Origin of the sequence: Halomonas qinghailakensis, from assembly GCF_025820815.1 — a bacterium.
In the GTDB taxonomy this organism is placed as follows: domain Bacteria; phylum Pseudomonadota; class Gammaproteobacteria; order Pseudomonadales; family Halomonadaceae; genus Vreelandella; species Vreelandella qaidamensis.
The window spans coordinates 3222443-3280113 of the sequence record NZ_CP096973.1 but is presented as its reverse complement, the minus strand read 5'-3'; the positions used below and the strand labels follow the sequence as shown (position 1 = coordinate 3280113).

General features: G+C 51.0%; 60 protein-coding genes and 1 other RNA gene (2 of these 61 running past the window's edge). 20 read left to right on the top strand and 41 right to left on the bottom strand.

Translation table 11 applies throughout. The features are described 5' to 3' along the window. From murC to rsmI, 12 genes are all read right to left on the bottom strand, one after another. Nucleotides 1-65: the 5' portion of a UDP-N-acetylmuramate--L-alanine ligase gene (gene murC / locus M0220_RS14920; protein WP_264019235.1), read on the bottom strand. The gene continues 1348 nt to the left of window position 1, outside the view; the window shows 65 of its 1413 coding nt (coding positions 1-65); it begins with the start codon at nt 63-65; its stop codon lies off the left edge, out of view. Between the two features lie 53 nt (nt 66-118). Beyond that, a complete protein-coding gene (murG, locus tag M0220_RS14915; protein WP_264018091.1) occupies nt 119-1216 on the bottom strand; it encodes an undecaprenyldiphospho-muramoylpentapeptide beta-N-acetylglucosaminyltransferase in 1098 nt (365 codons plus the stop codon). Nucleotides 1217-1234: 18 nt separating this feature from the next. Further along, on the bottom strand, nt 1235-2416 hold the full coding sequence (gene ftsW / locus M0220_RS14910) for a putative lipid II flippase FtsW (RefSeq protein ID WP_030072350.1): 1182 nt from the start codon (nt 2414-2416) through the stop codon (nt 1235-1237). Next, entirely contained in the window at nt 2413-3807 is a 1395-nt protein-coding gene (murD, locus tag M0220_RS14905) for a UDP-N-acetylmuramoyl-L-alanine--D-glutamate ligase (RefSeq protein WP_035536532.1), read from the bottom strand. Before murD ends, ftsW begins: the two co-directional genes overlap by 4 nt. Nucleotides 3808-3866: 59 nt before the next feature. Further along, the gene (gene mraY / locus M0220_RS14900) at nt 3867-4949 is read right to left on the bottom strand and encodes a phospho-N-acetylmuramoyl-pentapeptide-transferase (protein WP_030072348.1); all 1083 of its coding nucleotides are present in this window, start codon (nt 4947-4949) and stop codon (nt 3867-3869) included. 9 nt (nt 4950-4958) lie between these two features. Then, complete coding sequence (locus tag M0220_RS14895) at nt 4959-6317, bottom strand: UDP-N-acetylmuramoyl-tripeptide--D-alanyl-D-alanine ligase (RefSeq protein ID WP_264018090.1); 1359 nt, start codon at nt 6315-6317, stop codon at nt 4959-4961. Beyond that, on the bottom strand, nt 6317-7810 hold the full coding sequence (locus M0220_RS14890; RefSeq protein WP_030072344.1) for a UDP-N-acetylmuramoyl-L-alanyl-D-glutamate--2,6-diaminopimelate ligase: 1494 nt from the start codon (nt 7808-7810) through the stop codon (nt 6317-6319). Before M0220_RS14890 ends, M0220_RS14895 begins: the two co-directional genes overlap by 1 nt. 15 nt (nt 7811-7825) lie before the next feature. Further along, nucleotides 7826-9532: a peptidoglycan D,D-transpeptidase FtsI family protein gene (locus M0220_RS14885; RefSeq protein WP_030072342.1), complete on the bottom strand. Its 1707-nt coding sequence runs from the start codon at nt 9530-9532 to the stop codon at nt 7826-7828. Beyond that, a complete protein-coding gene (gene ftsL / locus M0220_RS14880; RefSeq protein WP_030072340.1) occupies nt 9529-9864 on the bottom strand; it encodes a cell division protein FtsL in 336 nt (111 codons plus the stop codon). Before ftsL ends, M0220_RS14885 begins: the two co-directional genes overlap by 4 nt. A gap of 2 nt (nt 9865-9866) precedes the next feature. Continuing rightward, nucleotides 9867-10823, bottom strand: a complete 957-nt coding sequence (gene rsmH, locus M0220_RS14875) for a 16S rRNA (cytosine(1402)-N(4))-methyltransferase RsmH (RefSeq protein WP_030072338.1) — start codon at nt 10821-10823, stop codon at nt 9867-9869. 52 nt (nt 10824-10875) lie between these two features. Beyond that, an RNA gene (gene rnpB, locus M0220_RS14870) (RNase P RNA component class A) lies at nt 10876-11235 on the bottom strand. Between the two features lie 32 nt (nt 11236-11267). Then, a complete protein-coding gene (gene rsmI, locus M0220_RS14865; RefSeq protein WP_264018089.1) occupies nt 11268-12125 on the bottom strand; it encodes a 16S rRNA (cytidine(1402)-2'-O)-methyltransferase in 858 nt (285 codons plus the stop codon). Nucleotides 12126-12238: 113 nt separating this feature from the next. Here rsmI and M0220_RS14860 point away from each other — a divergent pair, with 113 nt between their 5' ends. Genes M0220_RS14860 through M0220_RS14845 form a run of 4 tightly spaced genes read left to right on the top strand, consistent with a single transcriptional unit; the run spans nt 12239 to nt 15369 of the window. Beyond that, nucleotides 12239-13744 (top strand): penicillin-binding protein activator, encoded by a 1506-nt coding sequence (locus M0220_RS14860; protein ID WP_030072331.1) that lies wholly within the window; start codon nt 12239-12241, stop codon nt 13742-13744. After that, a complete protein-coding gene (locus tag M0220_RS14855) occupies nt 13734-14123 on the top strand; it encodes a YraN family protein (RefSeq protein WP_030072329.1) in 390 nt (129 codons plus the stop codon). The genes M0220_RS14860 and M0220_RS14855 overlap by 11 nt, the downstream gene beginning before the upstream one ends. 21 nt (nt 14124-14144) lie before the next feature. Continuing rightward, a complete protein-coding gene (locus M0220_RS14850; RefSeq protein ID WP_030072327.1) occupies nt 14145-14738 on the top strand; it encodes a phosphoheptose isomerase in 594 nt (197 codons plus the stop codon). A 58-nt stretch (nt 14739-14796) separates the two neighbouring features. Continuing rightward, nucleotides 14797-15369, top strand: coding sequence for a BON domain-containing protein (locus M0220_RS14845; RefSeq protein ID WP_030072325.1), 573 nt, complete (start codon nt 14797-14799; stop codon nt 15367-15369). 100 nt (nt 15370-15469) lie between these two features. On the opposite strand, the gene M0220_RS14840 is transcribed toward M0220_RS14845, so the two are convergent. The 8 genes from M0220_RS14840 to zapE form a co-directional block, all read right to left on the bottom strand. Further along, the gene (locus M0220_RS14840; protein WP_030072323.1) at nt 15470-15958 is read right to left on the bottom strand and encodes a ClpXP protease specificity-enhancing factor; all 489 of its coding nucleotides are present in this window, start codon (nt 15956-15958) and stop codon (nt 15470-15472) included. Between the two features lie 63 nt (nt 15959-16021). Next, nucleotides 16022-16648: a stringent starvation protein SspA gene (gene sspA / locus M0220_RS14835; RefSeq protein ID WP_009721998.1), complete on the bottom strand. Its 627-nt coding sequence runs from the start codon at nt 16646-16648 to the stop codon at nt 16022-16024. A 150-nt stretch (nt 16649-16798) separates the two neighbouring features. Beyond that, nucleotides 16799-17566, bottom strand: a complete 768-nt coding sequence (locus M0220_RS14830) for a cytochrome c1 (protein ID WP_264018088.1) — start codon at nt 17564-17566, stop codon at nt 16799-16801. Beyond that, nucleotides 17566-18825 carry a cytochrome b gene (locus tag M0220_RS14825; RefSeq protein WP_030072319.1) on the bottom strand — a complete coding sequence of 420 codons (1260 nt, stop codon included), beginning with the start codon at nt 18823-18825 and terminating at the stop codon, nt 17566-17568. The genes M0220_RS14830 and M0220_RS14825 overlap by 1 nt, the downstream gene beginning before the upstream one ends. Next, nucleotides 18825-19424 carry a ubiquinol-cytochrome c reductase iron-sulfur subunit gene (gene petA, locus M0220_RS14820; protein WP_030072317.1) on the bottom strand — a complete coding sequence of 200 codons (600 nt, stop codon included), beginning with the start codon at nt 19422-19424 and terminating at the stop codon, nt 18825-18827. Before petA ends, M0220_RS14825 begins: the two co-directional genes overlap by 1 nt. A 208-nt stretch (nt 19425-19632) precedes the next feature. Further along, nucleotides 19633-20022, bottom strand: a complete 390-nt coding sequence (gene rpsI, locus M0220_RS14815) for a 30S ribosomal protein S9 (protein WP_030072315.1) — start codon at nt 20020-20022, stop codon at nt 19633-19635. A gap of 13 nt (nt 20023-20035) precedes the next feature. Further along, on the bottom strand, nt 20036-20464 hold the full coding sequence (rplM, locus tag M0220_RS14810) for a 50S ribosomal protein L13 (RefSeq protein WP_009721993.1): 429 nt from the start codon (nt 20462-20464) through the stop codon (nt 20036-20038). A 286-nt stretch (nt 20465-20750) separates the two neighbouring features. After that, nucleotides 20751-21932, bottom strand: coding sequence for a cell division protein ZapE (zapE, locus tag M0220_RS14805; protein WP_030072312.1), 1182 nt, complete (start codon nt 21930-21932; stop codon nt 20751-20753). A gap of 233 nt (nt 21933-22165) precedes the next feature. Between zapE and M0220_RS14800 the strand changes: the two genes are divergently transcribed. After that, the gene (locus M0220_RS14800) at nt 22166-22618 is read left to right on the top strand and encodes a ZapG family protein (RefSeq protein WP_030072310.1); all 453 of its coding nucleotides are present in this window, start codon (nt 22166-22168) and stop codon (nt 22616-22618) included. Nucleotides 22619-22690: 72 nt separating this feature from the next. On the opposite strand, the gene M0220_RS14795 is transcribed toward M0220_RS14800, so the two are convergent. Next, nucleotides 22691-23452: a Nif3-like dinuclear metal center hexameric protein gene (locus tag M0220_RS14795; protein WP_030072309.1), complete on the bottom strand. Its 762-nt coding sequence runs from the start codon at nt 23450-23452 to the stop codon at nt 22691-22693. Between the two features lie 140 nt (nt 23453-23592). Between M0220_RS14795 and M0220_RS14790 the strand changes: the two genes are divergently transcribed. After that, nucleotides 23593-24837 (top strand): Do family serine endopeptidase, encoded by a 1245-nt coding sequence (locus tag M0220_RS14790; RefSeq protein ID WP_030072308.1) that lies wholly within the window; start codon nt 23593-23595, stop codon nt 24835-24837. Between the two features lie 38 nt (nt 24838-24875). Here M0220_RS14790 and hisD read toward each other — a convergent pair whose 3' ends face one another. From hisD to M0220_RS14745, 9 genes are all read right to left on the bottom strand, one after another. Continuing rightward, nucleotides 24876-26192, bottom strand: coding sequence for a histidinol dehydrogenase (hisD, locus tag M0220_RS14785; RefSeq protein ID WP_030072306.1), 1317 nt, complete (start codon nt 26190-26192; stop codon nt 24876-24878). Between the two features lie 13 nt (nt 26193-26205). Beyond that, nucleotides 26206-26859 carry an ATP phosphoribosyltransferase gene (gene hisG / locus M0220_RS14780; RefSeq protein WP_030072304.1) on the bottom strand — a complete coding sequence of 218 codons (654 nt, stop codon included), beginning with the start codon at nt 26857-26859 and terminating at the stop codon, nt 26206-26208. Nucleotides 26860-26887: 28 nt separating this feature from the next. Next, complete coding sequence (gene murA / locus M0220_RS14775; RefSeq protein ID WP_030072302.1) at nt 26888-28150, bottom strand: UDP-N-acetylglucosamine 1-carboxyvinyltransferase; 1263 nt, start codon at nt 28148-28150, stop codon at nt 26888-26890. Nucleotides 28151-28163: 13 nt separating this feature from the next. Then, a complete protein-coding gene (locus M0220_RS14770; protein WP_030072300.1) occupies nt 28164-28412 on the bottom strand; it encodes a BolA family protein in 249 nt (82 codons plus the stop codon). Nucleotides 28413-28515: 103 nt separating this feature from the next. Further along, on the bottom strand, nt 28516-28848 hold the full coding sequence (locus M0220_RS14765) for an STAS domain-containing protein (protein WP_264018086.1): 333 nt from the start codon (nt 28846-28848) through the stop codon (nt 28516-28518). Further along, the gene (locus M0220_RS14760) at nt 28845-29486 is read right to left on the bottom strand and encodes an MlaC/ttg2D family ABC transporter substrate-binding protein (RefSeq protein WP_404813863.1); all 642 of its coding nucleotides are present in this window, start codon (nt 29484-29486) and stop codon (nt 28845-28847) included. The genes M0220_RS14765 and M0220_RS14760 overlap by 4 nt, the downstream gene beginning before the upstream one ends. A 56-nt stretch (nt 29487-29542) precedes the next feature. Continuing rightward, complete coding sequence (gene mlaD, locus M0220_RS14755; protein WP_030072294.1) at nt 29543-30007, bottom strand: outer membrane lipid asymmetry maintenance protein MlaD; 465 nt, start codon at nt 30005-30007, stop codon at nt 29543-29545. Between the two features lie 16 nt (nt 30008-30023). Beyond that, nucleotides 30024-30824, bottom strand: a complete 801-nt coding sequence (gene mlaE, locus M0220_RS14750; protein ID WP_030072293.1) for a lipid asymmetry maintenance ABC transporter permease subunit MlaE — start codon at nt 30822-30824, stop codon at nt 30024-30026. Further along, nucleotides 30825-31646, bottom strand: coding sequence for an ABC transporter ATP-binding protein (locus M0220_RS14745; RefSeq protein WP_264018085.1), 822 nt, complete (start codon nt 31644-31646; stop codon nt 30825-30827). A 276-nt stretch (nt 31647-31922) separates the two neighbouring features. Here M0220_RS14745 and M0220_RS14740 point away from each other — a divergent pair, with 276 nt between their 5' ends. From M0220_RS14740 to M0220_RS14695, 10 genes are all read left to right on the top strand, one after another. Next, nucleotides 31923-32909 carry a KpsF/GutQ family sugar-phosphate isomerase gene (locus M0220_RS14740; RefSeq protein ID WP_030072289.1) on the top strand — a complete coding sequence of 329 codons (987 nt, stop codon included), beginning with the start codon at nt 31923-31925 and terminating at the stop codon, nt 32907-32909. Nucleotides 32910-32943: 34 nt separating this feature from the next. Beyond that, nucleotides 32944-33486, top strand: coding sequence for a KdsC family phosphatase (locus tag M0220_RS14735; RefSeq protein ID WP_264018084.1), 543 nt, complete (start codon nt 32944-32946; stop codon nt 33484-33486). Continuing rightward, nucleotides 33486-34058 carry an LPS export ABC transporter periplasmic protein LptC gene (gene lptC, locus M0220_RS14730; protein WP_264018083.1) on the top strand — a complete coding sequence of 191 codons (573 nt, stop codon included), beginning with the start codon at nt 33486-33488 and terminating at the stop codon, nt 34056-34058. The genes M0220_RS14735 and lptC overlap by 1 nt, the downstream gene beginning before the upstream one ends. An 8-nt stretch (nt 34059-34066) precedes the next feature. Continuing rightward, nucleotides 34067-34570, top strand: a complete 504-nt coding sequence (gene lptA / locus M0220_RS14725; RefSeq protein ID WP_030072282.1) for a lipopolysaccharide transport periplasmic protein LptA — start codon at nt 34067-34069, stop codon at nt 34568-34570. Nucleotides 34571-34649: 79 nt separating this feature from the next. Further along, nucleotides 34650-35375, top strand: coding sequence for an LPS export ABC transporter ATP-binding protein (gene lptB, locus M0220_RS14720; protein ID WP_030072280.1), 726 nt, complete (start codon nt 34650-34652; stop codon nt 35373-35375). 105 nt (nt 35376-35480) lie between these two features. Beyond that, on the top strand, nt 35481-36896 hold the full coding sequence (locus M0220_RS14715; RefSeq protein WP_264018082.1) for an RNA polymerase factor sigma-54: 1416 nt from the start codon (nt 35481-35483) through the stop codon (nt 36894-36896). A gap of 98 nt (nt 36897-36994) precedes the next feature. Then, the gene (hpf, locus tag M0220_RS14710; RefSeq protein ID WP_027335376.1) at nt 36995-37303 is read left to right on the top strand and encodes a ribosome hibernation-promoting factor, HPF/YfiA family; all 309 of its coding nucleotides are present in this window, start codon (nt 36995-36997) and stop codon (nt 37301-37303) included. Nucleotides 37304-37307: 4 nt separating this feature from the next. Next, nucleotides 37308-37778 carry a PTS IIA-like nitrogen regulatory protein PtsN gene (gene ptsN / locus M0220_RS14705; RefSeq protein ID WP_030072270.1) on the top strand — a complete coding sequence of 157 codons (471 nt, stop codon included), beginning with the start codon at nt 37308-37310 and terminating at the stop codon, nt 37776-37778. Nucleotides 37779-37852: 74 nt separating this feature from the next. Beyond that, complete coding sequence (gene rapZ, locus M0220_RS14700; RefSeq protein WP_030072268.1) at nt 37853-38767, top strand: RNase adapter RapZ; 915 nt, start codon at nt 37853-37855, stop codon at nt 38765-38767. 60 nt (nt 38768-38827) lie between these two features. Further along, on the top strand, nt 38828-39097 hold the full coding sequence (locus tag M0220_RS14695) for an HPr family phosphocarrier protein (RefSeq protein WP_030072267.1): 270 nt from the start codon (nt 38828-38830) through the stop codon (nt 39095-39097). Nucleotides 39098-39163: 66 nt separating this feature from the next. Here M0220_RS14695 and pmbA read toward each other — a convergent pair whose 3' ends face one another. Beyond that, entirely contained in the window at nt 39164-40504 is a 1341-nt protein-coding gene (gene pmbA / locus M0220_RS14690; protein WP_030072264.1) for a metalloprotease PmbA, read from the bottom strand. Nucleotides 40505-40600: 96 nt separating this feature from the next. On the opposite strand from pmbA, the gene yjgA reads away from it, so the two are divergent. Next, the gene (gene yjgA, locus M0220_RS14685) at nt 40601-41122 is read left to right on the top strand and encodes a ribosome biogenesis factor YjgA (protein WP_030072263.1); all 522 of its coding nucleotides are present in this window, start codon (nt 40601-40603) and stop codon (nt 41120-41122) included. Between the two features lie 5 nt (nt 41123-41127). Here the strand turns inward: yjgA and tldD are convergent, their stop codons facing one another. From tldD to M0220_RS14650, 7 genes are read right to left on the bottom strand one after another with little or no spacing between them, the layout of a single operon-like run. Next, nucleotides 41128-42582 (bottom strand): metalloprotease TldD, encoded by a 1455-nt coding sequence (gene tldD, locus M0220_RS14680; RefSeq protein WP_030072262.1) that lies wholly within the window; start codon nt 42580-42582, stop codon nt 41128-41130. Beyond that, nucleotides 42579-46496, bottom strand: a complete 3918-nt coding sequence (locus tag M0220_RS14675; protein ID WP_449768898.1) for a YhdP family phospholipid transporter — start codon at nt 46494-46496, stop codon at nt 42579-42581. The genes tldD and M0220_RS14675 overlap by 4 nt, the downstream gene beginning before the upstream one ends. 2 nt (nt 46497-46498) lie before the next feature. Next, complete coding sequence (gene rng, locus M0220_RS14670) at nt 46499-47962, bottom strand: ribonuclease G (RefSeq protein ID WP_030072258.1); 1464 nt, start codon at nt 47960-47962, stop codon at nt 46499-46501. A 59-nt stretch (nt 47963-48021) separates the two neighbouring features. After that, the gene (locus M0220_RS14665; RefSeq protein ID WP_264018080.1) at nt 48022-48645 is read right to left on the bottom strand and encodes a Maf family protein; all 624 of its coding nucleotides are present in this window, start codon (nt 48643-48645) and stop codon (nt 48022-48024) included. 50 nt (nt 48646-48695) lie between these two features. Further along, nucleotides 48696-49184 (bottom strand): rod shape-determining protein MreD, encoded by a 489-nt coding sequence (gene mreD, locus M0220_RS14660; protein WP_030072254.1) that lies wholly within the window; start codon nt 49182-49184, stop codon nt 48696-48698. Continuing rightward, a complete protein-coding gene (gene mreC, locus M0220_RS14655) occupies nt 49184-50137 on the bottom strand; it encodes a rod shape-determining protein MreC (RefSeq protein ID WP_264018079.1) in 954 nt (317 codons plus the stop codon). The genes mreD and mreC overlap by 1 nt, the downstream gene beginning before the upstream one ends. 23 nt (nt 50138-50160) lie before the next feature. After that, nucleotides 50161-51198, bottom strand: a complete 1038-nt coding sequence (locus M0220_RS14650) for a rod shape-determining protein (RefSeq protein WP_018915723.1) — start codon at nt 51196-51198, stop codon at nt 50161-50163. 229 nt (nt 51199-51427) lie between these two features. Here M0220_RS14650 and gatC point away from each other — a divergent pair, with 229 nt between their 5' ends. The 3 genes from gatC (at nt 51428) to gatB (ending at nt 54698) form a co-directional block, all read left to right on the top strand. After that, nucleotides 51428-51715 carry an Asp-tRNA(Asn)/Glu-tRNA(Gln) amidotransferase subunit GatC gene (gatC, locus tag M0220_RS14645; RefSeq protein ID WP_030072248.1) on the top strand — a complete coding sequence of 96 codons (288 nt, stop codon included), beginning with the start codon at nt 51428-51430 and terminating at the stop codon, nt 51713-51715. Between the two features lie 68 nt (nt 51716-51783). Continuing rightward, nucleotides 51784-53244, top strand: coding sequence for an Asp-tRNA(Asn)/Glu-tRNA(Gln) amidotransferase subunit GatA (gene gatA, locus M0220_RS14640; RefSeq protein ID WP_030072246.1), 1461 nt, complete (start codon nt 51784-51786; stop codon nt 53242-53244). Further along, nucleotides 53244-54698, top strand: a complete 1455-nt coding sequence (gene gatB, locus M0220_RS14635) for an Asp-tRNA(Asn)/Glu-tRNA(Gln) amidotransferase subunit GatB (protein WP_264018078.1) — start codon at nt 53244-53246, stop codon at nt 54696-54698. The genes gatA and gatB overlap by 1 nt, the downstream gene beginning before the upstream one ends. 75 nt (nt 54699-54773) lie before the next feature. Here the strand turns inward: gatB and sixA are convergent, their stop codons facing one another. The 3 genes from sixA to htpG form a co-directional block, all read right to left on the bottom strand. Then, nucleotides 54774-55277: a phosphohistidine phosphatase SixA gene (sixA, locus tag M0220_RS14630; RefSeq protein ID WP_264018077.1), complete on the bottom strand. Its 504-nt coding sequence runs from the start codon at nt 55275-55277 to the stop codon at nt 54774-54776. Further along, nucleotides 55270-56355, bottom strand: coding sequence for an NAD(P)H-dependent glycerol-3-phosphate dehydrogenase (locus M0220_RS14625; RefSeq protein ID WP_030072241.1), 1086 nt, complete (start codon nt 56353-56355; stop codon nt 55270-55272). Before M0220_RS14625 ends, sixA begins: the two co-directional genes overlap by 8 nt. A gap of 116 nt (nt 56356-56471) precedes the next feature. Beyond that, nucleotides 56472-57671, bottom strand: partial view of a molecular chaperone HtpG gene (gene htpG / locus M0220_RS14620; protein WP_264018076.1) — the 3' portion only. It continues 705 nt past the right edge of the window; only the last 1200 of its 1905 coding nucleotides appear in the window; its start codon lies off the right edge, out of view; the stop codon is at nt 56472-56474.

Below are 57671 nucleotides of genomic sequence, written 5' to 3'. Positions count from 1 at the left end.
TCAGCGATTCCACACATACCTGCGCCACCGATGCCAACAAAGTGCAAACGCTTAATACGGCGCATACCCGGGCCACTTGGACGGACACCTGAGTGCAACGCGTTATTAATAGAATCGGTCACGCAGTCTCTCCTTGTTTAACCAACGCTAGACACCCCTCTGTAAGCCGTTCAGTCGCATCTAAGTAGGCGTTCTGCCGAGCTTTAGAAGCCATCTCTGATAATACGCTTGGAACTAATAGCTCATCCAAATAGTGTGTTAATCGCTCGGGGGTAAGCTCAGACTGTTTAACACAAAGCGCCGCCCCGGCTTTTACTAAAACATCAGCATTGACCCGCTGATGATCATCAACAGCAAATGGAAACGGCACTAGCAAGGCGGGCTTTGCAGCAGCGGCAAGCTCTGCCACTGTTAGTGCTCCGGCACGGCAAACGACTAAATCTGCCCACTCATATGCGGCCGCCATATCATCAATAAAGGGAGTAACATCTGCCACAATTCCATGCTCAACGTAGGCGCTTGCCGTCGCCACATCTCGGTCTTTGCCAGCTTGGTGGCGAACATCAGGGCGACGCTCAGGAGGTAAACCTGCCAACCCAGGCGGCAAGCGCTCATTCAGTGCCACCGCCCCTAGAGAGCCCCCAACAACTAATAACCGTAGCGGTCGAGCGGCTAGTTCAGAAGCACTCCTAGGATGCTCACCCAGTGCAGCAATATCTTCTCGCACGGGATTGCCAATCACTTCTGCCTTGTCACCAAAAGCCTCGGTAAACGCCGCGTAAGTACGTGTCGCTAACTTCGAGAGCACTTTATTAGTCAGCCCAGCAATAGCATTTTGTTCATGTATCACCAATGGCACCCTGGAAAGCCATGCCGCCAGCCCACCTGGGCCACTGGCAAATCCACCCAACCCAACCACCACATCAGGATTGAAGCGACGAATTACCTTCCGTGCTTGCAGTACAGCTTGGGAAAGATTCAGCGGCGCTTTCAGCCAGCCAACTACTCCTTTACCACGCAGACCGCTTATGTCGATGGTATGAAGCGTAATACCTGCTTCTGGTACCAAGCGATTTTCGATCCCTCTTGGGCTTCCCAGCCATTCAACATCGACATTGTGAGCATTGAGCGAACGTGCTAAAGAAAGCGCCGGGATAACATGACCACCGGTACCCCCTGCCATAATTAAAATGCGTCGACGTGCGTTCGTCGTCACAAACAACTCCTTGAGTAGTCACGATAACCGAGGTTCATGACGTGATTTATAGGGCGTCGATAGACGACGAGGCCGGTGACGCGTTTCGGCATCAACGCGTAGCAATAAGCCAATCATCATACCGGTTACCAATAAACTTGAACCGCCATAGCTAATCAGTGGCAATGTTAACCCTTTCGTTGGCAACAACCCTGAACTTACCGCCATGTTAATAAATGCCTGCGCTGCAATAACAAAACCTATGCCATAGCTGACATAGGCGCCGAACAAGTGGCCCGCCAACTCTGCACGCCGCCCAATCAACATCGCGCGGATAATCAGCAATGTGAACAGCAGTACCACAAGGATAGCGCCAATCATGCCAAGCTCTTCCGCGATCACGGCAAATATAAAGTCCGTGTGGGCTTCCGGAAGATAGTGGAGCTTTTGAACACTATTACCTAAACCAGTACCGGTCACGTGTCCACGACCAAACGCAATCAGTGCCTGAGTCAGTTGATAACCAGTCGCAAACTGATCCGCCCACGGATCTAGAAAGCTAGTCCAGCGCGCTAACCGGTAAGGCTCCATCACCACCATCATCACAGCTCCCGCAGCTAATACGCCACCGCTACCGAAGAGCAAGGTAAGTGAGGCACCACTCATCATTAACATACCAATAACGCACACGGTATAGACCACCATGCCACCAAAATCGGGGGCGAGGAACAGTAATCCCGCAGGAACAGCCAGTACCGCTAAAGGTCGCCACATACTTAAAGCACGACGGCGCAGGTCATAGGTAAAACGAGACATGAACGCTGCCATGTAAAAAATCAAACCAATTTTTCCCAGCTCGGAAACCTGCAAGCTAGGCAAGGGGCCAGGCAGTGAAATCCAGCGCTTACTACCATTGACCTCTTGACCAATCAATAGCACTAGCGCAAGCAACAAAATACTGATCAACAAAAATAACGCCGCGTTTTGACGCCACGCCTCCAGAGGGACACACAGCATGAAAAAGCAGGCTAGAACGGCCAATAATAAAAAGATCCCATGCTGCCGAGCATAGTGATAGCTATTTTCAAGTAGCCCTACTGATGCCGAACTAACCATTACCCAACCCAAGCCAGCTAATGCTATGGCAGCAATAATCAGCCACACATCAGTGGGTAAATGGCGCGTTGTCAGCGCATCGCGAATACGCTGGACTCTGCTCATACCCTACTCCCTGAGTCGTTATGCTGAAGCTGCTTTTGCTCGACCCAAGACCGAAAAGCATCGCCTCTAGCTTGATAGTTTATAAATTGATCTAGGCTTGCACAGGCGGGCGATAACAGCACGCAATCGCCGGGTTCAGCAATTTCCCAAGCGATTTCCATTGCTAGAGTTAAATCGTTAACTACTTGTACTGAAACAGACGATGACAACGCCGACTTAAGGCGATGGGCATCAATACCAAACAGCAATACGGCTTTGGCGCACTCTGCTAAAGGGGCTGCCAACGGTGTGAAATCTGCCCCCTTACCAACGCCACCGGCTAATAATATTACTTTACCCTCAAGCGACGCACTAATGCCTTGTATCGCGGCTAGCGTGGCGCCAACGTTAGTACCTTTTGAATCATTCACCCACAAAACGCCATTAACTCGTGCAATGACTTCGCTACGGTGGGGCAACCCTTTAAAAGAAGCTAATGCCTGGCACATAGACACTTTTGCGAAGCCTAACGCACTGCCCATTGCCAGCGCTGCCAGTGCATTGGCATAGTTATGCAGACCAGCAATGGCTAATTTTTCTGTACCAAGCCAGGCAACATCACCATGAAACAGCGTTAGCTCGCCGTCCTTTTGAGCAACTCCCCAGTCATCACCCTCAGGCGCAGAAGCCTTAAAACGCTGGACATGAGAGACTGACACCTCTGGCCAAGTGAGGGGATCATCTGCATTGACAATAGCTGTTTGCGCACCATAGAAAATACGCTGTTTGGCGCGATGGTAACCCGCCATATCACCATGTCGATCTAAATGATCTTCACAGATATTTAAAAAAGCAGCCACTTTAGCGCTCAGACGAGGCGTTGTTTCTAGCTGAAAACTTGAGAGTTCAAGGATGTAAAGCTCGGCATTTGGACAATCAGCTAATAAATCCAACGCTGGCGTGCCTAAATTGCCACCCACGGCAGCGTTCACACCCGCAGCGCTAGCCATCTCACCCAATAGCGTAGTGACCGTTGACTTAGCATTAGAGCCAGTAATGGCAGCAATTGGTGCATTGACAGCCCGCACAAACAAGGCAATTTCGCCTACCAGCATAGGTTCACCCGTTGCTGGATTATAACGCTCTAACAAGCCTTCAAGCCCTGGTGAATGAGGGTCTACACCAGGACTAATAACCACTTCGTGGGCATTCGTAAAATCAAGCGCCGTCAATGGGCCACAATAAACCTCAATATCCGGATATTGCTTCTGAAAATCGTCTAATCCTGGGGGGGCTGCTCGTGTATCTGCCACCATAAATAGCATGCCTTGACGCGCCAAATGACGACAAATAGCTTGCCCAGAGATACCAAGACCAATAACAACAGTGACTCCATTTGCGACACGCACGATGACCGGCTCCTTTACACATCACGCTAATAGCAGCAACACTGCCACTACTACCTTGCTAATCATCGAACTTTCAGCGTAGCAAGCCCTAACAACACCAATACAACGGTAATAATCCAAAAACGAACAATTACCCGCGGCTCTGGCCATCCCTTCAACTCATAGTGGTGATGCAAAGGTGCCATACGGAAAATACGCCGACCGGTAAGCTTATAAGAGCCGACTTGGAGAATCACTGAGATCGTTTCAAGCACAAAAATGCCGCCCATGATAAACAGCACAATTTCTTGGCGCACAATAACAGCCACGACGCCTAGCGCGGCACCAAGTGCCAGCGCCCCCACATCTCCCATAAACACCTGAGCCGGATAGGTGTTGAACCACAAAAACCCCAAGCCAGCGCCAGCAATAGTGGCACAAAAAACGGCTAACTCGCCGGTACCATGAATAAAAGGAATATGCAGATAGTTAGCAAACACAGCGTTACCACTTGCATAAGCAAAGACCGACAAGCCCATAGCCACGAGCACGGTGGGCATGATTGCCAAACCATCAAGACCATCAGTGAGGTTAACTGCGTTAGAACTGCCGACGATCACAAAGTAGGTCAGCACGATATAGAACACGCCAAGGGGTAGCGCGACATCTTTAAACATTGGGATCAATAGGCTAGTTTCAGCCGGTGTAGCAGCGGTAAAATAAAGCACCACAGCAGCACTAATCCCCACCACCGACTGCCAGAAGTACTTCCAGCGCGCGGGAAGTCCACGTGGGTTCTTTTCGACAACTTTACGATAATCATCGACCCAACCAACAGCACCAAAGCCTAATGTGACCAGTAGCACTACCCAAACATAATGGTTAGTTAAATCGCCCCAGACCAGCGTACTGATAGCAATCGCCAACAAAATCATTGCCCCACCCATGGTGGGTGTACCTGCTTTAGACAAGTGAGACTGGGGGCCATCATCACGTATCGCTTGACCAATTTGGCCTTCCACTAACCGACGTATCACCCAGGGGCCAAGCCACAGGCATAACATGAGCGCTGTTAGCGCTGCGAGAATGACACGTAAGGTTAAATAGTTAAAAACTTGGAAAGCAGACTGATATTGGGCTAGAAAATTCGCCAGGTGAAGTAACATGAACGGCGCTTACCTTGTTTCATCCGCACGTAGCGCAGCAATGACATTTTCCATGCCGGCACTACGCGACCCTTTCACCAATAGCGTGGTGTTAGGCGGCAGAGTATTAATAACATGACGCACTAGCGTCTCGTGGTCGTCAAAATGCAGCCCGCGACCGAAGGCTTCACTTGCTGAACGGGCGGCCTCGCCATAGGTCAGTAAGGTGTCGATACCCAATGACGCTGCGTAACGACCAATTTCAGCATGCAGGGCATGCGACTCGCAGCCCAATTCCCCCATGGCGCCAAGCGCGCACCAGCGAGGCGTAGGAAAGTTTACTAATGCATCCAAAGCCGCTTTTACCGCACCAGGGTTTGCGTTGTAGGTATCGTCCAACAAGGTTGTGTTGCGCACGCCTGGTACGATGCTTAAGCGCCCTGACAGCGAGGAGAGTTCAGACAGCCCCGCCGCCACTTGCTCTGGCGCAACACCTAACGTAAGAGCCGCCGCAGCGGCTGCCAAAGCGTTACTCACATTATGCTTACCAATCAACGGGAGCCTTACGTTTCCTACTATTTGCCCACGCTCAACAAGCGTAAAAGCATACCGTCCGAAAGAGTCGCAGGAAAGTGCCGACGCGTGAACGTCCGCATCGCCATGTAAGCCATAGCTTACAATTCTCTTATCTCCTGCACAGGCCGCCCAAAACTCAAAATAGCGGTCATCACGGTTTAGCACTGCAGTACCGCTTTCCGCTAGCCCCGTTAATATTTCACTTTTAGCTTGGGCTATTTGTCCCATACCACCAAATTCTCCAACGTGCGCCCCTGTCACATTGGTAATAATGACAACATTTGGGGAGGCCAGTTGACTGGTCCAGGCAATTTCGCCCAAATGGTTTGCACCCAACTCAATCACGCCTACCTGATGGTGCGTTGCTAAACGTAGCAACGTTAGCGGCGCACCAATGTCATTATTTAAGTTTCCTTCAGTAGCAAGCACATGGCCTAAGGGTGAAAGAAGTGAAGCCGTCATCTCTTTCACCGTTGTCTTACCACTATTACCAGTGACCGCTACCAGTGGTAGATCGCAGTGCTGTCGCCAAGCCCGCGCTAGCAAGCCAAGCCCTAAGCGTGTGTCGGCGCAGACCAATTGGTGCAGCAAGCTACTGACTGGGCGTTCAACCAAAGCGGCCACAGCACCTTTCTCAAGCGCCTGTTCAACAAAATCATGACCATCAAAACGCGGCCCCTTCAAAGCCACAAATAGACAACCAGGAACGATATGGCGCGTATCGGTGATTACCGCTGTCACCGATAACTCGTATAAGGCTTGGGGAAGTGAAAGCTTTAGCGCTGAGGCAATACTAGCTAACGACCAGTTCATCACATGGCAGCCCTAAGTTTGAAAGCTTTTAACACTTGTTCGCTATCTTGGTAATCGTGACGAACGCCGCCGATATGTTGATAGGACTCATGCCCCTTTCCTGCCACTAAAATAACGTCTTGTGTATCGGCATGCTGAACCGCATGCCAGATCGCTTGGCTACGATCACCTATTTCCATAAATTCAGCTGCAGCAGAAAAACCCGACACAATTTGTTGGCGAATTTGTTCAGCAGACTCATTACGCGGATTATCATCAGTAACAATCACATAATCAGCCCGCCGCTCCGCCACAGCAGCCATCTCGGTACGCTTACCCGCATCACGCTCACCACCACAACCAAACAAACACCATAACTTCCCAGTGCTCCCTAAATGCTCTTTCAACGCGTCGAGGGCATTAGATAATGCATCCGGCGTGTGGGCATAATCGATAACAACACTGGGCGCATTAGCCTCGCGGTATAGCGCCATGCGTCCAGGGACAGGTTCCAACTCAGCTGCTAATTCAAACAATTGGTCTAATGGTTCGCCCAACCCATAGAGCACACTCATAGCTAGCAACACATTGTCTAGATTAAACCGTCCCATCAAACTTAAATTAAGCGCTTTTTCACCTTCAGGCGTAGCAATAAGCGCCTGCTGGCCGTGTTCGTGTGGATGCCAATCTAGCACGCGAAGCGTTACAGCCTCATCACTGCCCACCGCCAAAACACGCACGCCACTATCACACCCTGCCAGCATCAGTCTCGCAAGAGGGTCATCCGCATTGACAACAGCAAGCACCAGCTCAGAGCGACGAAACAGCTTCGCTTTTGCAGCGGCATAAGCCACCATGCTGCCATGATAATCAAGATGATCGCGAGTTAGGTTGGTAAACACCCCTGCTGTGACGTTTACAGCATCTAAACGACGTTGTTCAAGGGCGTGCGAAGAGGCTTCAAGCGCAACACGTGTTACCCCTTGATGTGCTAGGTCAGCCAAAATTTCTTGCATTGCCAATGAGCCCGGCGTGGTAAGACCTGTATCGACCAGTTGACCAAGGCGACCAACACCTAATGTCCCTATTACCCCAGCGGGTTGGCCAAGCAACTCACTTAACGCTGCAATGTAATGCGTAACCGAGCTTTTTCCATTGGTGCCAGTTACCCCTATTACCTGGAGGTCATTGGGAACACCAAATAGCGCGCGACCCAGCTCACCAAGCCGGATGGATAGGTGTGGCAAATAGAGTATGCCTCCCTCTAGTGTAACGCGGCCTTCTTTTGCATGCGCTAATACAAGCGAAGCACCTGCTGCCAGCGCTTGGTCAACAAATTCATAACCATCACGCTGGCTTCCTGGGATAGCCACGAACACATCGCCCATCGCCAACTTGCGCGTATCAGTTACTAAGCGAAGCTGTTCCGGCAATATAGGCATCGGCTCAGGCAACACGGCATTAGGCCACACCTGCTTTAACGCTACCCATAACCTCTCTGGGGTCAACTTCATGCAATCTCCTTAATGCTACTCGACCTCATGATCAGGTGGCACGTCCAGCAAACGTAGGGCATTACCTGTAACGCTAGAGAACACCGGGGCAGCTACTGCCCCACCATAAAACTGGCCAGCCCGAGGGTGATCAATCATAACAACAGTAACAATACGCGGGTCAGAAATAGGGGCAATACCAGCAAACACACTCCGATAGGCATCGGTCGAATAGCCCTGCTGTCCCGTTTTGCGAACAGTTCCTGTTTTACCGCCCACGCGATAACCTTCAACCCGGGCGCGACGTCCGCCAGAATAGGCACCCACTGACGTTTCTAAAATATCCAACAGATCGTTGGCAACACTTGGTGATATAGCGGGAATGCCTTGGGGTGGCTCAGACAATCTAAGCAGTGACGGGGGCAGACGTTCGCCATTATTTGCCAACGCGGTATAGGCACTGGCAAGCTGCAGCGCAGACACCGACAACCCATACCCATAAGAAAAGGCTGCTCGCTCACTTCGCGACCAACGCACCGGAGCTGGTAAACTTCCGGTAGATTCCCCAGGAAAACCAGTACCAGGGCTTTGCCCCAAACCAAGCTGATTATATTTTTCCCAAATAGCAGTATCGCTGAGCTGCAACGCAAGACGAGACATACCAATATTCGAAGATTTCTCAAGAATCCCTGCTAAATCAAGCTCGCCGTAATTACGGATATCTCGAATAGTGAACTGATCAATGCGCATCCACCCAGGCGAGGTGTCCACCACGACATTTCGATTCACAACACCACTTTCAAGAATCGCCGCCATTGCTAACGGTTTCATCACCGAGCCAGGCTCAAATACGTCAACCAACGCTTGATTCCGCAGCCCTCGTGGGTCGAGCCCCGCTCGATTATTGGGGTTATAGGAAGGTAAATTAGCCATTGCCAACACTTCACCGGAACGCGCATCAAGCATAACGAGCACTCCCCCATCCGCCTCATGTTCCGCGACGGCAGCGCGCAGTTCTCGATACGCCATATACTGAATGCGCTGATCAATCGCCAACGTCAGCTCACCACCAGGTTGTGCCTCACGAATTACACCCAGCTCGCGAACTAATCGACCTCGTCGATCTTTAATAACGCGGCGCTGACCCGGTCGGCCAGCTAAATAGGGCTGATAAGCAAGCTCCAAGCCCTCTTGACCAACATCATCAACATTCGTCACCCCCAATAATTGCGCTGCCACCTCGCCTGCTGGGTAGTACCGCTTATATTCACGCTGGGGATAAACACCAGGAACACGTAGGTCTAGAACACGCTGAGCTGCCTCTGGTGTCATTTGACGGCGCAAATACATAAACTCTCGGTTACTAAAACGAGCAACACGTGATTCAAAATCGTCTAACGAAAGGCCTAGGGCTTGGGCTAACATTAATCGCTGGATAACATCAGTGGGCAGCTCTTGTGGATTTGCCCAAAGCGTCACAACAGGAGTAGAGATAGCCAGTGGCTCACCATTGCGGTCAGTAATCATACCGCGGTGCGCCGATATTGCTTCATGGCGAAGCGTTCGGGCATCACCCTGACTTTGTAAGAAAGGCCGGTCGATCACCTGAAGTAGAGTAATTCGGCCAATAAGGATGACCGAAGCCAACCCAACAATAATAAGAATAAACAAAAAACGACCGCCAGCTAATGGCGGCGCGATAGGCATTTGACGGGATATCCCTCCCCGGCGCTCATGCTTCATGGTCGGATTACCTCGACGTCATTCACATCGGGAATACGCATTTCAAGCCGTTCCGTAGCAATTTGTTCTATGCGGGCCGGGGTAGACCACGCTCCCTCCTCCAACAGCAACTGCCCCCACTCTGTCTGCAGCTGGTTTTTTTCCTGCTCTAATTGCTGTAATTGCGCATATTGAACTCGCGTCATATGCGTCGTAGCAACCACGAAACCACCGGTCACAACACACGCCATAAACAGTACAACAAGGATAACCGGCCAAGCGCGCAAACGTAGCTTAAAAGGCCATTCGGTGCGCAGCGTTGACGCCCAACGCTCAATCCGATCCATGCTCATGATCACACTCGTTTACGGGCGGCTCGCATGACGGCACTGCGCGCCCGGGGGTTAGCGTCTACCTCTTCATCACTTGGGCGCATTCCTTTACCCAATGCTTCAAGACGGCGATTTAGCTGATCATCGCGAATTGGCACGCCCCGTGGCAAGTGCGTATCACCACGAACGTGATGGCGAATGAAACGTTTTACACGACGATCTTCAAGCGAGTGGAAACTAATTACCACCAGATGACCGCCAGGTGCTAACGCTTCTAAGGCCCCTTCAAGGGCTGCATCAAGCTGATCCAACTCACCATTTAAATAAATACGCAGCCCCTGAAACGCTTTGGTAGCGGGGTGGCGCCCCTTTTCCCAAGCAGGGTGAGCCGTCTTTAAGACGTCTGCCAGATCAACGGTGTGCGTAAAAGGCTTTTCTATACGCCGCGCAACAACCGCACGCGCTAGGCGTTTCGCGTAGCGCTCTTCTCCATAAAGTTTGAACACATTGGCAATGTCTGCTTCGCTAGCACGGGCTAAAAACGCAGCAGCACTCTCTCCTTGCGTTGGATCCATACGCATATCAAGAGGCCCATTGCGCATAAAACTAAAGCCACGCTCTGGGTCATCCAACTGTGGAGAAGAAACACCAATATCTAACAGTACACCTGAAAGTTTTCCGTAAACCCCTTGCTCTTGCGCATACTCGGCTAAACGTGCGAACTCACGCTGGGTGATTTCAAAGCGAGGGTCTTGGATGTCTTCAGCAGCAGCGATAGCTTGAGGGTCACGGTCCATAGCCATTAAACGGCCCTGATCACTCAAACGCGAAAGAATAACGCGAGAGTGACCACCTCTCCCAAACGTACCATCTAAATAGATACCGTCGGGATTATGAACAAGTGTATCTACCGCCCCTTCTAATAAAACGCTGGTATGGCGAAAATGGGAAGCAACCTGGTCAGCGTCAGGAGAAGGCATGTTAATCTCACACAATGTTAAGAAAGATGCGCACGGCACATCTTTTATGGAAATGGGGAGTCGGCCGATAAGCCGGGTTCTGTCGTGGACAGTCATTCCTCTAGGCGCTGCGTCACCACAGCGCTCAAGCAACCTACCCGGACCCAGCGCGGGCCACGCCATTGGGTCCCTATTTGGTCTTGCTCCGAGTGGGGTTTACCATGCCACGCACTGTTGCCAGGCGCGCGGTGCGCTCTTACCGCACCCTTTCACCCTTACCGGCCTCGAAAGGCTTAGGCGGTCTACTCTCTGCTGCACTTTCCGTCGGCTTACGCCGCCCAGGCGTTACCTGGCACTCTGCCCTATGGAGCCCGGACTTTCCTCCCCTAAACGCCTTTACAAGCAATTTAGCGGCGACTGTCTGGCCAACTCCGGCGGCAAGCATACCAGTGCCATGCCGTTGCCTCAATCCTCACCTTTCAATGCTTGCAATCTTGCATACCACTCTTGCTTACGACCACCTAACATTTTGGCAGCAACCGCAGCTCCCTGCTTAACGCCCACGCCCTCTCTTAGCAATGCGTTAAGCAGGACTTCCGCAGTTATGGACTGCTCATCACTTTGAACGGCTGGCGGTGCCCCAGCGATCATTACGACAAACTCCCCTCGGCTCTGATTCGGGTCTTGCTTAAGCTGACTAAGTAATGATGACGGCGAACCCTGCAAAAAAGTTTCATAGGTTTTGGTTAATTCTCTTGCCAAAACAACCGCCCTTTCAGGCATTTGCTCACACAACGATTCAAGCGTATGTTCAATACGATGAGGTGACTCGTAGAAAACCAGCGTTTCTTCACGCGCCTGCCATTTCTCAAGCGCTTGTCGTCGTGCGCTTGGCTTGGATGGCAAAAAACCACCAAACGTAAATCGATCAGTAGGCAACCCAGCCGCTGACAGCGCACTAATCAGTGCGCAAGGCCCTGGAAGCGGCACAATATCGCGCCCCCTTAGTCGCAATTCCCTAACTAACACGAATCCGGGGTCGCATATCAGCGGCGTTCCCGCATCGCTGATTAAAGCAATATTTTCCCCTGCCATTAGGTAACTATCCAACGTATCGACTCGCCGCGCTTCGTTATGCTCATGCAAAGAAAGCATCGGCGTATTAATGCCTAAATGCGCTAACAAGCGGCTGCTGTGACGTGTATCCTCAGCAGCAATGCGCGATACTTCTGCTAATACCCGTGCAGCACGTGGCGACAAGTCTTCCAAATTCCCAATTGGCGTGGCAACCACGTACAATGTGCCCGGATGTTGGTGTGTCATCGTGACTCCCGATTTGTTAATAGCCGACACTGACGGTGCGCTATGCTTGTGCAATGGTGAATTTATCTGCTCGCTAAGCGACGACAGCGCAAATGAAAACTAAGGAAGGATACATGAAACAGTCGATACGTGGATTTCTAGCCACTGCCTTCATGGCGCTTCTAATCACAGGGTGTGCTATGCAGCCCCCAAGCGTAGTTGACCGCGTCCCGGATCAGGATGCCAGTCAACTGCTTAGTCAAGCGGAGCAGCAAGCCCCAGAGCAAGCCGCCAAAACTCGACTGGAAGCAGCAAACATACTTGCTAGGCAGGGACAACGCGAAGACGCGTTTGACGCCGCTGATGCGATAGATGAAAGCATGCTTACGGAATCAGACCGGGTACGCTGGGCAATGCTTTTCTCTGAACTTGCTCGTAGCCTAGACAACCCCCGCGCGGTACTTCGCGCGACCCAAGTGCTTGATGACGAACTTCCTATGCAAGCTAATCAACAGAATACACTTGCAGAGCGCCAGCAATGGGCACGTCAAGCACTAGACCAAGCAGAGCCTGCGAAAGCGTCTATCCCTGAATTAGAGGGTGTCGACATACAGCGTATTGCAGTGGCACTGCCTGAATCTGGCCCACTAAGTAGTGTAGCTAACGCCATTGCTTCTGCCATGCGCCGTCATCACGACCTCAGCGGCAAAAATGTACAGCTTACTTTTATTGATGCCTCCCAATACTCTCTCGATGAAATTTACCAACGTGCCGAACAAATGAATGCCCAGCTTTTGATTGGCCCAATTGATAAAGATCAAGTCACTCAACTTGAGCAGCGCAATAGCGTGCCGCTACCTACGCTGGCACTAAACTATGGCAACAGTGCCAACAATCAAGCACCTCAGCTCCTTCAGTATGGTTTATCTGCTGAAGATGAAGCTCGCCAAGCAGCTCGCAGAGCCTTTCAGGACGGCCATCGCCAAATGTCCATCATGGTGCCCGACAATGCCTGGGGTAGACGCGTAGGCGAAGCTTTCTGGAATGAATGGCAAAGCCAGGGCGGCGAAATTACCAACGCTGTCCGCTATGATCCTAATAGCGCCGTGGCTAACGCGGTAAAAACAGCCTTAAATGTGAGCGGAGAGCGCGCCCGTCTTGGGAATATCGATGCACTATTTCTACTTGCCCTCCCTGAGTATGCGCGTCAAGTACCTCCCACCATGGACTATTATTACGCCCCTAACCTTCCGATTTATGCTACCTCCCATTTACATGAAGGGCGTTTACAGACTCGCTTGGATCAAGACTTAAATGATGTAATGTTTATCGATATACCCTGGCAAATCCCTGATGCTGCGGTAGGTGGCGAAGAAGCACTGCCCTTTTATTCGACTTATGCAGAGCTTCGCAACGAATCAGACGCTTCAATGTTCCGCCTGATGGCAATGGGTGTAGATGCTTACGAACTTGGCATTCGCCTATCAGACCTGTCGGCCCTTGATGGCATGAATGGAAGCACTGGCACTCTCCGCTTATCTGGTGATGGCAGGGTTTCTCGAGAATTACCATGGGCCAAGTTCCAAAATGGTGTGCCTTCGCCCATTTTGATTCCGGGCCTGCTGAACGATGCCCAATAACCCTCAGAATTCCAATACACCTCAGACGGCACGATTACGAGGTGCAGCCATTGAGCAACAAGCCGCTCAATGGCTGCAACGACATGGTTTAATACTTGTCGCTAGCAACCACCATGTTAAAGGTGGTGAGCTAGACCTAGTCATGAGAGATCGAGATATATTGGTCTTTATTGAGGTAAAACATCGCACCACCACTCGGTACGGTCACCCATTAGAGACGGTCACACCACAAAAGCGAAATCGCTTAATACGAGCAGCCAAGCTGTATATCGCTCGGCATGCTATTTCCAGTCCCTGCCGTTTTGATATTCTAGCAATTACAGGCACGTCGCCCGCACTTGAATTTCAATGGGAAAAGGCTGCCTTTGATGCTTACTGATACATTTACTAGGAAGCCCTAATGGACTTTCAATCACGCATACTTGATCACTTTAACGCCAGCATAGACACCAAGACATATGCCAGCGAAGTGCTGCCGCCTTTTATCGAGGTCGCTAGCCAAATGATGGTTCAGTGCTTAGTTAACGAGGGTAAAGTGCTTGCCTGTGGCAATGGTGGCAGCGCAGGTGATAGCCAACACTTTTCATCAGAGCTATTAAATCGCTTTGAACGCGAGCGCCCCAGCTTACCCGCGCTAGCCTTGACTACCGACACCTCAACACTTACCTCCATCGCAAACGACTACAGTTACAATGAAGTATTTTCCAAGCAGATCAGAGCACTAGGTCAGCCTGGCGATGTTTTACTAGCCATCTCCACCAGTGGCAACTCGGCTAATATTGTTCAAGCTATCCAAGCCGCCCACGACCGCGATATGACAGTGGTCGCACTAACCGGCAGAGATGGCGGCAATATGGCGTCACTACTTGGTCAGGATGACTGTGAGATTCGCGTCCCTGCGACATCAACTGCCCGCATCCAAGAAGTACACCTGCTCGTTATCCACTGTTTATGTGATTTAATTGACGAACAGCTTTTCGGTAGTACTGACTAAGTGGATAGGATCAAAGTGGCAGAAGGCCCACCCAACAACCACGAAAGGAGTCACCCTTATGGCCCTGCGTTATTTTTCACAAAAGATGATTGCCGTTGCGATTGTCAGCACTATTTTTCTTGCTGGATGTGCCAACAATGCTGCCTCTAACCCTTCTAATTATGGTCAGCGTAGCAGCGATGTTGAAGCAGTTGATGCAACCATTGAGCGCGAAACTGAGCGTGCCCTGGCGCGCTCAGATGCTCGGTTAAGAGACGCGCGCATCAAAGCGCACAGCTATAACGGTTCATTGCTTCTTGTGGGCCAAGTGCCGAGCGAAGAGCTGCGCAAAAAGGCAGGCGAAGTAGCAGAGTCTCTCCGTGGCGTCAGCCAAGTGCATAACGAATTAAGCATTGCAGCCAACTTACCTGCCGGCCAACGCTTAACAGATACTTGGCTCACTACCAATGTTATTAGCCAGCTCGCTACAAATGATCGTATCGACTCATCAAAATTGAAAGTGACTACAGAAAATGCAAATGTGTACCTGATGGGTATGGTGACACGCGAGGAAGGTGACCGAATTGTTAATGCCGTATCTTCTGTAGGCGGCATTCAACGTATTGTTAAAGTATTTGATTATATTGATTAAGTAGTACGGCCAACAAAAAAGCCTCGCTTAAGGCAAACCACCAAAGCGAGGCTTTTTGCTGTTAGACTGCAACCACCGACAACGAAGCTAATCGGCTTGCTTACTTGACTACCCTCAGCGTCGGCTTCTTCGTCGCTTTACCAGACGCCTGCGTAGACGTCTTGCCCTCGTTCTCAGGCACTGGCTCTGTTACCGTTAACTCAGGCTTAGACGACTCACCAAGTGAATCAGACAAGTCATCACCTAACTCCGTGTCGTCAAACTCTGCTGCATCCAACTCAGGCTCATGACCAAACACCATGCCAGCACCATTTTCACGGGCGTAAATCGCAATAAGCGCTGGCGTCGGGATCATTACCTGCATCGGCTGACCACTGAAACGTGCACTAAAACCAATCGCTTGATTTTCCATAAACAGATCACGTACAGCGGTAGGCGCAACGTTTAATACAATTTGTCCATTTTGAACAAATTGACGAGGCACTTCTACGCCTGGCTGAGTAGCATCTACCACCACATACGGGGTCAGTTCGTTATCTAATAGCCACTCATAAAGCGCTCTAGCGAGATAGGGACGGCTCGATTTCATAAGGCTTCCCCCTCCTAACAAGTAAGCCTCCTTGCCAAATTAAGGAAAAGAGGCAGTATGAATTCAAGCGCGCATCTCTTTTTCACGCTCGTTTAAAGATGCTTTAAACGCTTCACGTTCGAACACACGTGACATATAGCTTAGTAGTGGCTTTACCTGCTTTTCAGGCAGCTCAATATTCAGCTCAGGCAAACGCCACAAAATAGGCGCTAGACAGCAATCTACAAGCGTAAATTCTTCGCTCATAAAATAGGGCATATCTTCAAAGATGGGCGAAATGCCAATAAGGCTTTCACGCAGCTCTTTACGCGCCTTTTCCGCTTCTTTTTTACCACCTGTGCGTATTTGCTCCAGCATCGGGCACCATTCGCGCTCAATACGGTGCATCCATAAACGGCTTTGCGCTCTCGCCACCGGATAAACAGGCAACAGCGGAGGATGAGGGAAACGCTCATCCAGATATTCCATCATCACTTTAGACTCGTAGAGTACCAAGTCACGATCTAGCAGCGTTGGCACGCTGTTATACGGGTTGAGGTCAGCCAACTCTTCCGGCGGCCGCTCATCGCTGACATCAACGATATCAACCGCCACTCCCTTTTCAGCCAGAACAATGCGCACACGATGACTGAAATGATCATCATTACCCGAGTAAAAGATCATCGACGACCGCTTGGCCACAACACCCATGAAAGCATCCTCACATCAAAACAATCATTGATCATAACATGCCAGAGCTAGCTTATGGGAAGCTAACCCGCTTTGCTTTACGCATGGCTAGATAAACAAAAGGCGCACGGCTTACGCCGTGCGCCCGACATGCCTGTCATCACTTGATCGTTAGTGAACGTCTCGCCAGTACTCACGCTTGAGTAGGTAAGCAATTACACCAAAGATAAAGATGAAGATCAGCACTTTTGGAGCCAATGCCTGCGCGTGGAGCTTAGACGGCTCACCAACGTAAGCAAGGAAGTTCGTCAGGTCATAAACCGCTTCCTCAAACTCCGCAGGCTCCATTGAGCCTGGCTGGGTAACTTGCAGCACGTCACAAGACTGGTACTTACCCGATAAAGGATCTGGTGACTGGCCTGCCACCGGCTGATCCGTTTCCGAACAAACCATTTCCTGAACACCCTGGAGCGGCTCTAACACATTCGGCATAGCGACCAGCTCATACACTGTGTTATTGACGCCCAACGGACGACTGGGGTCTTTATAGAACCCCAACAGGTAAGAATAAACCCAGTCGGTACCGCGCAGACGAGTTTCCAGCGTCAGATCGGGCGGCGGAGCGCCGAACCAAGACTCGGCGTCGCCACGATCCATTGCAATGTGCATCTGGTCGTTAAACGCAAGATCAGAGGAAAAAATAAGGTTCTCTTCCACCAGCTCCTGGGGAATACCTAAATCCTCTGCAGCACGCGCGAACCGCTGATGCTCTAGCGAATGACACCCCATGCAGTAATTGACATAGAGCTTCATGCCGTTTTGCAAAGATGCTTGGTCCTGAAGATCAGGGTCCATGCTGTGAGCTACGCTCACGCCACCCGCCGACATCGCCGTTACTGGCACTAACGCGAAGAGCAGTGCAAATAGTTGTTTTTTCATTAGCCAGTCACCCTTTCCGGAACGGGTTTAGTCTTCTCCAGCTTGGTGTAGAACGGCATCAGCAGGAAGAAGGCGAAGTAAATGGCTGTACAGACCTGCGCCAGAAGGGTCCGCCCCTCTGTCGATGGCAGCACGCCCAATACACCCAGAATGACGAAACTAATCGCAAACAACAGCAACATAACTTTGGACATCCAGCCCTTGTAGCGCATAGAGCGGACCGGGCTACGGTCAAGCCAAGGCAGAACAAAAAGAACGGCGATTGCGCCACCCATGAAGAGAACGCCAAGGAACTTAGCATCTAACCCAAACAGCGAGAACGTAATGGCACGCAAAATCGCGTAGAAAGGCGTGAAATACCACACTGGAGCGATGTGATCAGGCGTTTTCAGCGGGTTAGCAGGCTCAAAGTTCGGTTTCTCAATGAAGTAGCCACCCCCTTCCGGGAAGTAGAAAACAACCACACAGAACACAAACAGGAAGATTGCAATACCCACCAAATCCTTCACGGTGTAGTACGGATGGAAGGCAATACCATCCAGCGGCTTACCGGTCTCATCTTTCTTCTGCTTGATGTCGATACCGTCTGGATTATTCGAACCCACTTCGTGAAGCGCAATAATGTGCAGCACGACAAGAGCCAAAATAACAATGGGCAATGCAACAACATGAAGCGCAAAGAAGCGGTTCAACGTAATACCGGAAATCAGGAAATCACCACGCACCCACTGGGCAAGGTCAGGACCGATACCTGGAATCGCAGAGAACAGCGAAATAATAACCTGGGCACCCCAATATGACATTTGTCCCCATGGCAGCAGATAACCCATAAAGGCTTCTGCCATCAAGGCGAGATAGATGGTCATACCGAAGATCCATACTAGCTCTCGCGGCGCTTTGTACGAACCATACAAAAGACCACGGAACATATGCATGTAAATAACCACAAAGAAGGCAGAGGCGCCGGTGGTATGCATATAACGGATCAACCAGCCCCACTCCACATCACGCATGATGTATTCAACGGAGGCAAACGCACCTTCTGCTGAAGGGTTGTAGCTCATTGTTAGCCACACACCCGTCAGGATTTGGTTCACCAGCACCAGCAATGCCAGGACGCCAAACAAGTAGAAGAAGTTGAAATTCTTCGGTGCATAGTACTTCGTGAGATGATCTTGCATCATCTGCGTGGCAGGAAAGCGGTCATCCACCCAGCGCATGATACCGCTTTCTGCTTTGGCCTTATCTGGATTACCCATTATGCAGCCTCCTCGTCTTCGCCTACCACGATGATATCATCGCTTTCAAAACGGTAAGGCGGAACTTCAAGGTTAGTCGGCGCAGGGACGTTGGTGTACACACGACCGGCTAAGTCAAAGCGAGAACCATGACATGGGCAGAAGAAACCACCCGGCCAATTATCCACCCCTACCCCTTCGGCATCTGGCTCAGGCCGAAACAGCGGGGAACATCCCAAATGCGTACAGATACCAATCAGCACACCTATCTCTGGCTTGATAGAGCGTAACCCACCTTGGATATAGGCAGGCTGCTGAGGCACTTCGGAGTCAGGGTCAGCAAGACTGCCTGGATCTAAGGCTTCGGTTCGCTCGATCATCTCAGGCGTACGATTAATAATCCAAATCGGCCGTCCACGCCACTCGACGGTCATGCGCTGTCCAGGTTCAAGCTTCGATATATCTGCTTGAACTGGCGCACCTGCCGCCCTTGCCTTGGCACTAGGCTGCCAAGAAGCCACAAAGGGGACCGCAACCCCGACAGCACCCACCGCCCCAACAACGGAGGTGGCGCCCACGAGGAAACGGCGCCGACCTTTGTTTACGCCGTTATCTGCCATTTCTGGTTTCTCCCATCAGCTTACCCGTTCCGCCGCAAAGGCGTCTTGCGGCGACGAATATCAAATACGCTCTATGTTAAAAAAACAAAGCGCTCTGCACAAGAACAACTGCCCGTGACCATGGTGGTATAAGCGTTATAATTTTTTGATATTCCAACAAAAAACGCCCAGGTCGTTGACCTGGGCGTTTTTGCCGCATAGCGTAAAATTAACGCTTAGAGAACTGCGGACGACGACGCGCTTTACGCAGACCCACTTTCTTACGCTCAACTTGGCGAGCGTCACGAGTTACGTAACCCGCAGCGCGCAAGGTCGGGCGCAGATCTTCATTGTAGTTCATCAGGGCACGAGTGATACCGTGACGAATAGCACCTGCTTGGGAGGAGCCGCCGCCGCCAGCAACAGTGACGAATATGTCAAACTGGTTCAGCGTCTCAGTCAACTCAAGCGGCTGACGAACAACCATACGACCAGTAACACGACCAAAATAAAGGTCAAGGTCTTGGTTGTTGACAGTAATTTTGCCAGAGCCCGGCTTCATAAACACGCGAGCGGTGGAAGTCTTGCGGCGCCCGGTACCGTAATACTGCTGTGTCATGGCGAAGATTTCCTCAGATGTTCAGTTCAAGCGGCTGTTGGGCAGCATGCGGATGCTCGGCACCGGCGTACACTTTCAACTTGGAGTACATGGCGCGACCCAAAGGACCTTTCGGCAACATACCTTTAACGGCAGACTCAATGATGCGCTCAGGCGCATGATCAAGCATTTTGTCGAATGTCATAGAGCGCAGACCGCCCGGGTAACCAGTGTGACGATAATAGGTTTTAGCCTTCGCCTTGTTACCGGTTACATGGACTTTTTCAGCATTGATAACGACGATGTAGTCGCCAGTGTCAACGTGAGGAGTAAATTCGGGCTTATGCTTGCCACGCAGGCGGCGAGCAATCTCGGTTGCCAGACGACCGAGCGTTTTGTCCGTAGCGTCGACTACATACCAGTCGCGCTGGACGGACTGCGGCTTAGCACTGAACGTCTTCATGGATGAAATCACCAGATTAAGTGTATTGGGTAGCTTACACCGCTAAGTAAGCGATGAAGCACCATCCCTATTTTTTTTGGTTGCCAGAAAAACCCAAGCAACATGTAGCGAGGCGGCATTCTACAGCAAGCGCGGCAGCAAGTTAAGTGCCGCCGTCGTTTTTTATTAGTATCGCTGACTCGTAGTGATGTTGTTGCAAACAACATTTTTACCGACACCATGTTTAACGGCAGTCTGATTGAACCCCAGAGGCCTGCTTGCCAGCTTATGGCTTATGGCTTATGGCTTATGGCTTATGAGGTAATGCTAAATACTCTTTAGACTGCATCTCCTGCAAACGCGACAAAGTTCGCTGAAATTCAAATGTCAGCTTTCCATCGCTATATAGTGCTTCAACCGCTACCTCTGCCGACATCAACAGCTTAACCCCGCGATCATAAAACTCATCGACCATATTAATAAACCTTCGAGCCTGGTCGTCTGTCTTTGCATTCATCTGAATAACGTTAGAAACCAAAACCGTGTGGAATTCTCTGGCAAGCTCTATGTAATCATTCTGGCTACGCGGCCCATCGCACAGCTCAGCGAACTCAAACCATGCCACGTCATCATGCAGACGGCGCGTCTTCAAAACGCGATGATTAATTTCTAGAGGCGCACCTTCTTCACCCTCATTGCCAGCTATTTCGCAAAAGCTTCTGCTCAACTCCCGCTCTGCCGCCTCATCAAGCGGCGCATGAAAAATTTCCGCCCGCTCCAAAGCACGCAAACGGTAGTCAACACCCGAGTCGACATTAACGACCTCACAGTGGCGGTTAACTAGCTCTATAGCAGGAACAAATCTTGCACGCTGCAACCCATCTTTATAAAGGTCATCAGGTATGATGTTTGATGTCGCTACTAATACCACCCCACGCTCAAACAACGCCTCAAGTAAATTAGCCAGAATCATTGCATCAGTAATGTCTTTAACAAAAAACTCATCAAAGCAGATGACACGCGCTTCAGCAGCAAACTTCCCGGCAATCAGCGTTAGAGGGTTCTTTTCACCTTTGTAATGCGTTAACTCATTATGAACACGCTGCATGAAACGATGAAAGTGGGTACGCATTTTCTCAGGAAAAGGAAGAGCTTCGTAGAAGGTATCAACCAGATACGTTTTACCACGCCCCACTCCACCCCAAAAATAAAGCCCCTTCACTTCGGGTAGCGCTGGCTCACCTGAGCTGGCCTTTTTACCAAGTAGACCAGCCATTTTCGCTTTCAACCCTTTGCTAGCAATAACGGCTTTAGGAGCGACAGCAGGCGTAGCCAGTAATTCATCGTACAGGCGCTGAAGATGCTTAACCGCTTGCTCTTGGGCTGGGTCATACTGAAAGTCGTCGCGCTTTAGGTCTTCTTGATACCGTGCAAAAGGCGTTAATCGGCTCGCCTGCTCACTGTATTGACGTGCAGATAATGATGACATCAATTCGCTCCCACAGCGCACATCTCGAACGACGCTGTATCACTGCAAGGACACAGCTTGCTCAAATAAAAAAGAAAATATTATACGCTGCTTAACGACTGAGCGCATGAGCGGATTGACCCAACCGACGGATACGCGCCTATAATGGTCAAGTTTTGTTAAGTTGTCTGTTAAGCTATCTGTTAAGTTTCGCCATGCAGCTGGTGGCACGCATCACCTATAGGGAGAAAACTGTGGAAGCAAGCTCGCCATTCACTTTTGCAATTATCGGTCTTATTATTGGGTTTGCTATTGGCCTGGTCTGCTATCGCTTATTTAGCAAAGGTCAGCGTGACCATGCCACCTTAAAGCAAGCACTGCTTGAACGTGAGCATCAAATAGCCGAGTTAAAAAAAGGCATGGGAAGTCATCTCTCTGGCATCCAACAACATTTAATTAATCTTCGCCATGAAGCTGATCAGCTAGAGCAGCACATTGAGAAAGAAGCTGCTGAGTGGAAGCTTGGAACAAGCTTTACAGCGACAACCACCCAGAACAGCTCAATGACTACCACTGGTAGCGAAAGCGATGTTAATACGCCTCGTGACTATGCAGACGGCAAAAGTGGCACGCTGTCTGAAGACTTTGGCTTAAAGGATAGTCAGAAAGATACTGATTCAAACAAAGCACAACCACCTCGTTATTAATAACACCTAACGAGGCCAATGCCTTTGAAAGCATCCGCACAGTAAGCTAATGCGGATGCTGGATACAAGCTCCTAGGCTGGGTTGTCGATGTCGACAAAGCGATGTATTACGCCATACTCGCTCGCTAACCATTCGCCCAGCGCCTGAACACCAAATCGCTCAGTCGCGTGATGTCCTGCAGCAATGTAGTGAATTCCCATCTCTCTAGCCAAATGCGTCGTGCGCTCTGATATCTCACCAGACACAAACATTTGCGCCCCAGCTTCATACGCCGCTGTAATCATATCTTGAGCACCACCGGTGCACCAGGCAATACGCTCTACAGGGCCAGCGTCAGGCGCCTCGATAACTAAAGGCGTGCGATAAAGCACTGAGGCTAATTGAGCGCCTACTTCACTTACGCTCAGCGGCTCCGCCAATCGACCAGACCACAACAGACCCTCTCCAATCTCACCGTCAATGCAACCTTCTACCTTCCAGCCCAGACGCTTTGCCAGCTCGGCATTATTGCCAAACTCTGCATGCGCATCTAATGGCAAGTGATAAGCAAGTAAACTCATTTCGTTATCAAGCAGCGTTTTAATTCGCCTCTTCTTCATTCCGGTAATAGCGACTGGCTCATTTTTCCAGAAATATCCATGGTGTACTAATACCATATCTGCTTGCCAAGATACTGCCTCCTCTAGCAACGCCTGGCAGGCCGTCACGCCCGACATTACTCGCTTTACAGTATCCCTCCCTTCTACCTGAAGGCCGTTAACGGTAAAGTCTTTAAATTGCGATGATCGCAGCTGATGATCACAGGCGGCTACTAATTGGTCGCGATGAATCACACTGACTCCTTAAAGCGATTAACAGGCTGTCGTGAGGAACGTCTCAATAAAGTGTTACGATAGCGCTATTGTAAATCTCGCTTCGCGTTATCGCGAACCTCGCGACTATTTTAGACTATCATCCGCTGAGGAAACTTCGCATGCACCGCTCTGTGCTGCCCTATATATGGCCAATCATCACCGGGCTATTGCTCGCCGCATTGGTGTTACTTGCCTTTCCAGAATATTTACCTAACCCATTTCGACAAACGCCACCAGCAACCGTCGAACCCCCCTCCCCACTGGTGCCTACCCGTGGTGAACCGGCAGCAAACCGACCAGCTCCTGAAATACGGCAAGCGGAACCACTTAACCGTAACCAAGGGCCTGCCAGTTATTCAAACGCGGTGAATCAAGCGGCACCAGCCGTCGTCAACATATACTCCTCGCGCATTGTTGAGCGCGACCAGCACCCATTGATGTCTGACCCATTTTTCCAGCAGTTTTTCAGCGGCGACGATGCTACCACCCACCAGCGAATGCTATCGAGCCTGGGTTCTGGTGTTATCGTCAGCCAGGACGGCTACGTGTTGACCAATCATCATGTTATTAATGGCGCTGACCAAATACAGGTAGCACTTCGCGATGGTCGGGAAACACTTGCCGAGGTAATTGGCACTGATCCAGAAAGCGATCTTGCTGTTTTACGCATTGTTCTCGATGATTTACCAGTGATTGAGCTTGCTGACTCTGAACAGGTGGCCGTGGGTGATGTAGCACTCGCTATCGGCAACCCTTTCGGTGTTGGGCAAACCGTGACGATGGGTATTATTAGCGCCACAGGACGTAGCCACTTAGGCTTAAATGCCTATGAAGACTTCATTCAGACAGATGCAGCAATAAACCCGGGCAACTCCGGGGGAGCATTAGTTAATCCTGACGGCGCTTTAGTGGGCATTAATACGGCTATCTTCTCACGATCAGGGGGATCACAAGGGATTGGCTTCGCGATTCCAGCCAACCTTGCCCACAGCATTTTGAACGAACTTGTAACTCGCGGTCGCGTCATCCGCGGCTGGTTAGGCATAGAAGCACAAGCGCTTTCCCGCGAGCTAGCCGCATCATTTGGACTAAGAACTCCACAAGGAGTTATTGTCGCCGGCGTCGTGAAAGATGGGCCAGCGGCCAAGGCAGGCTTACAGCCGGGTGATGTACTCCTATCTATTGACGGCCAAGTGATTTTGGATGCGCGCGCTACAATGAGCGATATCGCCTCCATCCCACCAGGCACGGAACTACCGCTAACGGTAGTGCGAGGCGGCGAGCGCATGGACATAACACTAGAGGTGGGTGAACGGCCTGTGCCCACTAATGCTACGTCTGGAGGGCATCAGAGCGACTCGTAAGCCGCTCTGATGTAAATCAACGCCTGTACAAGGAACGCTTAATCGTTAATACGATACTCAGCTGAACGCGCATGGGCCGTCAGTGATTCACCTCTGGCGAGCACCGATGCTATTTTACCAAGCTCAGATGCACCCTCGGGCGAACAGTGAATGATAGATGAGCGTTTCTGGAAGTCATAAACCCCCAATGGCGAGGAAAAACGCGCCGTGCCAGACGTAGGAAGCACATGGTTCGGCCCCGCACAGTAGTCGCCTAAAGCTTCTGACGTATGCCGCCCCATAAAGATAGCGCCAGCATGACGAATACCATCAAGCCATGTATTTGGCGTCTCTACTGAAAGTTCAAGGTGCTCTGGCGCAATGCGATTGATTAAATCAATAGCTTCAGCTTGGTCTTGGCATAGAATTAACGCACCACGTCGCTGCAGCGAAACACGCGCAATGCCTTCTCGCTCAAGGGTCGGCAATAGGCGCTCAATAGAAGCCTCCACCGCATCGAGATGAGCAACATCCCAGCTGACCAATATTGCTTGTGCATCTTCGTCATGTTCAGCCTGGGAGAATAAGTCCATCGCCAGCCAATCAGGATCTGTTTGGCCGTCGGATACCACCATGATTTCAGAGGGGCCTGCAATCATGTCAATACCGACTTGGCCAAACACCGCCCGCTTGGCGGTAGCCACATAAATATTGCCTGGACCGACAATTTTATCTACCCGCGGGACACTTTCTGTGCCATATGCAAGCGCTGCTACCGCCTGCGCGCCACCTATCGTGAACACATAATCGACACCCGCTAAGTGCGCTGCTGCTAACACAAGATCGTTCAGCACACCATCGGGGGTCGGCACCACCATAACGATTTCGCGCACGCCAGCCACATGAGCAGGAATAGCATTCATCAACACTGAGGAAGGGTAAGCGGCTTTTCCACCTGGCACATAAATACCTGCGCGGTCTAACGGCGTCACCTTCTGGCCAAGCACCGTTCCATCATCCTCTTCGTACTGCCATGAGGTTGGCTTTTGGTGCTCATGGTAACGCTTAATGCGTTCAGCAGCAGCTGATAGCGCGTCACGCTGCTCATCAGGCAGACTGTCAAACGCCTTTTTCAATTGCTCAGGCGATAGCCGCAACTGCTCCATACAACCAACCGATAGTCGGTCAAAGCGATTGGTGGCCTCAATAACAGCACTATCGCCTCGCAGCTTGACGTCTGCCAATATCTCTTCAACACGAGCCTGCACTGCCTTATCAGACACACCTTCCCAGTCCAACAGCGCATTTAAATGCTGGTGGAATGCCCCATCTGCGGTTGAAAGACGTGCAATGGTAGCTGTGGACTTATCGCTCATGGTAAACCTCGCGTCATTCAATAGGCTGAGTCTGGCGCTTTTTAACCGCCTCTTCCAAGCGGGTTAATAGTGGCTTAATTTGATCATGTTTCATGGTCATGGATGCTTTATTCACCACTAGGCGGGTACTGATATGGGCAATCAACTCACGGGGTTCCATGCCATTGGCCCGCAACGTATTACCGGTATCCACTATATCCACAATTTCATCAGCCAAATTCATTAAGGGCGCAAGCTCCATCGCTCCATAAAGCTTGATCACTTCCGCCTGAATACCCTGCTCGGCATAGTAGCGTCTTGCCACGTTAACAAACTTAGTGGCTACACGAAGGCGCGCTTTAGCAGGCAACTGACCGGTGACACCTGCCGTCATCAATTTGCAACGGGCAATCTCTAGGTCTAATGGCTCATACAAGCCCTCTACCCCATGCTCGAGAAGTACATCCTTGCCCGCAATACCCATATCTGCCGCCCCAAGCTGAACGTACGTCGGCACATCGGTTGCCCGTATAATGACCAACTTTACGTTCGGCAAATTAGTATCGAACAGCAGTTTACGGCTTTTACCCAAATCTTCTGCAGGGGCGATGCCCGCATCTGCCAACAGTGGCAGCGTTTCATCCAATATACGCCCTTTTGAAAGGGCTAAAATTAGTTGCTTACTCATTGTTTAGGCCAATGGTTAATAGCATGGCTTAGCCGGGAATACGTCGAATGCGCGCGCCCAACAGCTGTAATTTTTCCTCGATGCACTCATAACCACGATCAATGTGATAAATACGATCTACAAGCGTTTCGCCTTCGGCCATCATGGCTGCGATCACCAATGACGCTGACGCACGCAGATCAGTGGCCATAACCGGCGCACCTGAAAGCTTTTCTACGCCTTCAATTAATGCCGCATTACCTTCAAGGGTAATATTTGCCCCCATCCGGTTTAGCTCTTGTACGTGCATAAAGCGGTTTTCAAAAATGGTTTCCACCACCCGCGAGTGGCCTACGGCAACAGCATTCATTGCAACAAACTGAGCTTGCATATCAGTAGGAAATGCAGGATAGGGTGCCGTACGGATGTTCACCGCCTTTGGGCGCTTACCGTGCATATCTAGGGCGATCCAATCATCGCCGCTGGTAATATCGGCACCGGCTTCCTCAAGCTTCGCGAGCACCGCTTCTAGAATGTCAGCGCGGGTGCGCTTTACCTTCACACGCCCACCCGTCATGGCCGCTGCGACCAAAAAAGTGCCAGTCTCAATACGGTCAGGCATGACATCATGCTCACAACCATGCAGCGACTCCACCCCCTCAATGACAATGGTGTCAGTGCCTTGACCGCGGATGTTGGCCCCCATCTTGATTAAGCACTCGGCAAGATCGACAATCTCGGGCTCGCGCGCTGCATTTTCAAGAATAGTGGTGCCCTCTGCAAGCGTAGCCGCCATCAGCAGATTTTCAGTACCCGTTACCGTTACTGTATCGAAAAAGATGGTGGCACCTTTCAAGCGACCATCTACGTGGGCACGAATATAACCCGCCTCAACGCGAATCTCTGCACCCATCGCCTCAAGGCCACGAATGTGCAAGTCAACTGGACGCGAACCAATTGCACACCCCCCTGGTAACGACACATCTGCTTTACCAAAATGCGCCAGCAATGGACCTAATACTAGAATAGAGGCGCGCATCTTCTTAACCAGCTCATAGGGGGCATGACACTGTGTTACCTGAGAGCCGTCAAGCTGGATACTGAGCTTCTCTCCCATCACAGGCTCAACGCCCATTCGCCCTAGCAACTCCAGCGTAGTAGTAATGTCCTGCAAATGAGGCAAATTACCAATAATGACCGGACCATCTGCCAAAAGGCTGGCACACAAAATCGGCAGTGCCGCGTTTTTGGCACCGCTTACCCACACTTCACCATCTACCGACCCATTGCCGGTAATCATTAATTTATCCATGGAACAGCCGCTACTAAACGTTTTCCGGTGCAGTTTGCCACTGCCCCGGAGTAAACGTTTTGATGCTAATAGCGTGAAGAGCGCCCGATGCGATTTCGTCACTCAGTGCAGCGTAAACCAACTGCTGACGCTTAACGGGAGAAAGACCTTCAAAGGCTTCGCCAACCGCAATCACCTGAAAGTTACAGCCCTCACCCTGGATATGAAAATCACATCCATCAATGCGAGACTCAAGCAGTGCTTTTACTTCATTGGGTTGCATAGGGTAAAAAACTCCTTTGGGGTCATTAAAACAAGTAAGGGCGTTGAAATAGTGGAAAACATGATAAAGAAAAGCAGCCCACTTGGCGATGTTGAGTAATCGCTTAGGCTTCAGTGTTGGGCGATTTTATCAATGCATCAAGCTCAGCTAGCGAGGTTAGCCGCTCAAGCGGGGCAGACAACATAATCGACGTAACAACAACCCCCAGTAAATGACAAGCACGTAACCATTCAAATAGCACGCTAATCGCCGCGCTACTTGCCCTGGTGACGCCAAAAAAATCTAAAGTAACTTCCGTTAACTGAGCACTTTCAAGCCATTTGACACCTACAGCGGCCACGTCGGCCGCTGCATTGACAGTAAGGTCACCGTTGACCGACAACGTATTGGCTTGCGCAATCAGCGATACATGCGACGTAGATAACAACGTCGTCACGCGTTGCCCCCTTGCTCAAGCTCATCAACGCCAATTTCAGGCGACCAGTTGCGAATTACTGCATCGTAATCTCGGTTATTTTCGCGCATTGACTGATCAAACTGGTTGCGGAACGTAAGCCCTAGATTAATGCCATTAACAATGACATTGACCACTTTCCACTCACCGTCCGAGAGCCGCAGGCTGTAACTTACTGGGTACACTTGTCCATTGTTAGCAACCACTTCCATATCGACGCTTGCTTGATCCTCATAACGCTGGCCCCGCTGGTCGCTTAACACTCTTAACTCATCATAATCAAACGTCACAAGGCCACGTGTATAGGTATCAATCAGCGTTTGACGAAATACATCGGCGAACCGACTACGCTGTTCCGGCGTTGCATTGCGAAAATAGCTTCCCATAACGCTAGCGCCAATATAACGAAAATCAGCCACATCATTCAGGCTGTCGTTAACTAGAGCTTTGAGCTCATCAAGATTATTGGCGTAATAATCTTCTCTACCGTTGATTTGCTCCATAAATTGCTTAACGTTGTCACGCACCAACGCTTCTGGCGACATTGACTGGGCCTGAGCTACAAAAGGCAGTAAAACAAAAGCTAGTACTACCAAAAAAAGCAAACGACGAGCCAACATTACGCTCTTTTCCTTCATAACAATCACCTCATATCAACTAGCAGCACAGAAGGTGCTCAGTTAGTAACCATATTGGATACAAATTGTTGGATAAGTTCTTCAAGCACCAAGGCTGACTGGGTATCTCGAATGACATCACCTTCTTCAAGCATATTCGGGTCACCACCAACGCTTAAACCGATATATTGCTCTCCAAGCAAACCTGCCGTTAAGATCGCTGCTGTAGTATCTTGAGTAAGCTGACCCTGAAGTTCACTATTAAGACTCAGCACTACCCGCGCATCGTACCATTCAGTATCAAGTTCTATGGCCTCAACGCGGCCCACTGTAACGCCAGCCATAGTGACGCGCGCGCGTGGTTTTAGACTACCAATATTGGCAAAGCTTGCCTCAAGACGAAACGTATCAGAAGGCGCCGATAGCGTCATCCCACTGACACGTAAGCCTAAAAAAACAAGCCCTAAGATACCCGCCAGCATAAACAAGCCAACGCCAAACTCCATGGTTTTACTGCGCTTCATGTTATTGCTCCACCCTTCAAAGACCGCCAAACATAACGGCAGTCAATACAAAATCTAGCCCCAAAACAGCAAGCGATGAATACACCACTGTGCGGGTTGTGGCACGTGAAATACCTTCAGATGTTGGCACTAAGTCATACCCTTGAAACACCGCAATCCAGGTAACGACCACTGCGAACACAAGGCTTTTGATGATTCCATTACCGATATCATCAACAAATGAAACGCTAGCCTGCATATTGCTCCAATAAGAGCCTTCGAAAACGCCTAACCACTCCACACCTACTAAATAGCCCCCCCAAATGCCCACCACGCTAAATCCAACGGTAAGAATAGGTAGTGCGATAAAACCAGCCCATAAGCGGGGAGCTACGACCCTGCGCAGTGGGTCAACACCGATCATTTCCATGCTTGTCAGCTGCTCGGTCGCCTTCATAAGACCAATTTCTGCCGTTAAAGCAGAGCCAGCGCGCCCGGCAAACAGAAGCGCAGCGACCACCGGTGCCAATTCACGCAATAGTGAAAGCGCCACCATTTGACCAAGCGCCTGTTCTGCACCGAAGTCAACCAAAATGGTGTAACCCTGGAGGGCAAGCACCATGCCAATAAACAGCCCCGATACCAAGACAATCGCAAGCGACAAAACACCAACAAAATGCACTTGGCGTAGCCATAATAACCAGCCTTCCCGCGAGGGAACCCCTACTGCAGACTGCGCCAAGAAGATACCTGCACGTCCTAACGACTCCAAGGCATCACATCCTTTTCGCCCAAGCCGAACAACATGCGAGATAGCATGTTTAATGTTTGATTGCATTTAGCGCACCTTCCCTGCAGAGGCTTGGCCTAGAATATCGTGGTAGAGGGTCTCAGCTGGGTAATGAAACGGTACGGGGCCATCAGGCTCACCGTGAATAAACTGACTCACCCGCGGGTCTTGGTTTGTATCTAAAGTGCGTGGCGTGCCAGAAGCAACCACCTGTCCATCGGCTATTAAGTACAGGTAATCCGCAATACTAAGAGTCTCTTTGATATCGTGTGAAACGATCACTGACGTAAGTGACAACGCCTGATTAAGCCGTTTAATAAGCTGGACAAGCACACCCATTGAAATAGGATCTTGGCCGACAAAAGGCTCATCATACAAGATTAGCTCTGGGTCAAGCGCTACCGCACGTGCCAAAGCCACACGTCTTGCCATCCCCCCCGAAAGCTCAGCAGGCGATAAGTGCCTTGCCCCGCGCAACCCCACCGCTTGCAACTTGAGAAGCACAAGATCGCGAATCATAGTATCTGGCAAATTGGTATGCACTCGAAGCGGAAACGCGACATTTTCATACACATCAAGGTCTGAAAATAACGCACCACTCTGAAACAACATTCCCATGCGCTTACGAAGACTGAAGAGGGCTTTACGTGACAGGCGGTGCACGTCTTGACCATCGATTAACACTCGCCCTCGGTCGGGTGTTAACTGGCCACCAATCAGCTTTAAAAGGGTCGTTTTACCTGTACCACTTGGCCCCATAATAGCGGTCACTTGGCCACGCGAAATCGTCATATTGATTCCGCGAAAAATATCATGCTCTCCTCGCGAGAAGTACAAATCTTCAATTTCTATGAAGGGAACATCTGTCATGGGCTGGCTGGCCTTGATGATCGTCTTGCCGTGACAGCACTAGCATAAGCTGGTCGCCTGCAAGCGAGATAGTTTAAAAAAACAGTTAATCTGAAAAACAGATAGTTTAAAAAACAGTGTTTTCGAAATATTATCGAACATCGTAACTTAACGCTACTCACAGTAACAGATTCACTCATTGTGGCTATTCTTGTCAGGACAGTGCGCGCATCCCCTACAATCTGCGCCGAGATGTTATTCTTACTGTTTTAACGCTAATGAAAAAGAGACCACCTTATGCGCCAGCCACTATCGACCCCTAGCCCACTGCGTGAAAGTGCGCTGCGCACCTTACAAATTGAGCAGGCAGCCATTGGTGGGCTACAAGCCAAACTTGATGAACATTTTGACCACGCTTGCGAGCTGATTCTTGCCTGCCATGGCCGTGTTGTCGTGACTGGCATGGGTAAGTCAGGTCATATTGCGGGGAAATTAGCAGCTACATTGGCAAGTACCGGTACGCCTGCTTTTTTTGTACACCCAGGCGAAGCCAGTCACGGCGATCTCGGCATGATTACCCGGGCGGATGTCGTATTAGCACTCTCCAACTCTGGTGAAACAGCAGAAGTTACCGCGCTACTGCCGCTACTGAAACGCTTAGGCACTCCTCTTGTTAGTATGACCGGCCGCCCTGGCTCAACATTGGCTAAACATGCGGATGCACACCTCAATAGTGGCGTTGAGCGCGAAGCCTGCCCTCTCGACCTAGCGCCAACAAGTTCAACCACTGCAGCACTTGCCTTAGGCGACGCTTTGGCTGTTGCGTTATTGGAAGCACGCGGATTTACCGCTGAGGATTTTGCACTTTCACATCCAGGAGGTAGCCTGGGCAAACGTTTGCTCCTTCGCGTTAAAGATTTGATGCACAACGGGACACGCCTCCCCCAAGTGGCACTAGGCAGCCCCTTGCGTGATGCACTTATAGAAATCACCCGGCAAGGCCTGGGCTTTACCTGTGTAGTGGATAGTGAGGGGCGTCTTGCGGGCGTCTATACCGACGGTGACTTACGCCGAACGCTGGATCAGTTTCATGACCTGCGTGACGTCATCGTCGATGATGTTATGACGCGCCCTGGAAAACGTATTGGACCCGATATATTGGCGGCTGAAGCCGTTCGCATTATGGAAGATAGTCGAATTACCGCACTCGCAGTTGTGGATGATCAGCAGCGTCCCATTGGTGCGCTGCATATGCACGACCTACTTGCTAGCGGCGTTATATAACCATCTTTTTAAACGTTAATAATAGGGAGGCTATATGGCCCTACCTGAAGCACTACAAGACCGGATTCGCCGCGTAAAACTACTGGCGATTGATGTTGACGGCGTACTTACTGATGGCCGCCTCTACTTTCAAGCGGATGGCATCGAAATCAAAGCGTTTCATACCCAAGACGGTCACGGTCTCAAGCTATTGAAGCGCGTAGGTATCCATGTTGCCTTAATTACCGGGCGGGATTCACCTATGGTCAGCCAACGTGCCGCTTCTTTGGGCATTACGCATGTATATCAAGGGTGTGAGGATAAACTCACTACGCTACGCGCGCTTTGCCAACGCCTAGATATCACACTAGAGCATGTTGCTTATTGTGGCGATGACCTGCCAGACCTTGCACCGATGAAACGCTCAGGCGTTGGCATCACTGTCCCTAATGCCCCTGATTATATGCATACCCATGCTGACTGGATCACTGATCGGCTTGGCGGCCACGGTGCTGTGCGTGAAATCTGCGATAATTTACTGATGTCTCAAGGTCATTGGGACGCTGTGTTAGATACGTATTTACACGGTCAATCGTAATGCGCTTTTGGGTTAGGAAACGGTTTTGGATTACCACGCTTGTGGTGGTGCTGGGGGGTGTACTTGCCTGGATAGACCCGCGTGGATATAAAGACCAATCGTTTAATCCCGATGCGAGGGCTCAAGAGCCAGGTCACGTACTTGAAAATGCGGAAATGACACTATTTGGTGACACAGGCACCATTCAGCAATCGCTAATGACGCCACGCTTAGTGCACACCCCGCAGACAGCGATGACTGATGTTACCTCTCCCATAGCGACACTCTTTGATAGTGAAGAACGCCAATGGCTGGCTACAGCTGAGACAGGTACCCTAAATACGGATACACAGGCACTCACATTAGCCGGCTCTGCCCAGCTGCTCTCACCTGATGAGGGCTGGCAGCTCAATACAGAGTTATTACATTATAATGGCGTCACGCGTCATGCCTGGAGCGATTCCAAAACAGTGCTACAGCAACCGCCTCAGCGCCTTGACGCATCACGCATGGATATATGGCTAGATGATAGCCAGATTCGCTTAACCAATAACGTGCGCGGCACTCATCCGCCTGCCACTCGTTCTCCGTAGGAGCCGCAATGAACGCTCTCATTCGTACAGCACTCTTCACCATTGCGCTACCCCTCTCTGCGGCAGCGCTACCGGTCATGGCACAAAGCCAAGCCCCTGTAGAAGTAGAAGCTGACCGGTTAGATCTAGACCAACGAGCGGGCACCGCCGTGTATTTTGGGAATGTCGATATTCGGCAGGGCAATATGCAGCTGCGCGGCAATCGCGTTGAAATCCAGCGCAATGATGCTGGCGAACTATCGCGCGCCGTGGCAACCGGTGAGCGAGCCTATATACGCAACCAACCCGAAGGTCAGGCTAGCCCGATGGAAGGCTGGGCAAAGCGGATTATCTATCATGTGGCCGAACGCCGAGTAGAACTGATTGATCAAGCCGAACTTACCCAGCAAACAGATCGTTTTCAGGGCGGCCGATTAGAGTATTTCATTGACCAAGGCGTGGTTCAGGCCCGCTCTGACGTGAGTGGCGGTGAGCCACAACGTATCCGAATGACGCTTCAGCCAGAACAATAGGGAGCGCCCAGTGGCGACAAATAGCGCAGAGCCAGCACCTCAGACCACATCATCAAAACCAACATTCGAAGAGGCGCCGATAAAAACACTCTATGCCCATCACTTAGCCAAAAGCTATAAACGCCGTCGCGTGGTTAAGGACATAAATTTAGAGATCTCTCAAGGCAGCGTCGTCGGTTTGCTTGGCCCTAACGGCGCAGGCAAAACAACATCGTTTTATATGATTGTCGGCCTAGTAAAGTCTGATGCAGGAAAAGTAGGCATTGATGGGCTTGATTTAACGCATGCTCCTATGCACGAGCGCGCCATGGCAGGGATTGGCTATCTGCCTCAAGAAGCCTCTATTTTTCGCAAACTATCCGTTGCCGATAACATCATGGCAATCTTGGAGACTCGTAAAGCACTTGATCACAGCGCCCGCGAACAACGTCTTGAGACGCTACTGGAAGATTTTCATATCACCCACATTCGCGACAATTTAGGTATGAGCCTTTCAGGTGGAGAGCGTAGACGTGTTGAGATTGCTCGCTCCCTCGCAACAGAACCTGCCTTTATTTTGCTTGACGAGCCGTTCGCTGGCGTCGATCCGATCTCAGTAGGCGACATTAAAGCAATTATCCGAGCACTTAAAAAACGTCATATAGGCGTATTGATTACTGACCACAATGTGCGAGAAACGCTGGATATTTGCGATATCGCCTATATTGTTGGCGACGGTCACATCATCGCTAGCGGCCCGCCACAAGAAATTCTCAACAACCAAAAGGTAAGAGATGTTTATTTAGGTGCTGATTTTCGCCTGTAAACAACCACCTGCCTGAAAAATTGTGTCTGTGGCATGCTTATTGCACTTGCACCAAACCATAACTCGCACTAGGGTGGAGCTTTCTGATAAACGAGTGGTTCTCAGATGGTCATGAAAGCTTCTCTTCAATTGCGTATCGGCACACAGCTGACCATGACACCCCAGCTGCAGCAGGCGATTGCCCTGCTGCAGCTATCAACATTGGACCTTCGTCAAGAAATTCAGCAAGCACTTGATGCCAACCCAATGCTTGAGCAGGAAGACGAATTCGGCGAACAGGCTGTTAGTGAACCCCAGGAAACGGAATGGTCCGACAGCATTCCTAACGAACTCTCCACTGATAGTGACTGGTCAGACACTTATCAGGATCTAGGCAACCATAGCAGCGGCGGCGAGGGGCCTGATTTTGAACGTCAAGCCGCTGGTCAAAGCTTACATGGCCACCTACTTTGGCAGCTCGCCATGACGGATTTCTCCTCTCGCGACCATGCCATCGCAGAAAGCCTTATAGATGCTCTGGATGCTAATGGCTATCTAACTCAGCCCCTCAATGACATCCGCGAGGGGCTTAAGGCCCAAGGTCATGAAGGGCTTAGCCAGCGTGAAGTTGAAACAACCTTACTGCGTCTTCAACAGTTTGAACCCACCGGCGTATTTGCTCGTGATCTGCGCGAATGTTTAATGTTGCAGCTCGCCTCACTACCGGAAGATACACCGCTGCTTATGCCTGCCAAGAGGCTAGTGCGTCAATTTCTTGAAGCGCTCGGTAAGGATGATGTGCGTTTGTTAAAGCGACGTTTAAGCTTGGGTGATGATCAGCTAGATGATGTAATTCGTTTGATCCGCAGCCTTGATCCTCGCCCAGGCAGCGCATTTGGAGACACCGATGACAGCTATGTAACGCCAGACCTAGTGGTTCGCCATGACAACGAAGGCTGGCACCTGGAACTAAACCCAGAAGCACTGCCACGACTGCGTATTCAGCCTGACTACGCAAGTCTTATCAAACGGGCTGACAAAAGCCAGGATAACCAGTTTTTAAAGGAGCACCTTCAGGAAGCGCGCTGGCTAATCAAGAGCCTCTCAAGCCGAAACGATACGCTACTGCGTGTTGGCCGAGAAATTATCGCTCGCCAGATAGGCTTTCTGGAACACGGCGAAGAAGCTATGAAGCCGTTAATTTTAGCGGATATCGCAGACGCTGTGGAAATGCATGAATCTACTATTTCCAGGGTCACCACCCAGAAATATATCCATACCCCGCGCGGCGTATTTGAACTCAAATACTTCTTTTCCAGCCAAGTGAGCGGGCAAGACGGAGGTGACAGCCACTCTAGCACCGCCATCCGTGCACGAATCAAAAAACTGGTGCAAGATGAACCGCCTGGCAAACCTCTCTCAGACAGCCGTCTTGTATCGCTTTTGGAAGAGGGAGGCATTAATGTAGCGAGGCGTACAGTGGCCAAATATCGCGAGTCGATGGGCATTCCTTCTTCCAGCGAACGTCGCCGCTTACGCTGATAAAACAGCGCTAAAGAGACAAAGTCTGTTTAAGGGCTTTGCAATAGCGCAAAAAGGGTTACAATCGAAGAACAGTCCGACGGATAAGGAGCACGTCAATGCAAGTAAATATCACTGGTCATCACGTAGAACTGACTGACGCCTTGCGTGACTATGTTAATGAAAAGCTGGAACGCGTTGAGCGCCATTACGACAATATTACTACCGTACAAGTGACCTTATCTGTTGAAAAGGAGCGCCAGCAAGCTGCCTGCACGCTGCATGCTGCCGGTGCAGACCTACACGCAGAAGCATTAGATAATGACATGTATGCAGCCATTGATGCGCTAGCAGACAAAATTGATCGTCAACTCGTTAAACATAAGGAAAAAGCACAAGCTCGCGCCCAAGGCGCAGGCGTGCGTTAATTCAATGACGTTGGAAACTATCCTCCCCCCAGAGCGCGTTCTCTATGACGTTCCTGGGGGCAGTAAAAAGAGGGTGCTGGAGTTTTTCAGCACCTTCATTGCACAAAACATCCCAAGTTTAGACAGCCAAGAAGTGTTTAGCCGTCTTATTGGACGCGAACGCCTAGGAAGCACAGGAATAGGCAACGGAGTTGCTATTCCTCATGCACGTAGCCCTCATTGCAGCTCGCCCATCGCTGGCTTTTTAAAGCTTGCTGAGCCGGTAGATTTTGATGCTATTGATGGTGATCCAGTCGATCTTGTATTCGTGCTATTGGTGCCTGAAGAGGCAGACGACACCCACTTAGCATTATTAGGTCAAGTGGCGTCTATTATGAATAACGTCGACACACGTCAACAACTGCGTAAATCCACAAGCCAGCGTGAGCTTTTAGAACTCATCACAGCGAAAATACGCGAGCAGCCTGTTACCTAGATGGCCCACCGCTAAGCACTACACGCTAAACTAACGTTTATCCCCATTTTGATTGGCATGCCAAGAGAAAATCTATGCAACTGGTGATCATTAGCGGCCGTTCAGGGTCCGGTAAATCTATCGCCTTACAAGCGTTAGAAGATCTTGGCTATTACGCCATCGATAACTTACCTGCCATGCTACTTGGCTCCCTAGTAGATGAACTGCGTGAGCAAGGAGAGCGCACTCAGCTAGCGGTCAGCATTGATGCTCGCAATCTACCAGCAGCTTTACAGCAATTGCCGACAATGCTCGAGGCTTTACGCCAGAAAAGCATTCACTTTCAAGTTATCTATCTCACTACGGATGCTCGCATACTTCTTGAACGCTATTCTGCTACGCGGCGGCGACACCCGCTAACCCGGGATAGTGATATGACGTTAGAAGAAGCAATTGATAAAGAAGAAGAAACCCTGCTCGACATTCGAGATCTCGCAGACCTAATGATCGACACCTCTCGCTTATCGGTTCACGATTTGCGACGCCGAATAACAGATCAGGTTGCCCAGCAGCGAGAAGATAGACTTACCCTTACGTTTGAATCGTTTGGCTACAAACGCGGCGTGCCGCTCGATGCAGATCTAGTCTTTGACGTGCGCTGTCTACCAAACCCCTACTGGGATCCTACGTTACGCCAATATACTGGGCGCGATGCTAAAATCGTTACTTTCCTAAGTGGTTATTCCATAGTGGAAGAGATGAGTAATGATATTCAGGTATGGTTGGAAAAGTGGTTGCCTGCCTATCAAAATAGCCAGCGTAGCTATATGACGATTGCCATTGGCTGCACCGGTGGGCAGCACCGCTCTGTTTACATGGTAGAAGACTTAGCGCAAAAGCTAGTTAGGCACACAGGCGAGGTTCAACTCCGCCATCGTGAACTAGGGTTGCAGTACACCCTAAGTGAAACGTTGCCTTTTGCGCCCACATCTTCAACCAGCGAAACATAAGCACAACAGCAATAACTAACGCCTTTTCTTAACGACCCCACTCGGCAAAAAGGAACCAGAGTGCCTGAAAGAACGTTAACACTCACTAACCAGCGCGGTCTTCATGCCCGTGCAGCGACGAAACTCGTCAAGTGTGGCCAACAATTTTCGGCCAATATTCACGTCTACAAACAACAGCAGATGGCAGATGCCGCTAACATTATGTCACTGCTGATGCTGGCCGCCCCCTGCGGCACCGAGTTGAGAATACATGCTGAAGGAGACGACGCCGAACAAGCATTAGAAGCTATAGAAGCGTTGTTCGACGCGCGTTTTGATGAAGAGCAATAATGTCAGGTAACATCTACTGCAAGTAATTCGCCACACAGCTGGCTTCATTAGTTGTTAAGCTTGTTACTAGCTACCCGCAATGGTCATTGCATCAATTAGCCAGCTACCCGTGTGAATGCTGCCACGGGTGTCTGTGTCATCGCCAACGGCCACTAAGCCCGCAAACATGCTATTCAAGTTACTAGCGATAGTGAACTCCTCGACAGGATGCTGCACTTCGCCGTTTTCAATCCAGAAGCCTGCGGCACCTCGTGAGTAATCACCTGTTACGCCGTTAACCCCCTGCCCCATTAGTTCAGTCACCCAAATGCCACGACCCATCTGTTTTAGCAAATCATCCCGGGACGTTAGCGGTGCTAGTAAACGTAAATTGCGCGCCCCGCCTGCATTGCCCGTGGATTGCATTCCCAAGCGCCGCGCACTGTAAGCAGACAACATATAACTTGCCACCGTACCTTGCTCAATAAAGCGGTTATTGCGCGTTTGAACGCCTTCTGCGTCAAACGGCGAACTAGCTGACGCTCCCACTTCCATAGGCCGCTCTTCTAAGCCAAACCAGTTTGGGAATAGCGAGCTACCTAAACGGTCACATAAGAAAGAGGATTCACGATAAAGTGCCCCGCCTGCCAATGCCCCCATCAAGTGGCCTATCAAACCGCTAGAAAGTGACGGATCAAACAGTACTGGGAAAGTACCTGTTGGCGGCCGTTGAGCGCCTAACCGACGTAGAGTGCGTGACGCCGCTTCGCGGCCCACCTCCTCAGGTTCTCGAAGCATGGCAGGATTTCGCGCTGACGTGTAATCATAATCACGCTGCATACCCTTCTCATCTTGGGCAATCAACATACAGGAGAGTGAATGACTGCTGCCCTTCTGGGTGCCCAGAAAACCATGGCTATTAGCATAAACACGAACGCCTTCGCCACTCGATAGTGAGGCACCTTCTGACTGATGAATACCCGCTACGTCACGCCCGGCTTTTTCACACGCTAGCGCCAGATCAATGGCCTCATCTGTTGTTAACGCCCAGGGATAGTGCACTTTAAGATCAGGTAGATCAGTGGCCATTAGCGCTGCATCCGCCAAACCAGCGGCAGGGTCCTCCCCCGTATAACGGGCAATGGCTAAGGCTTTTTCTACGGTCGCTTTAATTGACGCGCTGCTGGCGTCGGTAGACGAGGCACTGCCCTTGCGCTGACCAACGTATAGCGTAATGGCAATTCCCTGGTCGCGTGAAAGCTCGACAGTTTCTACTTCACCAAGACGTACGCTTACTCCAAGGCCTTGATCTACACTGGCGCCTACTTCAGCAGCATCTGCGCCTAATTTTTTTGCCAGCGCCAGCGCTTCTTCAGCACGCTGTGTTAATAATACCTGCTGGGCCGCTGCATCAAATGCTTGTGCCATATTGGCCTCCTTTTCGCCTGAATCGCATTGGCGAATCAATGTTATGGTCGCAGCCTGATATAATGCTGCAAACGAAACTAATTAGTGAGTTCTAGTATGCCTAAGCAACGCCCCGAGCCCTTCGATAGTGATGAACAAGAAGAGCGCCCCAGTAAGTCTCAACTCAAGCGCGAAATGCATGCCCTTCAGGCGCTTGGCGAAACGCTGATCGCTATGAAACCCGCAGAGCGAGCAAAATTTCCGCTTTCTGACGACATGTTACGCGCCATAGAAGAGACATCGCGTATACGCTCTCATGAAGGCCGCCGTCGCCATATGCAATATGTCGGCAAGCTTATCCGCAAAGAGGATCTTGCTGCCATACAAGGTGTTTTCGATGCTATCGAGCAGGAAAAAGAACAGCGTGACCATGCCTTTCACCGACTAGAAAAATGGCGCGACCGGTTAGTTGACGAAGGTGACAGCGCTGTTGATCTATTTTTGGCAGACTACCCAAACGCTGACCGCCAGGTCATACGACAATTGGTGCGCAATGCACGCAAAGAGCGTGAGCAAAGCAAACCGCCAACCAGTTCACGCAAGCTATTTAAACACTTGCGTGACACCCTGGCCCTATAAGCCCTTCATGATGATTGGGTACCGCCCACGGTCAGCTCATCCAACTTAAGGGTGGGCTGGCCGACGCCTACCGGCACCCCCTGCCCCTCTTTGCCGCAAACACCAATTCCTGTATCCATTTCCATATCATGGCCGATCATTGAAACACGCCCCATAGCTTCAGGGCCGTTGCCAATTAAAGTGGCCCCTTTCACCGGCGCAGTAATTTTGCCATCTTCAATGAGGTAGGCTTCGCTGGCTGAAAACACAAACTTGCCTGATGTAATATCGACTTGACCACCACCGAAACTGACCGCATAGATACCGCGCTTAACGCTTTTGATAATATCGGCAGGTTCATCTTGGCCTGCCAGCATGACAGTATTCGTCATGCGCGGCATTGGCAAATGGGCAAAAGATTCACGCCGCGCATTGCCGGTTGGATTCATATTCATTAACCGTGCATTCAGCTTATCCTGCATATAGCCGGTTAAAATACCGTCCTCAATTAGCGGCGTGTACTGCCCTGGCGTACCCTCATCATCCACGCTTAACGAGCCACGGCAGTCAGCGACGGTTGCGTCATCAACGACCGTCACACCTTTCGCCGCAACACGTTTCCCCATGCGCCCAGCAAAAGCGGAACTGCCCTTACGATTAAAATCACCTTCAAGACCATGACCCACCGCTTCATGAAGCAAAATCCCAGGCCATCCAGCACCCAGGACCACAGGCATTTGTCCAGCAGGGGCATCAACTGCCTCAAGGTTAACCAAGGCTTGGCGAACAGCCTCTTTCGCATAGTATTCCGCTACGTTTTCATCTCGCAGTCTGGACATTGAGTAGCGCCCCCCACCGCCGGCACTGCCTCGCTCTCGACGGCCGTTTTTAGCTGCAATCACACTTACGTTAAAACGTACTAATGGGCGGATATCTGCCGCTAAGGTGCCATCACTGGCACGTACTAACACGACTTCGTAAGTACCTGATAATGAGGCGCTCACTTGACTAATGCTGGGGTCAGCCGCGCGTGCTATGCGGTCTGCTTCTTTCAACATTGCCACTTTTTCGTCAGCCGTAAGCCCCGCTAGCGGGTCAATTCCTGCATAACGACCAGCAGCGCTAACAGCCACTACCGGCTGGCCAGGCAGCTGCTTTCCGCTACGCACAATGCCCGCCGCGGTGCGGCCAGTATCCATCAACGCATCTGCGGTAATTTGATTGGAGTAGGCAAAGCCTGTCTTTTCACCTGCTAGGGAGCGCACTCCAACGCCACCATCGATGTTATAGCTGGCTTCTTTTACTTCACCATCTTCCAGCACCCAGCCCTCTTGCCAAGTACGCTGAAAATAAAGGTCAGCATAATCAATCCCCCCGCCCATGGCATAAGACAGCCCTGTATCAAGGGCATCTAAATCTAGACCACCCGGTGTTAACAAAATAGAAACAGCGGTGTTTATATCGCTTTTATGTGCGGTCATTGAGGGCCTTCTAAAGTAATCTGCGGCGACGTCCACGGACCTCGCACGCGATAATGAATAGTGGTTGCTTGGTCTAGTGCGTTACCAAAAAGCTGATCCGCTATAAAAAGAGCCCCACCCACAATGGGGGCTCCAACGGCAATGGCTGCGATAGGCAAGCTTTGGCTAATAGGTAGTGTGACGCCTAACCGTTGATCAAGTTCACGTCGTATAAGATTGACGCTTCCCGTCAAGGTTAGCGTAGTGGATGGTGCTTCAATACTCAGCGGCCCGCGCAGTATTAATTGACCTGCGGCGACATCTGCCGTGCCATGTACCCGATCAAATGCGGTTCCCCGCCCCGTAACGTCTGAAAAGTCAAAGCGCAAGCGGCGTAGAATATTGTCAAAATTAAGCAGGCCCACTAAGCGAGCCGGAGTAGACTCCAGGGTCACAAAGCGCCCGTCACGCACATCAGTACGGATATCGCCTTCCGCCCGACTTAATTCAAATTGCCAGGGAGCGCCTGGCCACGTGAGCGCCGCACTGACATCCGTGGTACGACTGCGCATGGCAACTGGTTGGCCTAGACGCTCTAATGCAGTACCCACGTCACCGCCTTGTATCGATACATCAGCACGTGTATGGCTATTGATTGCATTGCCTTCCCACACCAACTCTCCGCGGGCAGAGAGCTGCCCTAGTGTCAGGCCAACTGGGGAAAGGGTAAAACGTTGATCCTGAGTTTGCCAATAAGCGGTTAACGGTCCAAAACGCCCTTCGCCAAGGCTAATATCAGCTAACCGCAGTCTGCCATTAGGTAGTTGGTTAAGCCATTCAGGTATCGCACTTGTGGCAGCGTGTTGAGTTTCGACAGCATCCATCCAAGAACCTGGCGTCGGCGCACTGCTGTCATGCGCTGCGGCAGGCATATCAAATAATCGATCTACCTCTAGCGACGAGATAGCAATATCAAGCGGCAGCGCGCTATCTGGCTTATAATCCACTCGACCTGATACAAGGTCACCACTTAACTGCATTGCTAAGCGCTTCCCTTCAATACTGCCGGTCGCCGCTAACTGACCAAAACACGCATCACGAAAATGCACGCAGGGCGTATTAACCATTACTGATATCGGCGTGCCCTCTCTATTGCCGTTTGCCGAAGACGACGCCTGCATGAAGGGAGACAACGCTTCCTGCCAGTCATCGAGAGGTAACTCATCAACATGCGCGGTCACTTTCCAGCCTGGTTGCGTCGGCCAGTTATCAGGTGCGACAGCACCACCAAGAGCAACCTCACCCGCCAGCTCGTCACTGCCAAGCTGCACGCGGGCGTTAACAATATCGGCTACTTGTGTTGCTAAACGGCCACTCGCAAAGTCTGCACTTAACCGCCATGGCCAAGGCTGTTCAGCAGACTTACTAAACGGTGCCGGCAACCTACTAGTAATACCAAGCAAACGGCTTTCAAGGACGAGTGACGGTGTTGGCTGTAAATTGATCTGCCCACGCCACTGAGTACGCCCCTCGATCAGTTGGCGTGCCTGCTCAGAGGGAATGTCAGCTAATTGAAACAAAGCAGCGATATCAATATTACCGCTGAGGATAATACCATCGTCTGGAACGTTGATATCCGCATCTATAGAGCTACCTAACAGCTGACCTGACACCTGGCCAAGTAAGGCACTTTTTTCGCCTTGCTGCTGCCAAGTCATCTCCCCCTGGAGATTTTCTAGTGGAATATTGATAGGTTGAAAAGCAAGCGTTGAGAAATTTGGTCGAGCATTAATCTCTAACGCCAGTAAGTCTGGCGCGTTCAGCGGTAACGATAATGCGATCTCCCCTTCAACACTACCTTCAGCACGAACATCGTTAAGCAAGGGCATATCAATCTCTGGCATCGCCTGAAGAAATGCCAGTAGTGCATCACTATCACCAGAGAGACTTCCCGATAGATCAAGCCTCTCATCAGCCATCTTTAGCACCCCATCAGAAACGCCGATGCCAAGACTTTCAGCGTGCTGAATAGTCGCTTCCAACACTTGGTCTTGCCAAATCAACCTGCCCTCAACCTCCTCAAGCATCGGCCACTCTGGAGCAATAGGTAACCGTCCTTGCGTGACAGAAAGCGCCAACGTAGAGGAAAGTTGATCTGCAGGCTGCCTTTCTGAACTAGACTCTTCACCAGTAAAGGGGAGACTAAGCTTAAGCGAGCCATGGGAGACATAGCCACCTATATCGGTTAATAGCCACTCACGAAGCTCAGGTTCGAGTATTTTAATGGGCAGCCACTGCGAAAGCGGGTAGTTAAGCGCATCAACATTCTCAAAACCAATATCAAGCCCGAACTGCCCCCCTTGCTTAGCTGCAATTAAACCAAACCCTCCGACCACCTCGGCCCCGTCCCACTCTAAGCGCAGATCTCTACCGCTAATCATGGTGCTCGGACCGTCATACACCCACTCCACCACACCTTCTGCATGGCTTAATTGCATGGGCGATTCAAATAATTCAGGGAAATTAAGCGAGCTGCCTCCAGCACTATTAAATGTTACTCTGCCTCGAAAGTCTCTTGCCTGTACCCAGGCATCTAATGGGCCACCACCTGGCGCTTGCTCCCAAGGCAGCACTGCCACATTGGTCAACGCCGCATCAACTCCCCAATGGCCTTCCTGTTGACCTAGACGCAAACCTTGCACCTGACCACGGGGAGATAAAGTTTGTAATACTCGGGTTAATGATTCAGGCAGTAAAATATAGTCACGCCAAGCAGCCAAAGAGGCCAGTTCAAAGGCACTGGTGCGTACTTCCCATTGATCAGGCTGATGAGTTAGGTACCAATGTCGCGGCAAGGCTGGGCCTTCACTACCTCCCTCAGGCCGCGCCCACTCAACGTTTTCAGCATTACCACTAAGCCACGCTTCGCCGCCCTCACCGTCTCGTTGCCATAAACCATTCGCCTGAATATTTTGAAGTACGGCGTATTGAATCTCGTGACGCAGAGTTAGCTGTGGAACATCGACAGCCAAACGCGCTTCATCCAAGCGCCCAGCGTGCCAGCGCCCCCACAGCTTAACTTCGCCTCCCGCTTGCTCTAAGGCCGGCATACTATCGGAACGTAAAACAGCGGCTAATGCCACTAAATGATCCAGCTGCATATCCAATTGAAGCGCCGCTGAAAAATCACGAAATCCCTGCTTTCCAGGCTGCATCTCAACGTTCATGGCAATGGCTGGCAGCGCTTCTTGTTCTTGAGCCTCTTGTTCTTGAGCTTCTTGTTTTGGTGACCCTGCTACCTGCGAATCCTCGCCTTGAGATTCTAAGATCATGATCGCGCCTTCTAGGCGCGTCCGCCGCTCATCGCCATTGAGCAGTAAGGTAGGCGCATGTAAGGTAACGACTTGCTGGCTACCATGCAGCACTAACCGAGTATTATCGACCCACAGGCGCTGACGAAGAATAAGGCCAGCCCAGGCATCTAGTGCAGCTAAGTCAACGGTTGGCTCCTCGGACATCACAATCGGCAATTCTGCCGGTGCCGGCCAGCCCCAAGCAGCGTCGTCCTGCTGATAAAGATGAAACTCAAGCCCCGTAATACGCGCATCATTAAACACTGGCGCAACACTTTTTAGTGTCGCCCAGCCATCTAGACGTAAATGGGCATTTTCAAGGGAAACCAATGGCTGCCCGTCATGCGCGGTTGAATGCACGCCTTCGAGCCGCAACACAAGATCGTTACGGGCCAACGAAAGCGATAGGTGCTCTATAGTAACGGGCACGCCTACCCGGGACTCTAATAACGCTTCTATTTTAGGTGTTAACAAGCTGGACTGGCTAACCAATAAGCGCGCTAGCAGCAACAAGACAGCAAGGCTTCCTAGCAGTGATGCAATCACTACTAGGCACCAGCGAGAGAATGAACGTAGCGCCATCATTACATTAGTACGATGTCGTACTGTTCTTGAGAGTAGTGTTGTTCTACTTGAAAACGAATGGTTTTATTAATGAACGTTTCCAGGTCGGCGACTGCTGCAGACTCTTCGTCTAACAGCCTGTCAACTACCGGTTGAGAAGCAAGCACCATGTACGTTTCAGCACTATAAGCACGCTCTTCACGAAGTATTTCTCGAAAAATCTCATAACAGACTGTTTCTGGGGTTTTCAACGTGCCGCGCCCACTACACATGGGGCATGCCTCACACAACGTTTGTTCCAAGCTTTCTCGCGTACGTTTGCGGGTCAATTGTACTAAACCAAGCTCAGTCACGCCGGTACACTTCGTTTTAGCATGATCTCGCTCTAACGCCTTCTCCAGCACGCGTAACACTTGGCGTTGATGTTCGACATCCACCATGTCGATAAAATCGATAATAATGATGCCGCCAAGATTGCGTAGTCTTAGCTGGCGAGCAATCGCCGTCGCCGCTTCCAGATTCGTTTTAAAAATTGTTTCTTCAAGATTACGGTGTCCAACATAACCACCGGTATTAACATCAATCGTGGTCATTGCTTCTGTCGGGTCGATAACCAGATAGCCGCCTGACTTCAACTGCACCTTACGCCCAAGCGCTTTTTGAATCTCATCTTCAACACTGTACAAGTCAAAGATAGGTCGCTCTCCGGGATAATACTCGATGCGGTCTACTGCATCTGGCATAAACTCTTCAGCAAACTCGACCAGTTTGACAAAGTTTTCGCGGGAATCGATGCGTACTTTTTCAATATCGTCACGCATAACGTCACGCAACGTGCGCATAAATAAAGGCAAGTCGTCGTAGATTACACTAGGCGATGCTGCCGTTATTTTTCGTTCGCTTACTTTGCGCCAAATCCGCAGCAGGAAGTACATGTCGCTCGCTAGCTCTTCATCGACAACACCCTCCGCCGCCGTACGAACAATAAAACCACCGGTCACCTCGATGGTCTGCTCCTCTATCCCTGAATCAAGCAACGCCTTTAAGCGCTCCCGCTCTCGTTCATCTTCAATGCGTTGAGACACGCCATGATGAGGTGAGTCAGGCATGTAGACAAGATAGCGTGAAGGAATCGAGAGATGGGTCGTGAGTCTAGCGCCCTTGGTACCAATAGGATCTTTGGTCACCTGAACAACAAGCGCCTGCCCCTCATGCAATAGTTGGCCAATGGTCTGCTGTTCATCATTAGGCGTACCTGGCGGCATCACCTCATGGGCATGAATAAACGCCGCACGTTCTAGGCCAATATCAACAAAAGCAGCCTGCATACCAGGCAGTACGCGCACTACTTTGCCTTTGTAGATATTGCCTACAATACCACGCCTACGTGAGCGTTCGATGAGTGCCTCTTGCAAGACACCGTTTTCCACCAATGCAACGCGAGTCTCCATTGGCGTTAAATTGATGAGGACTTCACCGCTCATGCAAAATTCCTTATTGAGTCACAGTATCCTTGCCCTGACAGCAGGCGGCGAAACGGCGGTTATCTACTCTTATAGCAGCCCGACCAGATTGGCACCCCTTGTTGGCAAAGCAAATGCGTTGTTTCGTAAAGCGGCAGCCCGACTACTGCTGAGTGACTGCCCTTAATTTCTTCAACAAAAATAGCGGCTAACCCTTGGATAGCATATCCACCCGCTTTATCAGCAGGCTCACCAGTTTGCCAATAATCAGCTATTTCCTGCTGGCTTATCACGCGCATCTTAACGCTGGTAGTTACACAACAAGAGAATACACCCTTGGTACCAACCACAGCGACCGCTGTTAATACATGGTGACAACGCCCTGACAGCTTCTGAAGCATAACGGCAGCATCATGCTCATCAATTGGCTTACCCAATATTTGATTATCAATTACCACGGCGGTGTCAGCACCCAGCACAGGGAGGGCTGTCCTTGAAGCGACCGCTTGTGCTTTGGCAATAGCCAAACGCTCTACATACGCCTGTGCAGATTCATCTTCAAGCGGCGTTTCATCTATGTCGCTCGGGATGACATCTGCTATTACGCCAATTGATGCTAACAAGGCCTTGCGTCTAGGTGACGCTGAGGCAAGGCATAACACGGGGGTCACCTTAGGGGCGACGACAGAAAAAGACCCGTCCATTCCAACTCCAAGCTTGCTTATCCCACGATGACATCGTGGAGCCTCAACCATCACGCATTAGCCAAACGCCGTTCGAGTGCTTTAAGCATGGTCGACCACCAAGGCCACAAAACAGCGCTAATCAATGACGGTATCAAAAAAGATAGGTGGATAGAAAACTCACCTGTTAACGTGCGTAACCACTGCTCTACTAACTGCACCAAGCCTAATAAAACCAAGACAAGAACGGACTGTTGCACCAGAGAATATGCACGAAAACGGGGATAAACTAGCGCACAGAAAAAGGCTAACAGCGACAATATCAGTGCATGCTGACCAAGCGCTGTACCCTCAATCAAATCCAATAGGATGCCGATAATAAAGCCATGAAAAACACCTACTCTATCAGGTGTTCGCATGCACCAATAAACCAGCATTAGCCCTATCCACTCTGGACGGAATACTTGCCAACCCTCTGCTAATGGCATGACTTGTAAGCATAGCGCGAACACAAGCGTGAACCACACAAAGACAAGCGGCACCACTGGCATCTTTGCCATTATGGCACCTCCCGAGCAGTATCCTGCGGCACATCAATCTGCTGTAAACCAACACGCTGAGCAGCGTGCAACGCAGCGGGTGAAATATCCATATCCTCCCCCCAAATAGTATCCTCGACTTCTTCGCGGGGCGGCGGGAATAACAGGAGGAAGTGACGTGAACGCTGCAATTGCGCAGAAGGTTCTGCGGTCACTTGAGCAAAAGGTTGGCCTGGGTCGTGGTAAACATTCGTCACTCTCGCGACGGGGTGTCCCGGCGGGAAGCGTCCCGCTAAACCAGAGGTCGTAAGCAAATCACCTTCACGAATATCTGCCGTATCAGGCACATGCAGAACATTAACGCTGCCGTAACGGCCAGCGCCTTGCACAATGAATCGCAGACCGTTGCGATTGACTTGTACAGGTAACGCATGGCTAGCATCAGCTAACAGTAAGACACGGCTTGAATAAGCCGAGACAGAGGTTACTTGACCCACTAAACCAAATGCATCAATGACTGGCTGTCCAACATAAGCACCATTGCGGTGACCACGATCAACCACCATTTGGTGGCTAAAAGGATCGTTATCCAGCGACAGAAGTTCAGCGGTAATATAGGGGATATCGCGTCGCTGGGCAGCTTTTAGCAGTTCGCGCAGCTCAGCGTTTTCCGCTGTCAAGTTAGCTAACCGTTGGCCACGGTGTGAAAGCGTTAAAATTTGCTCCCGCAGGCGTCGGTTTTCATCAACAAGCGCTTGTTGATCCGATAACGCAAGTGCCCCCCAGTTCAGTAGGTCGCTAGGCACACTAACAACCCACTGAATGGGGGCAACAAGCATAGTCATTTGGGCGCGCACGTCTTCCATACGTGTAAAACGCTGGTCAACAAACATCAAAGCGCTTGCCAATAGCATACAGAAAAATAATCGGTACCCTGGCAAAGACCCGTGCGAAAATAGCGGTTTAATAGGCAATCCCCCGCGATAAACCGCTACGATCAGTCGCTCGACAGCAGCTCGAAAGTATGCTGATCAATCATCTCTAGCGCCTTGCCGCCACCGCGGGCCACACAAGTGAGCGGGTCTTCCGCCACGATCACCGGCAAGCCTGTCTCTTCAGCGATTAATTTATCGAGATCACGCAACAGTGCACCCCCACCGGTTAGTACCAAACCACGTTCGGCAATATCAGAGGCTAGCTCTGGCGGTGATTGCTCAAGGGCACTCTTAACTGCCGCCACAATAGAACCTAAGGTTTCTTGTAACGCTTCAAGAATCTCGTGGGAGTTCAGTGTAAAGCTGCGCGGAATGCCTTCTGCCAAGTTACGGCCACGCACATCAATTTCGCGTAATTCGCCACCTGGATACGCACAGCCGATCTCTTCTTTGATTCGCTCGGCAGTAGCTTCACCAATCAAACTGCCATAGTGGCGGCGCACATACGCAGTGATAGCCTCATCAAAGCGGTCACCACCAACGCGAATAGATTCTGAATAAACCACGCCATTGAGCGAAATAATGGCAATTTCGGTAGTACCACCACCGATATCAACCACCATAGAGCCCTGTGCTTCTTCAACCGGAAGCCCTGCTCCAATTGCCGCAGCCATCGGCTCTTCGATCAAAAACACTTCACGTGCGCCAGCACCTTCCGCCGACTCGCGAATCGCGCGCCGTTCAACCTGTGTCGACATGCAAGGAACGCATACCAAGACACGGGGGCTGGGCGTTAAGAAAGTGCTTTGATGCACCTTGCGGATAAAATGTTGAAGCATCTGCTCCGTCACGGTGAAATCGGCGATAACACCATCTTTCATCGGGCGGATGGCGGTAATGTTGCCTGGCGTGCGCCCGAGCATACGTTTTGCATCGGCGCCAACCGATGCGACGCTGCGCATGTTGCCAGACTGGCGGATAGCAACTACGGACGGTTCATCGAGCACGATGCCACGACCGCGTACATAAATCAGTGTGTTGGCCGTACCCAAGTCGATCGACAGATCGCTGGAAAACAGCCCCCTCAAACGTTTGAACATGGATGTTGTTACCTAGTGCAGACCGGGAACCCTGTGCGGATGCAAACGGTATCACCGCAACCCCTTGGCAGCAAGCACGAGTAGTGCCTAATACTGCCCGTTAGGGCCAATATGTGGTACCTTTTGCGGCTATTTTCTACGTCTGCTACACAAGACGAATTTAAGATGACCGTATGTATACCGCTTAACACGGAATATGTTCCATCACGATTGCGAGGAAAATTCGATCATGGCGCTTGAAGAATCTCATGTGCGCCGGGCCGCACACTTGGCCCGACTCGCCGTTAGCGATGACCAAGCCAGTGGTTTTGTCGACGATCTAAGCCGCATACTGGACATGGTCGACCAGCTACAGAGCCTGGACACCGATGGCGTTGCGCCGCTTGCGCACCCGTTGGATGCTACGCAACGCCTGCGCGCCGACGAAGTCACGGAAATTGATCAGCGCGACGCTTTCCAGCGCTGTGCTCCGGCAGTAGAAAATGGCCTCTACCTTGTGCCTCGCGTGGTGGAGTAACCAGATTACCACGCCTAGGCCGCTATTTTCTGCTCTTTCTATTCGCCCCCGAACGGAGCTTCCGGGTCATGCATGATAAAACCGTAACGCAGCTTGCTGCCGCCCTGAAAAGCGGTGAATTTTCCAGCCGAGAGCTGACTTCGCACTTTTTACAACGTATTGAGAAAGCTGACGGTTCCCTCAACAGCTTTATTACCGTCACCGCCGAGCAAGCCCTTAATGAGGCAGAAGCCGCCGACAATGCCCGTGCTGCAGGCAAGGCTGGCAAGCTAACAGGCATTCCCTTCGCACTGAAAGACATCTTTTGTACCCAAGGTGTTAAAACCAGCTGCGGCTCAAAAATGCTCGACAACTTCATCGCGCCTTACAGTGCTACCGTAGTAGAAAAACTCAACGCAGCGGGCACCATCAGTTTGGGTAAAACCAACATGGACGAGTTCGCGATGGGCTCTTCCAATGAAAATAGCTATTTTGGCGCGGTAAAAAATCCCTGGGACCTCACAGCAGTTCCCGGTGGAAGCTCAGGTGGCAGCGCCGCAGCCGTTGCAGCAGGCCTTGTACCTGCTGCGATGGGCACAGACACAGGCGGCTCTATTCGTCAGCCAGCGGCGTTTTGTGGCATCACCGGCTTAAAGCCTACCTATGGCCGGGTTTCTCGCTATGGCATCATTGCCTATGCATCTAGCCTCGATCAGGCTGGCCCTATGGCAAAAAGCGCTGAAGACTGCGCGCATCTGCTTAATGTCATTGCGGGACATGACGTGCGCGACTCTACCAGCGTTGCCCGCGGCGTTCCCGACTACACTGAAACGCTCAACGCCCCGCTTTCCGGCCTCAAAATCGGCCTGCCGAAGGAGTACTTTGGCGATGGTTTGGACGCTGACGTCGAAAAAGCGGTTCGTGAGGCAGTGAAGGTGTATGAATCACTGGGAGCGACCGTGCGCGAAGTAAGCCTGCCGCATACCCACTATGCGATTCCAGCTTATTACGTCATCGCCCCCGCCGAGGCTTCCTCAAACCTCTCCCGCTATGATGGCGTGCGTTTTGGGCATCGCTGCGATGCCCCGGCTGATCTCATTGACCTCTACACACGCTCTCGTGCGGAAGGCTTCGGTGATGAAGTAAAGCGACGCATTCTGATTGGCACGCACACGCTGTCAGAAGGCTTCTTTGACGCCTACTACACCAAAGCACAGAAAGTCCGCCGTTTAATTCGACAGGACTTCCTTGACGCCTTTGAAGATGTAGACGTACTGATGGGACCAGCATCGCCAACCCCCGCGTTTGACCTTGGCGCTAAGAAAGATCCGGTGTCTATGTACCTACAAGATATTTACACCATCGCCGTTAACCTAGCTGGCATTCCTGGCATCAGCGTTCCTGCGGGTTTTTCAAATGGTCGTCCGGTTGGCCTGCAAATTCTGGGCACCCACTTTGCAGAAGCACAGCTGCTAAACGTGGCGCACCAGTTCCAGCAAGCCACTGACTGGCACTTACAACGCCCTGCTTTTGCCGAGGAGAACGCCTAATGCAATGGGAAACCGTGATTGGGCTGGAAGTACACGTTCAGCTCGCGACTCGTTCGAAAATATTCTCCGGTGCTTCCACCGCCTTTGGCGCAGAGCCGAACACTCAAGCCTGCGCCGTTGACCTTGGCTTGCCCGGCGTTCTGCCAGTGCTTAACGAGCAAGCTGTCGCCATGGCTGTCCAGTTTGGACTTGCGGTACATGCCGACATTCCTGAAGTATCAGTATTCGACCGTAAAAACTACTTCTATCCGGATTTGCCCAAGGGCTATCAAACCAGCCAGATGTATCATCCGATCGTCGGCGCGGGTGATGTCGAAATCACTCTAGATGATGAGTCAACCAAACGCATCCGTATCCATCACGCCCACCTTGAGGAAGATGCCGGCAAATCGTTACATGAAGACTTTCACGGCATGACGGGCATCGACCTTAACCGGGCAGGCACACCGCTACTAGAAATCGTTTCTGAACCGGATATGCGCAGTGCAAAAGAGGCCGCTGCATATCTCAAAGCGATCCACTCTATTGTGACCTATCTGGGCATTTCCGATGGCAATATGGCGGAAGGCTCAATGCGCTGCGATGTTAACGTTTCAGTGCGCCCTAAAGGCCAAGAAGCTTTCGGCACCCGCGCGGAAATCAAAAACGTCAACTCGTTCCGCTTTGTTGAGCGTGCGATTGCCTTTGAGGTTGAGCGCCAAATTGAACTGATCGAAGATGGCGGCAAGGTCGTGCAGGAAACCCGCCTGTTTGACCCAGAGCGCGATGAAACCCGCAGCATGCGCACCAAGGAAGAAGCTAACGACTATCGCTACTTCCCCTGCCCAGACCTTTTACCCGTAGTGCTAGATCAAGCCTACCTTGATCATCTTCGCAGCCAGTTACCAGAGCTACCCGCCGACAAGCGAGCGCGCTTCCAGACGTCGCTAGGCCTATCGGCTTACGACGCCCACGTGCTGTCTGCAAGTCGAGAAATGGCTGAATTTTTCGAAGAAGTACACCGCGTATGCGGCGATGCAAAACAGGCTGCCAACTGGGTACAAGGTGAGCTTTCAGGTGCGCTTAATCGAGAAAATCTAAGCATTCAAAACAGCCCTGTTTCTGCGAAACAGCTCGGCGAGCTGATTAGTCGCGTACTGGACGACACCATTAATGGCAAAGCCGCTAAGCAAGTCTTTCAGGCGTTGTGGAATGGCCAAGGTGATAGCGCCGATGCCATCATTGATGCAAAAGGCTTGAAACAGGTCACCGACACCGGCGCGATCGAAGCAATGATTGATCAGGTAATTGCTGACAGCCCCGCCCAAGTTGCCCAATATCGAGATTCTGAACCAGAAAAACGCGGCAAGATGATTGGCTACTTCGTTGGCCAAGTGATGAAAGCATCCCGTGGCACAGCGAATCCTCAACAGGTGAATGGCTTGTTAAAAGAGAAGCTAGACGCGCTGCTGTAGCACTAACCATCGATTCTCATCAACGTTAAAGCGGCTGCCGAGGCAGCCGCTTTTTTGTACTGTAAATATAAAACGTTACGACAGCTGGCTTGGTTGGGTAAAGCGTTTTAGCGTTGCGCATCCAGTAGCCAACACCTCAGCCTCCAGCTCTGCAATAGCAGCAGTCGGGAAACTCATTCCTTGGCTAAGGGCACCTTCCACTAGCCGGCCCGTTAACTCGCCTACCAGCGGCATATGGCTGACTAGCATGATAGGGCCATCGTCTGGCAAGTTCAGTAGCCAATTACCAACCGTTGAAAGCCTGTCGTCTGGGGTAAGAAATGACAGCGTTTGTAACGAACAACCTAGCGCATCAGCGATAAGCTGGGCGGTCTGCTGTGCGCGCACAAAAGGGCTAGCATAAAGCGTCGGGCAAGGTAGCTCTCCTTGCTCAATGCGCCTGGCCAACCACTGTGCCATGACGCTAACCTCTTTCACACCTCGCGGTGTTAGTGGTCTAGCGTGATCGGGAAACCCCTGCCCAGCCTCCCCGTGCCGCATAATCAATACATTTTTCACATCACTTTTACCACTACCCATGCTCGCCTCCACTGTCGAAATGCGCTTGGTCGCGATGGGCCTGCTGAACAGCTTCGCGAGGCAGTATAAATTCTACATCACTGCTTTGCTCACCCATCATCAGGGTGCGTGCCATCTCTTGGGCCGGAACACCCTCAAACAGCACACGATTCAGGCCCTCAGCCAATGGCATATAGACCCCCATTTCCCGCGCTTTAGCACACACAAGCTTAACGGTATTAACCCCTTCTGCCACCTGGCCTAGCGCCGATACTGCTTCATCAAGGCCTCGCCCTTCACCCATGGCGTAACCAACCCGATAGTTACGGGATAGGTTAGACGAGCAGGTAACAATTAAATCACCGACGCCAGCCAAGCCTAAAAACGTCATCGGGTTAGCACCCTGCGCCACGGCAAAGCGGCTCATTTCGGCAAGTGCTCGCGTCATCAGCATGCTGCGGGTATTTTCACCCATCCCTAACGCTGCTGCCATACCTGCTGCAATCGCATAGATATTTTTAAGCGCCCCACCTAATTCAACGCCATGGCGATCATTGCTGGCATATACCCGAAAATAGCGGCAGCCTAACGCTTGCTGAACCCGTGTTCTGGTAAGCGCATCAGCACTAGCAATAACAGTGGCAGTCAGCTGTTTATCCGCAATCTCAGACGCCAAGTTTGGCCCTGCAATCACGCCAACGTGAGGGAATCCTGTCTCCTGCTCAAGCACCTGGCTCATGAGTAAGAAGCCATCTTGCTCAATACCTTTAGTGGTACTGACGAGAATTTGCTCTGCCGTTAGCCAAGGCTTGGCAGCCTGAACAACACTACGAAACGCCTTAGAAGGGATCGCAATTAATACTAACTCAGCACCTTCTAACACTACCTGCAGGTCTGTGGATGCGCTGACAGCGGAGTTAATTACGTAATGCGGTAAATAGCGCCCGTTGCGGTGCTCTTGGTTTATTTGCGTCACCAAAGCCTCATCACGCATCCACTGGCGTACCTTTGCGCCGTTATCGGCTGCAATGCTCGCCAGAGCGGTACCAAAGCTTCCGCCCCCCAGCACTGCGACATTCATCTGCTGCTCATCAGCCATGACGATATCCTGATCGTTGGTCTCGTGCGTTTAACGCTTATTTTATCACCATCTCTCTTAAAACAAGCGGCCCGCTTGGGTATCCAAGCGGGCCGCTTCAATCAACTACTTACTCATCAAGCCGTTAAAACACTATTGAGCCGCTTAACGTAAGCAGCAGGGTCATCAAGATGACCTCCCTCGGCAATAATCGCTTGATCAAGCAGAATATGCGCTAACTGGCCAAACAGATCACCGTCCGCATTTTCTAGACGCGCCACTAACGCATGATCTGGGTTTAGCTCCAGAATCGGCTTCACCTCAGGCATTGGCTGGCCAGCGGCTTCCATAATACGGCGCATCTGGTAGCCCATTTCATGCTCAGGAAGCACCACACAGGCGGGCGAATCAGTTAGACGATGGGTGATTTTCACCTCTTGAACACCATCGCTTAATGCCTCTTTAACGCGCTTAACCAGATCTTCCTTGGCTTTAGCCGTTTCCTCTTGAGCTTTCTTTTCTTCCTCGTCTTCCACATCACCAAGGTCTAATTCACCTTTGGCCACATCGGCAAACGATTTACTGTCAAACTCAGTAAGATGGCTCATTAACCACTCATCAACTCGGTCTGACAGCAGTAAAACTTCGATTCCCTTCTTACGGAAAATCTCAAGATGAGGGCTATTTTTTGCCGCATTAAAGCTGTCTGCCACCACATAATAGATTTTCTTTTGGCCCTCTTTCATACGCTCGACGTAATCGCTTAGCGCATGTTCTTGGGCAGCTGTATCGGTATGGGTTGATGCAAAGCGTAGCAGGCCAGCAATCTTTTCACGATTGGCAGCGTCTTCACCTGGCCCCTCTTTCAGCACGCTACCAAACGTGTTCCAGAACGTTTGATACTGCTCACTGTCTTTAGTCAGTTTTTTGAGCATATCCAGCGCACGCTTGGTCAGCGCACCTTTAATCTTATCAACCTTAGGATCTTGCTGAAGCAGCTCGCGGGACACGTTCAAAGACAGATCGCGGGTATCTAACACACCTTTAATAAAGCGCAGGTAGAGCGGCAGGAACTGTTCGGCATCATCCATAATGAATACGCGCTGAACGTAAAGCTTAACGCCTCGAGCGCCATCACGATCGAACATATCAAACGGTGCACGGCCCGGCACATAAAGCAGGCTGGTATATTCTAACTTACCCTCTACCTTATTATGGCTCCACGTCAGCGGATCGCTAAAATCGTGCGCAACGTGCTTATAAAACGCTTTGTACTCGTCCTCAGTGACCTCGCTTTTCGGACGCGCCCACAATGCAGTCGCTTCGTTGACCGTTTC

Coding starts and splice junctions, on each gene's coding strand:
- ftsW (WP_030072350.1), bottom strand. CDS start 2,416: ATGAGCAGAGTCCAGCGTATTCGCGATGCGCTGACAACGCGCCATTTA.
- mraY (WP_030072348.1), bottom strand. CDS start 4,949: ATGTTACTTCACCTGGCGAATTTTCTAGCCCAATATCAGTCTGCTTTC.
- M0220_RS14895 (WP_264018090.1), bottom strand. CDS start 6,317: ATGAACTGGTCGTTAGCTAGTATTGCCTCAGCGCTAAAGCTTTCACTT.
- M0220_RS14890 (WP_030072344.1), bottom strand. CDS start 7,810: ATGAAGTTGACCCCAGAGAGGTTATGGGTAGCGTTAAAGCAGGTGTGG.
- M0220_RS14885 (WP_030072342.1), bottom strand. CDS start 9,532: ATGAAGCATGAGCGCCGGGGAGGGATATCCCGTCAAATGCCTATCGCG.
- ftsL (WP_030072340.1), bottom strand. CDS start 9,864: ATGAGCATGGATCGGATTGAGCGTTGGGCGTCAACGCTGCGCACCGAA.
- rsmH (WP_030072338.1), bottom strand. CDS start 10,823: ATGCCTTCTCCTGACGCTGACCAGGTTGCTTCCCATTTTCGCCATACC.
- rsmI (WP_264018089.1), bottom strand. CDS start 12,125: ATGACACACCAACATCCGGGCACATTGTACGTGGTTGCCACGCCAATT.
- M0220_RS14860 (WP_030072331.1), top strand. CDS start 12,239: ATGAAACAGTCGATACGTGGATTTCTAGCCACTGCCTTCATGGCGCTT.
- M0220_RS14855 (WP_030072329.1), top strand. CDS start 13,734: ATGCCCAATAACCCTCAGAATTCCAATACACCTCAGACGGCACGATTA.
- M0220_RS14850 (WP_030072327.1), top strand. CDS start 14,145: ATGGACTTTCAATCACGCATACTTGATCACTTTAACGCCAGCATAGAC.
- M0220_RS14845 (WP_030072325.1), top strand. CDS start 14,797: ATGGCCCTGCGTTATTTTTCACAAAAGATGATTGCCGTTGCGATTGTC.
- M0220_RS14840 (WP_030072323.1), bottom strand. CDS start 15,958: ATGAAATCGAGCCGTCCCTATCTCGCTAGAGCGCTTTATGAGTGGCTA.
- sspA (WP_009721998.1), bottom strand. CDS start 16,648: ATGGGTGTTGTGGCCAAGCGGTCGTCGATGATCTTTTACTCGGGTAAT.
- M0220_RS14830 (WP_264018088.1), bottom strand. CDS start 17,566: ATGAAAAAACAACTATTTGCACTGCTCTTCGCGTTAGTGCCAGTAACG.
- M0220_RS14825 (WP_030072319.1), bottom strand. CDS start 18,825: ATGGGTAATCCAGATAAGGCCAAAGCAGAAAGCGGTATCATGCGCTGG.
- petA (WP_030072317.1), bottom strand. CDS start 19,424: ATGGCAGATAACGGCGTAAACAAAGGTCGGCGCCGTTTCCTCGTGGGC.
- rpsI (WP_030072315.1), bottom strand. CDS start 20,022: ATGACACAGCAGTATTACGGTACCGGGCGCCGCAAGACTTCCACCGCT.
- rplM (WP_009721993.1), bottom strand. CDS start 20,464: ATGAAGACGTTCAGTGCTAAGCCGCAGTCCGTCCAGCGCGACTGGTAT.
- zapE (WP_030072312.1), bottom strand. CDS start 21,932: ATGTCATCATTATCTGCACGTCAATACAGTGAGCAGGCGAGCCGATTA.
- M0220_RS14790 (WP_030072308.1), top strand. CDS start 23,593: ATGCACCGCTCTGTGCTGCCCTATATATGGCCAATCATCACCGGGCTA.
- hisD (WP_030072306.1), bottom strand. CDS start 26,192: ATGAGCGATAAGTCCACAGCTACCATTGCACGTCTTTCAACCGCAGAT.
- hisG (WP_030072304.1), bottom strand. CDS start 26,859: ATGAGTAAGCAACTAATTTTAGCCCTTTCAAAAGGGCGTATATTGGAT.
- murA (WP_030072302.1), bottom strand. CDS start 28,150: ATGGATAAATTAATGATTACCGGCAATGGGTCGGTAGATGGTGAAGTG.
- M0220_RS14770 (WP_030072300.1), bottom strand. CDS start 28,412: ATGCAACCCAATGAAGTAAAAGCACTGCTTGAGTCTCGCATTGATGGA.
- M0220_RS14760 (WP_404813863.1), bottom strand. CDS start 29,486: ATGTTGGCTCGTCGTTTGCTTTTTTTGGTAGTACTAGCTTTTGTTTTA.
- mlaD (WP_030072294.1), bottom strand. CDS start 30,007: ATGAAGCGCAGTAAAACCATGGAGTTTGGCGTTGGCTTGTTTATGCTG.
- mlaE (WP_030072293.1), bottom strand. CDS start 30,824: ATGCAATCAAACATTAAACATGCTATCTCGCATGTTGTTCGGCTTGGG.
- M0220_RS14745 (WP_264018085.1), bottom strand. CDS start 31,646: ATGACAGATGTTCCCTTCATAGAAATTGAAGATTTGTACTTCTCGCGA.
- M0220_RS14740 (WP_030072289.1), top strand. CDS start 31,923: ATGCGCCAGCCACTATCGACCCCTAGCCCACTGCGTGAAAGTGCGCTG.
- M0220_RS14735 (WP_264018084.1), top strand. CDS start 32,944: ATGGCCCTACCTGAAGCACTACAAGACCGGATTCGCCGCGTAAAACTA.
- lptC (WP_264018083.1), top strand. CDS start 33,486: ATGCGCTTTTGGGTTAGGAAACGGTTTTGGATTACCACGCTTGTGGTG.
- lptA (WP_030072282.1), top strand. CDS start 34,067: ATGAACGCTCTCATTCGTACAGCACTCTTCACCATTGCGCTACCCCTC.
- M0220_RS14715 (WP_264018082.1), top strand. CDS start 35,481: ATGGTCATGAAAGCTTCTCTTCAATTGCGTATCGGCACACAGCTGACC.
- hpf (WP_027335376.1), top strand. CDS start 36,995: ATGCAAGTAAATATCACTGGTCATCACGTAGAACTGACTGACGCCTTG.
- ptsN (WP_030072270.1), top strand. CDS start 37,308: ATGACGTTGGAAACTATCCTCCCCCCAGAGCGCGTTCTCTATGACGTT.
- rapZ (WP_030072268.1), top strand. CDS start 37,853: ATGCAACTGGTGATCATTAGCGGCCGTTCAGGGTCCGGTAAATCTATC.
- pmbA (WP_030072264.1), bottom strand. CDS start 40,504: ATGGCACAAGCATTTGATGCAGCGGCCCAGCAGGTATTATTAACACAG.
- yjgA (WP_030072263.1), top strand. CDS start 40,601: ATGCCTAAGCAACGCCCCGAGCCCTTCGATAGTGATGAACAAGAAGAG.
- tldD (WP_030072262.1), bottom strand. CDS start 42,582: ATGACCGCACATAAAAGCGATATAAACACCGCTGTTTCTATTTTGTTA.
- M0220_RS14675 (WP_449768898.1), bottom strand. CDS start 46,496: ATGGCGCTACGTTCATTCTCTCGCTGGTGCCTAGTAGTGATTGCATCA.
- rng (WP_030072258.1), bottom strand. CDS start 47,962: ATGAGCGGTGAAGTCCTCATCAATTTAACGCCAATGGAGACTCGCGTT.
- M0220_RS14665 (WP_264018080.1), bottom strand. CDS start 48,645: ATGGACGGGTCTTTTTCTGTCGTCGCCCCTAAGGTGACCCCCGTGTTA.
- mreD (WP_030072254.1), bottom strand. CDS start 49,184: ATGGCAAAGATGCCAGTGGTGCCGCTTGTCTTTGTGTGGTTCACGCTT.
- M0220_RS14650 (WP_018915723.1), bottom strand. CDS start 51,198: ATGTTCAAACGTTTGAGGGGGCTGTTTTCCAGCGATCTGTCGATCGAC.
- gatC (WP_030072248.1), top strand. CDS start 51,428: ATGGCGCTTGAAGAATCTCATGTGCGCCGGGCCGCACACTTGGCCCGA.
- gatA (WP_030072246.1), top strand. CDS start 51,784: ATGCATGATAAAACCGTAACGCAGCTTGCTGCCGCCCTGAAAAGCGGT.
- gatB (WP_264018078.1), top strand. CDS start 53,244: ATGCAATGGGAAACCGTGATTGGGCTGGAAGTACACGTTCAGCTCGCG.
- sixA (WP_264018077.1), bottom strand. CDS start 55,277: ATGGGTAGTGGTAAAAGTGATGTGAAAAATGTATTGATTATGCGGCAC.
- M0220_RS14625 (WP_030072241.1), bottom strand. CDS start 56,355: ATGGCTGATGAGCAGCAGATGAATGTCGCAGTGCTGGGGGGCGGAAGC.